At 37.8% G+C, this 57,671-nt stretch carries 34 protein-coding genes, 1 pseudogene and 1 riboswitch (1 of these 36 running past the window's edge); of the genes and pseudogenes, 17 read left to right on the top strand and 18 right to left on the bottom strand.

The window, feature by feature from the left end; translation table 11 throughout:
* The first annotated feature begins 259 nt into the window (after positions 1-259).
* The 3 genes from ACFIKO_RS06960 to ACFIKO_RS06970 all read left to right on the top strand — a co-directional run bounded on the left by ACFIKO_RS06960 (position 260) and on the right by ACFIKO_RS06970 (position 3,496).
* A complete protein-coding gene (locus tag ACFIKO_RS06960; RefSeq protein ID WP_375620105.1) occupies positions 260-652 on the top strand; it encodes a Fur family transcriptional regulator in 393 nt (130 codons plus the stop codon).
* 155 nt (positions 653-807) lie between these two features.
* On the top strand, positions 808-1,902 hold the full coding sequence (locus tag ACFIKO_RS06965; protein WP_375620106.1) for an HlyD family secretion protein: 1,095 nt from the start codon (positions 808-810) through the stop codon (positions 1,900-1,902).
* Between the two features lie 22 nt (positions 1,903-1,924).
* Positions 1,925-3,496, top strand: coding sequence for a DHA2 family efflux MFS transporter permease subunit (locus tag ACFIKO_RS06970; RefSeq protein WP_375673581.1), 1,572 nt, complete (start codon positions 1,925-1,927; stop codon positions 3,494-3,496).
* Between the two features lie 1,163 nt (positions 3,497-4,659).
* On the opposite strand, the gene ACFIKO_RS06975 is transcribed toward ACFIKO_RS06970, so the two are convergent.
* The 3 genes from ACFIKO_RS06975 to ACFIKO_RS06985 all read right to left on the bottom strand — a co-directional run bounded on the left by ACFIKO_RS06975 (position 4,660) and on the right by ACFIKO_RS06985 (position 9,071).
* A complete protein-coding gene (locus ACFIKO_RS06975; RefSeq protein ID WP_375673582.1) occupies positions 4,660-5,244 on the bottom strand; it encodes a GNAT family N-acetyltransferase in 585 nt (194 codons plus the stop codon).
* Positions 5,245-5,319: 75 nt separating this feature from the next.
* Positions 5,320-6,453 (bottom strand): type III PLP-dependent enzyme, encoded by a 1,134-nt coding sequence (locus ACFIKO_RS06980; RefSeq protein ID WP_375673583.1) that lies wholly within the window; start codon positions 6,451-6,453, stop codon positions 5,320-5,322.
* Positions 6,454-8,153: 1,700 nt separating this feature from the next.
* Entirely contained in the window at positions 8,154-9,071 is a 918-nt protein-coding gene (locus tag ACFIKO_RS06985; RefSeq protein WP_375620110.1) for a rhodanese-related sulfurtransferase, read from the bottom strand.
* 115 nt (positions 9,072-9,186) lie between these two features.
* On the opposite strand from ACFIKO_RS06985, the gene eda reads away from it, so the two are divergent.
* Complete coding sequence (gene eda, locus ACFIKO_RS06990; protein ID WP_375620111.1) at positions 9,187-9,852, top strand: bifunctional 4-hydroxy-2-oxoglutarate aldolase/2-dehydro-3-deoxy-phosphogluconate aldolase; 666 nt, start codon at positions 9,187-9,189, stop codon at positions 9,850-9,852.
* On the opposite strand, the pseudogene ACFIKO_RS06995 reads toward eda, so the two are convergent.
* Positions 9,831-10,279, bottom strand: a pseudogene (locus ACFIKO_RS06995) (ferredoxin--NADP reductase); the annotation flags it as partial. The gene eda and the pseudogene ACFIKO_RS06995 overlap by 22 nt on opposite strands.
* Positions 10,280-10,297: 18 nt before the next feature.
* Positions 10,298-11,125 (bottom strand): ferredoxin--NADP reductase, encoded by an 828-nt coding sequence (locus tag ACFIKO_RS07000; RefSeq protein ID WP_375620112.1) that lies wholly within the window; start codon positions 11,123-11,125, stop codon positions 10,298-10,300.
* A 1,100-nt stretch (positions 11,126-12,225) separates the two neighbouring features.
* Between ACFIKO_RS07000 and alr the strand changes: the two genes are divergently transcribed.
* The gene (alr, locus tag ACFIKO_RS07005; RefSeq protein ID WP_375620113.1) at positions 12,226-13,341 is read left to right on the top strand and encodes an alanine racemase; all 1,116 of its coding nucleotides are present in this window, start codon (positions 12,226-12,228) and stop codon (positions 13,339-13,341) included.
* A 1,629-nt stretch (positions 13,342-14,970) separates the two neighbouring features.
* On the opposite strand, the gene gcvP is transcribed toward alr, so the two are convergent.
* The 3 genes from gcvP to gcvT are packed head-to-tail and all read right to left on the bottom strand — an operon-like array spanning position 14,971 to position 19,259.
* Entirely contained in the window at positions 14,971-17,766 is a 2,796-nt protein-coding gene (gene gcvP, locus ACFIKO_RS07010; protein ID WP_375673594.1) for an aminomethyl-transferring glycine dehydrogenase, read from the bottom strand.
* A 5-nt stretch (positions 17,767-17,771) separates the two neighbouring features.
* The gene (gcvH, locus tag ACFIKO_RS07015) at positions 17,772-18,140 is read right to left on the bottom strand and encodes a glycine cleavage system protein GcvH (RefSeq protein ID WP_015856760.1); all 369 of its coding nucleotides are present in this window, start codon (positions 18,138-18,140) and stop codon (positions 17,772-17,774) included.
* Between the two features lie 6 nt (positions 18,141-18,146).
* The gene (gene gcvT, locus ACFIKO_RS07020; RefSeq protein WP_375620114.1) at positions 18,147-19,259 is read right to left on the bottom strand and encodes a glycine cleavage system aminomethyltransferase GcvT; all 1,113 of its coding nucleotides are present in this window, start codon (positions 19,257-19,259) and stop codon (positions 18,147-18,149) included.
* Positions 19,260-19,395: 136 nt separating this feature from the next.
* A riboswitch (glycine riboswitch) is annotated at positions 19,396-19,493 on the bottom strand.
* A gap of 446 nt (positions 19,494-19,939) precedes the next feature.
* On the opposite strand from gcvT, the gene ACFIKO_RS07025 reads away from it, so the two are divergent.
* The 4 genes from ACFIKO_RS07025 to ACFIKO_RS07040 all read left to right on the top strand — a co-directional run bounded on the left by ACFIKO_RS07025 (position 19,940) and on the right by ACFIKO_RS07040 (position 24,106).
* Positions 19,940-20,602, top strand: a complete 663-nt coding sequence (locus ACFIKO_RS07025; protein WP_375620115.1) for an LON peptidase substrate-binding domain-containing protein — start codon at positions 19,940-19,942, stop codon at positions 20,600-20,602.
* Positions 20,603-20,615: 13 nt separating this feature from the next.
* Complete coding sequence (locus tag ACFIKO_RS07030) at positions 20,616-20,822, top strand: Trm112 family protein (RefSeq protein ID WP_375620116.1); 207 nt, start codon at positions 20,616-20,618, stop codon at positions 20,820-20,822.
* Positions 20,823-21,431: 609 nt separating this feature from the next.
* Positions 21,432-21,812: a helix-turn-helix domain-containing protein gene (locus ACFIKO_RS07035; RefSeq protein WP_375673584.1), complete on the top strand. Its 381-nt coding sequence runs from the start codon at positions 21,432-21,434 to the stop codon at positions 21,810-21,812.
* Positions 21,813-23,074: 1,262 nt separating this feature from the next.
* Positions 23,075-24,106 carry an aspartate-semialdehyde dehydrogenase gene (locus ACFIKO_RS07040; RefSeq protein WP_375673585.1) on the top strand — a complete coding sequence of 344 codons (1,032 nt, stop codon included), beginning with the start codon at positions 23,075-23,077 and terminating at the stop codon, positions 24,104-24,106.
* 283 nt (positions 24,107-24,389) lie between these two features.
* Here the strand turns inward: ACFIKO_RS07040 and ACFIKO_RS07045 are convergent, their stop codons facing one another.
* A complete protein-coding gene (locus tag ACFIKO_RS07045) occupies positions 24,390-25,037 on the bottom strand; it encodes an SH3 domain-containing protein (protein ID WP_375620119.1) in 648 nt (215 codons plus the stop codon).
* A gap of 503 nt (positions 25,038-25,540) precedes the next feature.
* On the opposite strand from ACFIKO_RS07045, the gene ACFIKO_RS07050 reads away from it, so the two are divergent.
* From ACFIKO_RS07050 to ACFIKO_RS07060, 3 genes are read left to right on the top strand one after another with little or no spacing between them, the layout of a single operon-like run.
* Entirely contained in the window at positions 25,541-26,359 is an 819-nt protein-coding gene (locus ACFIKO_RS07050) for a MetQ/NlpA family ABC transporter substrate-binding protein (protein WP_375620120.1), read from the top strand.
* A 27-nt stretch (positions 26,360-26,386) separates the two neighbouring features.
* Positions 26,387-27,421: a methionine ABC transporter ATP-binding protein gene (locus tag ACFIKO_RS07055; protein ID WP_375620121.1), complete on the top strand. Its 1,035-nt coding sequence runs from the start codon at positions 26,387-26,389 to the stop codon at positions 27,419-27,421.
* Entirely contained in the window at positions 27,414-28,073 is a 660-nt protein-coding gene (locus ACFIKO_RS07060) for a methionine ABC transporter permease (RefSeq protein ID WP_375620122.1), read from the top strand. Before ACFIKO_RS07055 ends, ACFIKO_RS07060 begins: the two co-directional genes overlap by 8 nt.
* Positions 28,074-28,971: 898 nt before the next feature.
* Here the strand turns inward: ACFIKO_RS07060 and ACFIKO_RS07065 are convergent.
* Complete coding sequence (locus ACFIKO_RS07065; RefSeq protein ID WP_375673586.1) at positions 28,972-29,451, bottom strand: MaoC family dehydratase; 480 nt, start codon at positions 29,449-29,451, stop codon at positions 28,972-28,974.
* Between the two features lie 163 nt (positions 29,452-29,614).
* On the opposite strand from ACFIKO_RS07065, the gene ACFIKO_RS07070 reads away from it, so the two are divergent.
* The gene (locus ACFIKO_RS07070; RefSeq protein WP_375620124.1) at positions 29,615-30,949 is read left to right on the top strand and encodes an NAD(P)H-dependent oxidoreductase; all 1,335 of its coding nucleotides are present in this window, start codon (positions 29,615-29,617) and stop codon (positions 30,947-30,949) included.
* Positions 30,950-31,657: 708 nt separating this feature from the next.
* On the opposite strand, the gene ACFIKO_RS07075 is transcribed toward ACFIKO_RS07070, so the two are convergent.
* Positions 31,658-32,014 carry a hypothetical protein gene (locus ACFIKO_RS07075; RefSeq protein WP_375620125.1) on the bottom strand — a complete coding sequence of 119 codons (357 nt, stop codon included), beginning with the start codon at positions 32,012-32,014 and terminating at the stop codon, positions 31,658-31,660.
* Between the two features lie 1,616 nt (positions 32,015-33,630).
* On the opposite strand from ACFIKO_RS07075, the gene ACFIKO_RS07080 reads away from it, so the two are divergent.
* The 3 genes from ACFIKO_RS07080 to ACFIKO_RS07090 are packed head-to-tail and all read left to right on the top strand — an operon-like array spanning position 33,631 to position 36,400.
* Positions 33,631-34,374 carry a creatininase family protein gene (locus ACFIKO_RS07080; protein WP_375620126.1) on the top strand — a complete coding sequence of 248 codons (744 nt, stop codon included), beginning with the start codon at positions 33,631-33,633 and terminating at the stop codon, positions 34,372-34,374.
* A gap of 21 nt (positions 34,375-34,395) precedes the next feature.
* Positions 34,396-35,418 (top strand): CobW family GTP-binding protein, encoded by a 1,023-nt coding sequence (locus ACFIKO_RS07085; protein WP_375620127.1) that lies wholly within the window; start codon positions 34,396-34,398, stop codon positions 35,416-35,418.
* Between the two features lie 10 nt (positions 35,419-35,428).
* On the top strand, positions 35,429-36,400 hold the full coding sequence (locus ACFIKO_RS07090) for a WD40 repeat domain-containing protein (protein WP_375620128.1): 972 nt from the start codon (positions 35,429-35,431) through the stop codon (positions 36,398-36,400).
* Positions 36,401-36,663: 263 nt separating this feature from the next.
* On the opposite strand, the gene ACFIKO_RS07095 is transcribed toward ACFIKO_RS07090, so the two are convergent.
* From ACFIKO_RS07095 to ACFIKO_RS07125, 7 genes are all read right to left on the bottom strand, one after another.
* Positions 36,664-39,813, bottom strand: coding sequence for an autotransporter outer membrane beta-barrel domain-containing protein (locus ACFIKO_RS07095; RefSeq protein ID WP_375673587.1), 3,150 nt, complete (start codon positions 39,811-39,813; stop codon positions 36,664-36,666).
* 330 nt (positions 39,814-40,143) lie between these two features.
* Positions 40,144-40,290 carry a hypothetical protein gene (locus tag ACFIKO_RS07100; protein ID WP_375620130.1) on the bottom strand — a complete coding sequence of 49 codons (147 nt, stop codon included), beginning with the start codon at positions 40,288-40,290 and terminating at the stop codon, positions 40,144-40,146.
* 255 nt (positions 40,291-40,545) lie between these two features.
* Positions 40,546-41,817, bottom strand: a complete 1,272-nt coding sequence (locus tag ACFIKO_RS07105) for an autotransporter outer membrane beta-barrel domain-containing protein (protein WP_404978567.1) — start codon at positions 41,815-41,817, stop codon at positions 40,546-40,548.
* A 75-nt stretch (positions 41,818-41,892) separates the two neighbouring features.
* Entirely contained in the window at positions 41,893-43,179 is a 1,287-nt protein-coding gene (locus ACFIKO_RS07110; RefSeq protein WP_375673588.1) for a hypothetical protein, read from the bottom strand.
* A gap of 445 nt (positions 43,180-43,624) precedes the next feature.
* A complete protein-coding gene (locus ACFIKO_RS07115) occupies positions 43,625-46,426 on the bottom strand; it encodes an autotransporter outer membrane beta-barrel domain-containing protein (RefSeq protein ID WP_375673589.1) in 2,802 nt (933 codons plus the stop codon).
* Positions 46,427-47,529: 1,103 nt separating this feature from the next.
* Positions 47,530-50,661 (bottom strand): autotransporter outer membrane beta-barrel domain-containing protein, encoded by a 3,132-nt coding sequence (locus ACFIKO_RS07120; protein WP_375673590.1) that lies wholly within the window; start codon positions 50,659-50,661, stop codon positions 47,530-47,532.
* Positions 50,662-51,338: 677 nt separating this feature from the next.
* Positions 51,339-57,416: an autotransporter outer membrane beta-barrel domain-containing protein gene (locus ACFIKO_RS07125; protein WP_375673591.1), complete on the bottom strand. Its 6,078-nt coding sequence runs from the start codon at positions 57,414-57,416 to the stop codon at positions 51,339-51,341.
* A 198-nt stretch (positions 57,417-57,614) separates the two neighbouring features.
* Here ACFIKO_RS07125 and ACFIKO_RS07130 point away from each other — a divergent pair, with 198 nt between their 5' ends.
* Positions 57,615-57,671 carry the beginning of a siderophore ABC transporter substrate-binding protein gene (locus ACFIKO_RS07130; protein ID WP_375673592.1) on the top strand. 894 nt of this gene lie beyond the right edge of the window, so the window shows 57 of its 951 coding nt (coding positions 1-57); it begins with the start codon at positions 57,615-57,617; its stop codon lies off the right edge, out of view.

The following is a 57,671-nucleotide window of genomic DNA, read 5'->3' on the forward strand; positions in this document are numbered from 1 at the left end:
TTACTTTTTTCAAAAATAAAATATCGTAAACAACTGGTTGTATTTCAATACATTACACTAAAATAAAAATAAAACTTCCTTGCTAGATAACAGCGGCTTTCAGATTATAATACCCCTCCCCTCACAACGATTGCAATTTTTCTTACATATCACAATGATGTCATGTAAAAGACTAAGGATAGAGTACATACTATAATCACCATTGCATAAACCTCTTACACACTTTATGCTTTGCCATGAGAGTAAAAGGAAGATGTCAATGTCATCTAAACTGACGCGTAACCAGACATTGGTTTTAAACACTTTAAAAAATGCAAAAGGGCCTTTAAGTGCTTATGCGATTCTCAATCAATTACGCGAAGAAGGTTTTCGTGCACCTCTCCAAGTTTATCGTGCGTTAGAAAAACTCGTACAGTTAAAGTGTATTCATCGTCTTGAAAGTGTAAATGCCTTTATGGTCTGTTTACACCCTGAAAACTGTCAACATGAACTTACAACGTTCATAATTTGCGAAAACTGTGGCACAGTCAATGAAATACAAAATCAAACGATTGTATCGAGTTTAAAACAGATGGTTCAAGCTGTTGACTTCCAAGCCCACAAAAGCACCCTAGAAGTACGAGGTCTTTGTAAAAAATGCATAACAAAATAAGACCTTGAACTTGCAAGTTCATATTTTTAGCATTATGTTTCAAAAATTATCTTATTGCTTGAAAAGCTCTTATCGTCCTTGCATGTATATCACCCTAGTCTATAGTGATGGGTTTATTATACTCAGTGGAACATAAATATTGAAAGTATAAAATCATGTCCGTAGCTGAGACAATTTTTTCAACCAAAAATTTCAATAAAACGCAACAAAAGAAAGCAATCAAGGCTCTTCTTATTGTCTTTGCACTTTTTGTGCTTTGGTTTAGCTATAAGTGGATAACGCAATGGCGTTATATGCTCGCCACTGAAGATGCCTATGTGCAAGGAGATATAGCAGCTATTGCGACTAAATTAAATGGATATATTGCAAAAATTGCCATTAAAGCCAACCAAGTTGTAAAAAAGGACGATGTTTTATTTTACCTAGACAATGGTGATTATCAAATAGCCTTGGATCAAACAGAAGCGCATCTTAACACACAGAAAAAAACACTTCTACGCATTGATGCACAAATCACAGCCGCTCATAGTGCTTTAGATGATGCAAAAGCACAAAAAGAAGCCGCTTCAGCCATAGCAACCAATGCACAACTCAGCTTAAAACGTGTAACAGAACTGAAAAAAAATCGTTATGCTCCTCAATCCGATGTCGATGATGCCAAATCAGCTTATGAACAAGCCATTGCGAATGTTAACAGAGCGGATGCACAAATAGCTGCAGCACGTGCAAATATCCGAGTGCTAGAAGCGCAACGAAGTGAAACGGAAAGCCAAACAAAGAGTTTAGAGCTCACGCGTGAAAAAGCACAACGTGATCTTGATTCGACTATTATACGAGCACCATTTGATGGAGTTATAGGAAATTTAACAGCAAAAACAGGAGATTTTGTTGTAAATGGCCAACGTCTTGCGGCGTTAGTCCCCATACATGCACTTTATATTGAAGCAAACTATAAAGAAACACAGTTGCAAAATATTCACCCAGGACAAAAGGCTTATATTGCTATTGATGCCTTCAAAAAGGAATTTTTTACAGGAAAAGTGCTTTCTATTTCGCCCGCAACAGGCGCTGTTTTTTCTCTTTTGCCTCCACAAAATGCTACTGGTAACTTTACAAAGATTGTCCAGCGCATTCCCGTACGTATTTCTATTCCAGAAGAAGTCTTAAAAAACGGACATATCCGAGCAGGAATGAGTGTTTCAGTGAAAGTTGATACACGTACAAAGCCACAAGATAAAAGTCTCTTATAACAAAAAAGTAGAAGATCTTACGATGACATCTTCCATACCAGAGCCTATACAGTCTCACGAACGCATCGAATTGCATAAAATTGTAGTTTTTATTGCTATGTCTTTTGGCATGTTTATGGCAATCTTAGATATCCAAATCGTTTCCTCTTCTTTAGCTGAAATTCAAGCAGGTCTTGCAGCAAGCTCTGAAGAAATTTCATGGGTTCAAACCTCCTACCTCATCGCTGAAGTCATCATGTTGCCGCTTTCTGGATTTTTAGGACGATTACTTTCAACACGTGTTTTCTTCACCTTATCAGCTATCGGTTTTACGATTACTTCTGTTCTTTGTGCAACGGCAACATCTATTGGAGAGATGATTGTGTATCGCGCGCTACAAGGTTTTATTGGTGGTGGAATTATCCCTAGTGTTTTTGTTGCCTCCTATGTTCTTTTTCCTCCTTCCAAACGTCCTATTGTTACTCCTATCGTCGGACTGGTCGCAACATTAGCCCCTACCATTGGTCCAACCGTGGGAGGCTACATTTGTCATCTCTCATCATGGCATTGGCTCTTTCTCATCAATGTACCCTTCGGGATTATCATCTCAATTCTCGCTTGGAAATTAATTGATTTTGATAAAGCTGATCCCTCTTTAATGAAGAAATTTGATTGGTTAGGCCTCATTTCTATGGCTACTTTCTTGGGAACTTTAGAGTATGTTCTAGAAGAAGGAGCACGTCATGATTGGCTGAATGATAGGCTGATTCGGGATTTTTTCATTATCATGATTCTTGCTGCAGCCTTATTCTTCTGGCGTGCTTTTACAGCAAAAGAACCCATTGTAGATCTCTCTACTTTTTCTAATTTTAATTTTTCAGCTGCATCCATTTTTTCCTTTGCACTGGGAATAGGTCTTTATGGACTCACATACCTTTATCCTGTCTATTTAAGCCAAATCCGCCATTATGATGCCCTCATGATTGGAGAAACATTGTTTCTTTCAGGATTCGCCATGTTATTAACTGCTCCGCTTGCTGGATTTCTTTCAGCACGAATCGATGCACGTTTAATGATGGCAATAGGACTTTTGGGTTTTGCAATAGGCACTTGGATGGCGAGCTCTATCACAGATAACTGGGATTTTTGGCAGCTCTTTTGGCCACAAGTTTTCCGTGGTGCTTCTGTAATGTTATGTATGGTTCCTGTTAATAATATTGCCTTGGGAACACTCCCGCCAGAACGAATGCAAAATGCTTCTGGACTCTTTAATCTCACACGGAATCTAGGTGGTGCTGTAGGGCTTGCCATTATCAGCACTCTCATGACAAAACGCACAGACTTCCATTATGAACGAATAGCTGAAACGCTTAACCACGCAAACAGACAAGCAACTGAAATGCTTTCAAAGCTTACTTTATTTTTCAAAACAGAAACCTTTGATTCGTATACTCTTGCTCTTTCTCAATTGTTTGGTATGGTACGCATACAAGCAACGATTATGGCTTTTAGTGATATTTTCTTTATCATAACCATTATCTTTGGTACTTTGACTTTTATGACCATTTTTCTTAAAAAAATACCACCTCTCATGGATTCACCACCAAGTCACTAAACTTAATTAAAATTGAGAAATATTTTTCATCCTTATCACTTTCCTCGCTTCTTATGCACTTTATCTCTTCTCACGAGACAGTATAAATTAACTTCTGATTCTAAATGATTCTTCTGATAAAAATTCTTTTCAATGCGAGCTCTTTATGCATTTAAAAATAACTTCTCGTATACAAAAATTATCTTAGATGATATAAACAAAGAACTTATCTAAAGTGCTCTACACCATAAAGATAAAGCAGCTATTTCTATAAAATTTTTGATTTATGACCATAGGGCAAAAACATTAAAACAATATTTGCGTCTGTCATTAAATCTGTCATCTATTTATCCCCCTTTTTACGCTACTATCCTCATAAAAACTATGCTGTAAGATTCTTTGCCCTTCACTCTTTGATTCTCACACGAATATTTATAAAAGATTGATGATTCTTGTGAATTTTATTCACGCCCCTATTTCCCTTATAATATGTAGGATAACGTTTTTTGATTCTAAATGAAAAATTTTACATGAGAAAATCATTTTGTATGAGATACTTTCATGCCAATTACAAAACGATTAACCTTTATAGCAAAAAAGTGATGATATATTTTTTTCAAAAAAAGCTGCCTTTGAACATGTAATTTTATTTTTTTACACTCTTTTAAAAAAGCTGATACTTACAATTTTGATTCTACTGCTGCATACTTTTCTTTCTTAAGCCCTTTCTCTTTCAACAAGCGCTAAAGTTGTATAAAATTTCTCGAAATGTCTCTCTATTGAACCAATCACGACTATTCCCTTGTACATAAAAAGCAGAGAGATAAAACTGTTTAAGAAAAAAGTAAAATATCCAACCGTTTTGATGCAAGGTCTACCAACGATATTGAAAACTGAAAAACTGCATGATGATACCTGCTTTAAAAGAATACAAGACCACTCAAAAATCCGGTTCCTTTAATATTATAAAATAGGACGCTATTCCAAAAAATGAGCTTGAAATATATTCCTACTCACTTAACTGAAATTATCAAAAATAAGAAATCAGCCCCATAAAGAAAAAGTCATATAATAAAATCGCAATACCACTCCCCAAAACTTTGTACCACTAAATACTTTGGCACTCGTCAAAACAGTATGCTCTCCTCAATGCCAACTGTTGAAAAACAAAATAAACACTATCTTCAAGCCACTTTATGATGCTGAAAACGATTTGAAACTTCTCGTTCTCCACTAGGAACTAAAGTGCCATAACACCCAGCAAGATAATGTGGTATCAGTTCCAACGCTTGAAAGCGATGCTTTTCATAAGGACCAGGCATTGCCAAATTTTCTGTTAAACTATTTGAAAAGCCAAAACGTTGATAAAACTCAAAATCCCCTACCAGCAAAATGGCGCCATATCCTAATTTTTTTGCTGTTTCAATTGCATGGCGGACTAAAATTGATCCTATTCCCATACCAGCAAATTCAGATGCGACAGCCAAGGGGCCCAAAAGTAAAGCATGTTGTGTTTTATTTTTTCCTTTAGAAAAAGACACATGCCAAAGACGGACACTTCCCACAAGCTCTCCAAGCGCATTTTTAACCACAAAAGAAAGTCCTTGAGCAGCTAACCGACCACGACGTAAAGCCTCTGATGATTTACGTTTACGTCCATACCCCATCGTTGAATCAAGCAAATTTTCTCGATAAGGCTTATCTGCTTCTTGCTCCAATAAAAGTGTAAAACATGCCCCATCTTTTGTTTGAAAATTCATCATGTTCATCTCAAGAACCGCCCTCTTATAGCGCCATGACGAGCATAGCAAAAAGTCTAAAAAACCTATAGTTAAAAGGAAACCTCAAATCACATATGATCGTAAAGGCTCAAAACCATTAAAAGCAACCGATGCGTAAGTTGTTGTGTAAGCACCCGTTCCATGAATCAATATTTCATCTCCTATCGTTAAGGATAGAGGAAGCGGATAAGGTGTTTTTTCATAGAGAACATCTGCCGAATCGCATGTTGGTCCAGCCAAAATACAAGGCTCCATAACCTTATCATCATGAGGTGTCTCAATAGGATAACGAATGGCTTCATCCATAGTCTCAGCAAGACCATTAAATTTTCCAATATCAAGATAAACCCATCGTACATTATCATTATCAGCTTTTTTGGATATCAGAACCACTTCTGTACGAATAACACCAGCATTGCCAACCATCGCTCGCCCAGGCTCAATAATCGTCTCAGGGATACGATTACCAAAATGCTTTTTCAATGAATCAAAAACTGCTGTACCATAAGCTTGTTCTGTAGGGACATCTTTCAAATAACGCGTTGGAAAACCGCCCCCCATATTCACCAACCTCAGCGAAATGCCTTCTTGTTCCAAACGCTTAAAAACTGTAGCAGCATCCGATAAAGCACGATCCCACGCACTCAGATCAACCTGCTGAGACCCAACATGAAAAGAAACACCATAGGCTTGTAAACCTAATTGGTGTGCCCGTCTTAAAACATCAACCGCCATAGCAGGGACACAACCGAATTTGCGTGACAATGGCCACTCTGCACCTTTTCCATCAGTAAGAACACGGCAAAAAACACGTGTTCCTGGAGCAACACGCGCAATTTTTTCCACTTCTTCAACACAATCAACTGCATAAAGTGAAACACCCAATGCATATGCTCGTGCAATATCACGTTCTTTTTTAATCGTATTCCCAAAAGAAATACGCTCTGACGTTGCTCCTGCTTTTAAAGCCATTTCAATTTCTGCAACAGAAGCTGCATCAAAAGAAGATCCTAAAGAATTCAGCAAACGCAAGATTTCAGGTGCTGGATTTGCCTTTATTGCGTAAAAAATACGAGACTGCGGCAGAGCTTTTTCAAAATTTAAATAGTTGTCACGAACAACATCAAGGTCAACAATTAAGCATGGACCTTCAGAACGATGTGTTGCAAGAAAATCGCGAATACGTTGCGTTGCCATCTGCAATTCTCCTTGAGGGAAAGCTCCCCCACTCTATGCTTGGACAGCCAAAGCTGCCAAAAGCTAAAGGACAAAAAACACACAACAACCATCCCCATTCTGATTACAAAAAACCAGAAATTAGCATTGCATGCAGCGAAAGAACAGCGCGAAGCCGCGTTATTCTATTTTATCTGCCTTTTTGATTGGAGTTGAGAAAACCACTTCCGCACTGAAGGCAATGAGGTGTGCCTCTATAGTTATCCCAGCATTTAAAACTGGAAGACACCAGAAAGGCCCGCACCGTCGTTGCTTCAAGATGTCCTCATTCTTGCAATTGGCTGTAAGAATGACTGGAGCGGTTAGTTCCAGGTACCGTACCGGTTAATCTCACCATTTGAGAACCAGCGGACACCCACAGGCACGTGCGACTTTGGGCAATGCATCCTATAAAACGAATTCTTGCTCATTTCAATCATTTTTTTAATTTTAAACATTTTTTAATTCTTAAAGATAAAATGATGCGAAAAAACAACTCTCTCCTCCACCAGACAAAGCTATCTATCCGCTTTCATGAGATGACACCCCTTACATTATCCGTGCAACATAAATCACTGTCTTGCCTTTAAAGCCCCTCGTTTCTTTGCCCTATTCTATCTCCTAATATGGCCCATAGAAAATAACGCAAAATAAATTACTCAACACATTAATTTATAATGATAATTTATTATTTTTCCCTTAAACAAAAATCTCATCATAAAATTCTCTTATTTCAACCCTCTTACAATGAATCAATTAAGATCATTCTTTTGCGCATCACAAATAAAAAACAATTGAAAAAAGAGGAACCTCTTATATATCCTTTAAAATGCAAGGATGACCAACATTGAAAACTGGGGAAGTAACAACTGAAGCACCATTATCTTTAAAGATAACGATGTCTTTCCTCCAACCAATACCATTATCTTTCTTATTTACATCCTAAAAAACATCCCTGTTTCCACATTCATTTCACAGCATCGCTTAAGCAAGATATCATGAAAATTCCCCGTATAATATAGCTTGTGTAGTATAGATTAACGACATCTCACCCTCTTTATACTTATGAAATTACAAACCTGTACCCCCATTCTATCTGCCAACTCCCAATATTGCAAAAACTCCTACATTGAAATGTTTCATAACACCTTATCTAAAATGATTTTTGTCCATACGTTTCTCCCATTTGTAACGTACAAGTGAATGAGTTTTACGTGATTCGTTCTCATCTAATCTGAAAGCAATGAAGTTCACAATATTTAACTCTTTTATTCAAATAAAAATAATTTATCATTATAAATTAATGTATTATATTAAATTCTGGAATCATAAACTCCTATTATCATTTTATTTTTGCCACCTAGCATCTGCTTTTTCATCTCCTTTTATTAATCACATCTTATTCATACGCTTTTCTCTTAAGCTATAAATCTCCCTCCCCTGCACTGTTGGTAAAGAGAGTTTCTATTTTAAAATGAAAAGTATTTAAAAACTCAATCCTATAAAATGTAAGGAGAGCAAACGATCTATCATGATTATTTATAAATCAAATAATTTAACATAGACAAAAAGACCGAATAATATCCGGTCTTATAAAATATTTTCTACTAATATCAAAACACTCTTTTCTCTTAAATTTAAGAGAAAAACGCTAAAATTTACAGCCCTACACTGCGCTATCCTTATGTCCCTTGATGAGAATCAATTGCACGCAACTTCAACAATTGAAACTGCCTATGGCGCTCACGAAAGCGCTCTCTATCGGCTTCACTACGCGTGTTATAACAAGCATCACAGGAAACACCTTCCTCATAATGAGGCGATAATTTGCTTTCAGCATTGATAGGGGAACGACAAGCGCGACATAATTCGCGTCCACATTCTTCAAGACCATGTTGAACAGAAACACGCTCATCAAAAACAAAACACTCACCCCACCATAAACTTTCTTCTTTTGGAATTTTTTCTAAATATTTTAGAATACCTCCTTTTAGATGGTACACCTGCTCATAACCAAGTTCACGAACATAAGCTGTTGATTTTTCACACCGAATACCACCTGTACAAAACATAGCAATTTTCTTTTTCTTCTTTAAATCAGCTTCATGTTGACGCACCCATTCAGGAAATTCGCGAAATGTTTTAATCTGCGGATCAATTGCTCCTTGAAAACTTCCAATTGCATATTCATAATCATTACGCGTATCGATCAAAATTGTCTCTTCATCTTGAATAAGAGCATTCCAATCTTCAGGATCCACATAAGTACCAACAACTTTTAGCGGATCAACACCTTCAACCCCCATTGTCACAATCTCTTTTTTCAACCGCACTTTCATGCGATGAAAAGGCATTTTTGATGCCCATGAATATTTAATCTCCGGCGTTTGAAACACTGGCTCAGCCGTAATAAAATCCACCAATGCCTCAATCGCAGCACAAGAACCAGCAACCGTTCCATTAATTCCCTCTTGTGCTAAAAGCAGAGTGCCTTTGATATCCTTTGCTTGACATAAATCCTGCAAAGGTTTTTGTAATTGATGATAATGCTTCAAATCTGCAAAGCAATAAAGTGCAGCAACTTTAAAATTCTTTTCCATGTGTTTTGCCATAACGCGCGTTTCATTCAATTTCAAGATTTATTCATATACTCTTTAACATATTGTGCTTTATCAAACGATACAAATAATATCATCTCCAAGAAGAAAAAATATCATGTGCCAAAAAAGAGAAAAGCTTTTACTATATCTCCAAGGACAAACTGTTATACCTGTTTTGCTCATTGACAATCTACAAAGTGCCGTACCCTTAACACGCGCTCTTGTCAAAGGCGGATTAAAAACAATTGAGATCACCTTGCGAACACAAAATGCCCTCAAAGCAATTCAGAAAATTACACAAGAAGTCCCTGAAGCAATTGTTGGAGCCGGAACAATTCTCAACACAACACATTACGAAAAAGCCGAACAAGCTGGAGCCAAATTTATTGTAAGCCCCGGATTATCAAATGAATTAATCAATTGTGCAAAAAATAGTGAAATTCCCCTTCTTCCCGCTGCAATGACCCCAAGTGAACTCATACAAGCATTAAACAAAGGCTATTCATATCTCAAATTTTTCCCAGCTGAAGCCGCTGGAGGTATTTCCTTCATCGAAGCTTTAGCATCTCCCTTCTCTGATATCCGATTTTGCCCAACAGGCGGTATTACACAAAAAAGTGCAACACAATGGCTCCAACTGCCTAACGTCTTCTGCGTTGGCGGTTCTTGGATAGCACCCCAACAACTCATTGCAATAAATGATTGGGATTCGATTACTGCATTAGCATATACTGCATCGCAACTTCCCTCTCCCTCGAAAAAAGCTCTTTCTACAATATAATGTAAAATGCAAGAACATCAGCCCCTTCAACAAAATCAAAGCTTTCACACATCCTTGCGCAATCTTTAACATTGTCATAAAACCACAAATCATCACCCGATCTTCATCGAGATGAATTTAGGAGAGTGCTATTGTTTCAAAGCCGCTTGTTTCAAAAAAGCATCCACTCTCTATAACAGTCGTAGCACGCCCCATATGCTCAGAAAGCTCACGAGTGGTCATAAAATAAAATTTCAGCTGTTATGCATGTGCCCCAATGAGTGGATCTTGTTGCAAAGAGGAAACAAGATCTTTTGCATAAACTAACTCACTCTGCTCACGCGTTGTTTAAAGTAAGGACAACTTCTGAAAATTTTTCATAAGTATCAGGATCACGAATAAAGCTTGCAAAAGGAAAAAAACCGTACCGGTTTGAAAGAAGATAAAGCATCAACTTCCCCACTCATTATCCCACAAAAGCGCGCTCTACAACATAAGTAGCAGGAGCATTATTGGCCCCTTCAACAAGACCAAAACTTTCACACATCCTTGCACAATCTTTTAACATTGCCATGGAACCACAAATCATCACCCGATCTTCATCAGGATGAATTTTAGGAAGGCCGGTTGTTTCAAAAAAGCACCCGCTCTCCATAACAGTCGTAATACGCCCCATATGCTCAGAAGGCTCACGAGTAGTCATAGGATAAAATTTCAACTGTTGTGCATATGCCCCAATGAGAGGATCTTGTTGCAAAGAGGAAACAAGATCTTTTGCATAAACTAACTCACTCTGCTCACGCGTTGTTTGAATAAGGACAACTTCTGAAAATTTTTCATAAGTTTCAGGATCACGAATAAGGCTTGCAAAAGGAGCAACCCCCGTCCCAGTTGAAAGAAGATAAAGCCGTTTTCCAGGAATAAGAGCATCAAGAACCAGTGTTCCTGTAGATTTTTTACGCATGAGAACTATATCACCAATTTTAATTTTTTGGAGATGCTCGGTTAAAGGTCCCCCTGGAACTTTTATCGAAAAAAACTCAAGCTGTTCATCCCAAAAGGGACTTGCAATCGAATAAGCGCGATAAACCGGCTTTTCTGCATTTGGCAAACCGATCATAACAAACTCACCCGAACGAAAACGAAAACTGTCCGGGCGATTCAAACGGAATTTAAATAACCGATCTGTATAGTGACAAACCTCTTGGACAGTAAGGGCGAACACATTCTCAGGAATCGGAAAATTTGCAACGCTGCTGATGTTTGACGGAACATTGGTAGCAGACGTATTCATACTCTTCCCCATATCTTTATTGAACGTTAAATTTCGAATCCTTGACGTGATATAGTACTTGCATAACCATCTGCCAACAATTTTCTTAAAACAAAAATCTCAAGATTAACACTTTATTAAACGAATGAGGAAAATACGAATACAAATCACATTCAAAGAAAAATAAAAACATTGCATATTAAACAATCACGGTACTCTTTTCCCCTTTAACACATAAAGCATATTTCCATTGTAACGCTATAACACTCTCTCGCTTAACAAAACTTATGACCCAAAACCTTCAAATAAGAGAGATAAAATTTTTGTTGATTGAACGATAACTGCACGAATCTCCAACAAGATTTCCGACATTCCATCTATTGTTTTCGTTACTGACCTTTTTACACTGCGTTTTCCATAAATATCCATAAATAAAAGAGTCTAACGCGCTCTATAAGCGATAAAATTGATTTCACTTAAAACCAATCAAACGATAGAAAGTAAATATTGGATACCCAATCCATCTTGAAAACCAACAATATCCAAATCAACGGGTTTTCTAAATCAACAGTTTTTAATGTATCAGAAAGTGTTTACACACTGTTTTCCATTTAACAAAAATAACTTTAAGTGCATGAGAGACATCCAAAATTGCACAGATAAGTGATCTTCCCCCCATGATAGAAAACTTGTCATGCATTGATTTAGAGTGGTTAATTTAATCATTTTACCTCCTCTGAATAAGCAACCAATGCATGTTTAATCAAAACAATCGCACCAGCAACAACAGCCTAATCTTGCACTCTTCAAAATGATACAATACAATAAACTATGTTTTATTTTTTTATATGCCTCAACTAGGGAAAATAAGTAAAAAACAAAAGTCTATGTTTTACAAATTATTAGAAGATACCGTGTTGCTAACAACACAAATAAAACTAAAATATCTCTTATATCCAGAGTAGCATTTTACATAAAAAACGACTTTAAGGGCGCATAATTCAGTATAAGCTCCTTATGATTTTGACCATAGAAAATAGTGTCTTTCCCTAATATCGTAAAGAACCTCAATGAAATAACCAAAAAATTCCGTATTTCACGAACACAGATAAGCTTTTAAAATGAAAAAATCCGTTAATGATGAAATCAATACATCACTCTATGTAGCTGTAGCAACCATCGATGTCAGTGCCATTGTTTCCAATTATATCACTTTAGCCAAACGTGTAGCTCCAACGGAATGTTCAGCAGTTGTAAAGGCAAATGCCTATGGATTAGGAGCTCACAAAATTGCTCCTGCCCTTTATCAAGCTGGTTGTCGCACTTTTTTTGTCGCCCAAATCATAGAAGCACTCCAATTAAAAAGCATTTTACCATCAAATGTCACGATTGCCCTTCTGAATGGACTTCCACACTTAGCAGAAGAGTTTGTCGCACAATCTGGTATTGTTCCTGTTCTAAACTCTTGGAATGCCATTGAAAATTGGCAAAAAATTTGTCAAAAAAAAGATAAAAAATTTCCAGCAATTGTTCAAATCGATACCCATATGAACCGATTAGGACTGGATCAAAAAGAATTACAAAAACTCATCAAACACCCTACAATTTTCGAAAAAGCAGAAATAAAATATATTCTCAGTCATCTTTCTAACGGAGAAGATGATACCCACCCATCCAATTATGCCCAATTGGCTACTTTCAAAACTGTCCTTGCGCAATTACCTGCTTGCAAAGTTTCCTTTGCCAATTCTGGAGGTATCTTTCTAGGATCAGATTTTTATTTTGATCTTGTTCGTCCAGGCATTGCACTTTACGGAGTTGATCCGCGGGGGAAATACCCGTCACCCCTGAAACCTGTTTTAAAACTTGAGGCCCAAGTCATTCAAAACCGCGTTGTTGATATAGGCACACCTGTTGGTTATGGAGAAAGCTTTATAACCAACAGACCAAGCACTCTTTCAACCATTTCTATAGGCTACGCAGACGGCTGGCTCCGTGCTCTTTCGAATAAAGGAACAGTTTATTTCAACGGGTACAAACTTCCCATGGTTGGGCGGGTTTCTATGGATTCCATTATTGTAGATACGACCGATCTTGATCAAAAACCTCAAACAGGTGACTGGATAGAACTCATTGGACCCCATCAAACACTTGAAAAAGTATCTATAGATGCCAATACGCTTCCCAATGAAATTCTAACATCTCTTGGCTCCCGCTATAAATACATTTACATATAAAAACTCTTTAAAGAAATAAATTGATAAAAATCATCATTTTAAAAATAGAGGTTTTTTACGAAAGATTTTACAACAATCAATCACATAGAATGATCATAGAGACCGCACATGCACAGAAATCTCAAAATAGACAAGTTGATGAACTGTTTTATGGAAGTAGCTTTCACCAAAAATACAAAAGCTTAGCCTTTTCCCCATAAATTGATAAAAAAGAATCTACTGCAAAGTTTTTAAAATTAATTGCCCAATTAAACCAAAATATTAATTCCCTATACATCAAACAAAACATCCAGTCTCGTAAGTTTCTGTTATTTTCAGCTTTGTTCATAGTGGAGCAATCAAAATCATTCGCTTGTATACTACAAACTGGACCATGTGTAGATAAAAATGATTTAAGAAAAGAATAATACCTCTTATAAACCATCTCAAGTGCCACGGGCTATAGCATTAGACGGTTGGCAAAGTGTATGATGGTGCAAACTTCTTCCTTCATAGAGCATAAAGATTGGGGGGCTCTCTATAGATTTATCGTTGTACCATTCACAAGCACCGTCGCGAAATGGGATTGGGAGCGAAATGTCTCTTTAAAACAAACACGTGGATTAACAACCAAAGCATATTCTTTTTGGAGTGTTCTGTTTTACATAAGGGTTGTGCCCCCATTAAAGAACATAATCAATAAAAGCATGGAGCAATGTGTAATCGCCATTATAAAAAACATTGCTTTAGATGCTGCTGAAAGCTGTAAAGCTGAATTAAAAGGAGATGACAAACTGAGGTTTTAGTTTCACCTTTAAAGCTTTATATTTCTCTGAAATTAGATTATCTTCCAGTTTCAAATATTACGTCAACAGAAATACGCAATCCCCTCGCCATCATCTAGCCTACAAAAGCTTGAACTACTCATAAAGCTCTTTTTTGTCTCAATCTCTGACTTAAAACATGTCGCTGCGTTAAGTTTTGATGTTGATTTAGAGGCAACAGCTAAAGCACACCGGCTCTTAGAAAAACAACGCCGTAAAGTCACAAACTAACCTACAATGAATTGAAAAGATGCGCCGACTTTTTATAAGACACCCTGTAAAAAAACAACCATAATACATTTGGCTTTGCATTTACTCATTCTGACAGGTGTTCTTACATATTTTTGCATCATATTTATAAAAAGCAGATTAAAGAGAAATATTTAGACAATTCTTGACTTAAAAAGATGCAATAACAGAGTTTCGCGTGTCTTTATCATCAGAAGCACTAAAATTGATTTTATTCTTTCTGCAACCGATCGTAGTCACCTTAGTGAGAGTCGTATGTCACAACACATGCAACAGACTGGACCCTACCCCCGTAGGTTTTACTCTCGTTTACGTGAATTAGCTGGCTAAACCGATGCGCCTAATCACTAAAACCATGTCATACGGTAGAAAGCAAAGAAGAGCATGCCTATTGCCCACAAAACACAGCTTTTTTGTCGACTTTTCCGATTGTTCTCATGTTATAAAAAAACTATGCAAAATTCTAGAAAATAGACAAATAACTCTATAATAACATGATCAATAAGTAAAAAACCCACACAGAATGTGTGGGCTTTTTTGTTTATGTAAATAAACAAAGTAAATACATATTTGTTATTTAATAGGTATTTCCCAATGGCGGACACGAACAAATGAGCATTCTGTCTCCCGCAACATTATCAATACGCGATACAGGAGGCCAATATTTACTGGCTGGATCAAGGGAACTGTTGGGAAAAGCAGCTTCTTGTCGCGAATAGGGTCGTGCCCAAGCATCATCTAAAGTATCTGCCACTGTATGAGGGGCATTCACCAATGGATTATTGTCTTTTGGCCAAACCCCACGACCAACTTTCTTTGCTTCTTCAGCAATAGAGAGTAAAGCATCACAGAAACGATCAATTTCTGCTTTTGGTTCTGATTCCGTTGGCTCAATCATCAAAGTTCCCGGAACAGGGAACGACATCGTGGGCGCATGGAATCCATAATCAATAAGACGTTTTGCAATATCATCAACACTCACCCCATACTGCTCTTTCAACACACGTGTATCCACAATACATTCATGAGCAACACGTCCATGCTTGCCCCGATAAAGAATGGAATAAGCGGGTGAAAGACGTGCAGCAATATAATTGGCATTTAAAATGGCTATTTGTGTTGCATATTTTAAGCCATCAGCCCCCATCATTCGGATATACATCCATGTAATCGCAAGAATAGACGCACTTCCATAAGGAGCTGCCGAAACCGCATGTGTTGTCCCATCCTGTTCATGCCCTGGTAAGAATGGTTTGAGATGCGCTGCAACTCCAATTGGTCCCATACCAGGACCACCACCTCCATGGGGAATGGCAAATGTTTTATGAAGATTCATATGACAAACATCAGCGCCAATATCTGCAGGACGAGAAAGCCCCACAAGTGCATTGAGATTAGCGCCATCGAAATAAACTTGTCCGCCATTTTCATGAATAATAGAACAAATTTCCTTAATGCTTTCCTCATAAACACCATGTGTTGAAGGATAAGTAATCATGAGAGCAGCCAATTTATCCTTATGCAATTGCGCTTTTATTTTGAGATCATCTACATCAACATCACCATCGCTTAAACATTTTACCACAACGACTTCCATACCTGCCATATGTGCCGAAGCTGGATTAGTACCATGCGCAGATGCAGGAATAAGACAAACTGTACGTTGATGTTCTGCCCGTGATTGGTAATATCGTTGGATAGCCAAAAGCCCCGCATATTCACCTTGAGCACCAGAATTTGGCTGAAAAGAAACTTGCGCAAATCCTGTAATTTCGCACAACCACGCATTTAACTGATCGATCATCTCTAAATAACCCGCTGCATCCTCTTGTGAAACAAAGGGGTGTATATTGGCCATACTAGCCCAACTCACAGGCATCAATTCAGCCGCCGCATTAAGCTTCATTGTACAAGAGCCAAGAGGAATCATAGCTCGATCCAGCGCCAAATCCTTATCCGCCAAACGACGCAAAAAGCGCATCATATCTGTCTCTGAATGAACCGCATGAAAAAAAGGCTGGGAAAGAAAAGCAGCATCCCGCTTTTTGCCAAAGAGCTGTGGAGAAACCTGATCACCTAATTGTGCCCCAAAAAGCTGCGCTAAAGCACAAGCATCTTCTTCTGTCGATAATTCATCAAAATTGATTGCAATGGTGTCATCATCGAGAACACGAATAAGGCGTCCTCTCATTTTGGCTTGATGCGCGATCTCTTTCGCTTTTCCCTTCACACCAATGCTTACACAATCAAAAAAAGATTCTCCTTCACAAAAAACACCTGCAGCCTTTAAACCAGCAACAAAACGACATGTTAAATGATGAATTCGCTGCGCAATTTCTTGTAAACCTTTCGGCCCATGCCAAACAGCATAAGCGGTTGCCATATTAGCCAACAAAGCCTGAGCTGTACAAATATTTGACGTCGCTTTATCGCGCCGAATATGTTGTTCACGTGTTTGCAAAGCTAAACGAAAACCAACACGCCCTCTCGTATCCACGGATTGACCAACAATACGCCCTGGAATAAAACGCGTTAACGCATCACTCACTGCAAGGTAACCAGCATGTGGACCACCAAAGCCCATTGGAACGCCATAACGCTGCATAGAGCCAACAACGATATCTGCCCCCCATTGAGCAGGTGGCTCCATAAGAGTAAGTGCTAAAGGATCAGCCACAACGATAACTAAAGCTCCCTTTTCCTTTGCCTCTTTTATGATCTCACTGTAATCATGAAAAGCACCTTTTGTATCTGGCCAAGATAAAACAATTGCCGCTGTATTAGAACAAATTTTCCTCTCTTGGCTGATACAAATACCTTGTGTTTCAGCACGCGTTTGCGCAACACTTAAAGTCTGAGGATGTAAAAGACTCTGAAGAGAAATTTTTGTTTTTTTCTCACGAGAAAAGCGAAAAGCGAGGGCATTGGCTTCAGCTAAAGCGGTTGCTTCATCAAGAAGGGAAGCAGCAGCAACAGGCAAACCTGTGAGTTCACTCACCAATGTCTGAAAATAAAACAAAAGTTCTAAACGACCTTGGCTAATTTCTGCTTGATACGGCGTATAAGCAGTATACCAAGCAGGATTTTCAAACAGATTTCGTAAAATAACTGGGGGGACATGAGTTCCATGATATCCTTGCCCAATAAAACTTTTGTGCACACAATTACGCTGCATCATCTTGGAGAGTTCTTCCAAGGCTTGTCCTTCACTAGCAGCCTTTGGTAAATTAAGTGAACGTCCCAAATGGATAGAATGTGGAACAGCTTGAGAAATGAGTGTATCAACACAATCAAGCTCTAAAACATCAAGCATTTTTTGTGTTTCATCAGGACGCAACCCAATATGTCGAGAAGAAAAAGAACGCTCGATCATGATACTCATCCAATCAAAGCCTTATAAGCATCTTTATCCAACAACCCTTCCAGTTGTGTCTCATCCTGCAATGTCATTTTCCATAACCAGCCTTCTGTTTCGGCTTTCTGATTTACCAATTCAGGATGATCAGCCAATGCTTCATTTATTTCGACCACTTCACCATCAAGAGGAGCATAAACATCTGAAGCGGCTTTCACCGATTCCACAACAGCAGCTGCCTCTCCTTTGGAAAGTTTTGTCCCACTTTGTGGTAAATCAACAAAAACCAAATCTCCTAATTGCTCTTGCGCATAATGCGTAACCCCAACAGTCACCACTTTTCCTTCAACGCTAAGCCATTCATGGTCTTGTGTAAAATAAGTTTTAGACATAAAAAATCATCCTTTAAAATAACGTTGTTCAACAAAGGGAAGTGAATGAACTGATAATACAATCTTTTTGCCTCGCAGTTCTGTAAAGACTTGTGTCCCTTCAACTTTACAATCAACAGGAACATAACCCATCGCGACAGGACCATCAAAAGAAGGACCAAAACCACCTGATGTTACAACTCCAATCTCATTACCTTGATCATCAAGAAGCACCGCACCAGCACGAATAGGTTGGCGCGTTTGGGGTTTTAATCCAACACGACAACGAGCAGGTCCTTTTTGCAGCGCTTCAAGAAAAGCCTTCGCGCCATAAAATTGTGCTTTTTCTCGAACACTTTTAGGAACAGCCCATGTTAGAGCCGCATCAATAGGTGTCGTATCAGGGGTAATGTCATTTCCATGCAAACACAACCCTGCTTCTAACCGCAAGCTATCGCGTGCTGCAAGTCCAATCCACTCAACACGAGAATCACTCAGCAATTTTTCAGCCAACATATGCGCATGCCCTATAGGCAAAGCAATTTCAAAACCATCCTCTCCCGTATAACCAGAACGCGTTATAAACCAATCCTGTTGTGGTTCGAATCCTTGCATAAAGAACAATTCATTCCCTGGTAAATCGGCATCAGCAAGAACAGCTGCCGCTTCAGGACCTTGAAGAGCAAGCAATACCCTTTCAAGAGCAATCACTTGACATTCAAAATCAACCGCACGCTTTTCCAATTCTACAAAATCAGCCTGTGCATTCCCAGCATTGGCGACCAACATAAAACGGTCCTCTTCCAAACGTGTAATGATAAGATCATCAAGAATACCAGCTTGCTCATTAAGCAAGTAATTATACCGTGAGTGCCCAATCTTTAAGGCTGCTGCATCAATGGGAAAAGCATAGGACAAAAATTCCACGACTTGTGTCCCTTCAACAGCAATCAATTTCATATGAGAAATATCAAAAAGCCCTGCATGTGCACGCGTATGAAGATGCTCTTTTAAAACGCCAAGAGGATAAGTTAAAGGCATGTTCCAGCCCGCAAAAGCACCAAATTTTGCTCCTGCTTTTTCATGCAGATCATATAAAGGAAGTGTTTTTAAAAAAGATGTTTCTTGTGCTGTGCCCATAATAACTCCAAAGCTGCGCTAACGCCCACAGAATATGGCCGTCTCTGCCCCCTCTGTCATCAACCTGAGAGACTCGCGAAAAGATTTTTCGCTTACACCTTCGGCGCGGGCTCTCCCGACTTTCCAGATCTGCCTTCTTCCTTTTACGGTCCTTAAAGCCTGAGAGATTATGGGCTATTTCCCCTTCGGCGGCAATGCGAAAATTCGCAATCTGCACTCTCCCGCAAAAGAATGAAAGAAACAATAACGCTCTTTCCGGCATGTTCTAACCTATAACCTATCTTTATCACACTGTCATTAGTAAAGTGATGAAAATGTTCTCATTTTAAAACTTGCATAAGCTGCTTCAAAAGATTTATAATAGTATCCCTTTGAACCTTACAAAAATTGCAAGCAACACATTTTAGGAAATTTAATACAAAAATCAAAAGCTATAGACAAAAATACCTCTTGAAAATCATGCAAAACGTCACACACTAAAAAGATCGCAAAGCAATATTCTTTCTCGCGCAAGTTCAACCTTAAAGATAGGGTTTCATATTCTTTTTGAGAATAAGGGCTTCAAATATTTTATAAATATGATTTTAATGCACAAGAAGTGGGTTTTCTGCTTTCTCAATAGTGTCATAAATTGCGACTATTTACAGACTAAACTACCGAACAAAGGTGACAAAATACTCATGAAAGCTGGTAATATCTCTTACAATTGCGAAAATGATCTTCCAAAGCAAATTGCCCTTTTTCCTTTAGAAGGTGCACTCTTACTACCCGGTGGTTTTTTATCACTCAACATTTTTGAACCAGAATCACTTGAAATGATTGAAAACGTTATGGTAACCGATCGTCTATTAGGCATTATTCAACCACTTTCATCGGATACAAACCGCTTCTCTACACAACTTTATAAAACAGGCTGTATAGGGCGCATTACAAACTACAGTGAAACAGGAAATGGACAACTGTTTATTATCTTACAAGGTGTTTGCCGCTTCACCTTAGAACAAGAATTGACTAACACAAAATCCTATCGAACAGCTCTCATCCAATCAAACATAAAAGACTTGCAAGAATTTGATGTTGAAGAACGCATTAACCGAGAAAGCTTACTCGACGTTGTAGAAAAATATCTAACCATACATGAAATGGAATATAATTGGAGCAGTATCATAGAAGCCCCTACACCTATATTGGTTAATGCTTTTTCAGCTCTTATCCCCTTTACACCAGCAGAAAAACAAGCTCTCCTTGAAGCTCCAGATATCGAAAGCCGTGCCCAAACTCTTCTTGCGTTAACAGAACGCTCACTCATGAAACAAACAGGTACAGATTACCGTTTAAACTAATAAACGTTAAAACATGAAAAAAATGACCCCAGATCCAAAAATGCTCGAATTGCTCGTCTGTCCAATAACGAAAGGCACTCTCTCTTTCAACCGAAAAACACAAGAGCTTATTTCTCTCAAAGCCAAACTTGCCTATCCTATTCGTGATGGCGTTCCCATTATGCTTGCCTCAGAAGCGCGCCCTTTGCAAAACAATGAAAACGTAGCGTATAAAAAATAAGAAAATTTCGTTCATTTTTTCTGGAGAAAGCTGTTATCAATCACTGCTCTATAAAAAGCTCTCTTTTGCTCATACAACCTTTTTAATATTAGTGCTAATCCATCACACGCCAGTACCAGCATTCTCTTTACCAACTCCTAATGTTATACTTACTCTAAAAAGTCTTTTGCTTCTGAATGCGAAAAAAAGCTTCCGTTTTTATACACAATAAATGGATAAAGTCATATAGTTACAATTTTAAATATACCCCATAATGATCACTAAGAAATTGTCCTAAATTCCATCAAAATAAAGGGATGTATTGCAACAGTTGCATGTAAACTTTGCAAAAAACAACCAAACCAACTGCTGTCACTCTGGTTGACGATTTAAAGAAATTACCCTATGAATGAACTTGTGTTTTTGGTCGTATACGCAGCGATCAATAGGGCCTGGAAGCCCTAACATCGAACGCAGAATAAATTCGCTTTGCGGATATCCCGGAATTTCCGGGGGCTCTTGTTATGTCCAAGTGCTCTCAGCACTAAAAGCAAGAGGCTGATTCGATGTCAGCACTTCCAGACCCCGGAATACTAATGCGAGGGCGCTCGCACCCAGTGGGGGTATCAAGTGAAAGACAAAAATCTGCATTTTTACGATATTTCTTTAGGTAAAAAAATTCGCTTCAGAAAAAACGTTATGGGTTTTTCTCAAAAACAATTAGGGAGTCATTTGGGCGTAACGTTTCAACAAATTCAAAAATATGAAAAAGGCTTAAATCGCGTAAGTGCAAGACGTTTACAAGAAATTGCTAATATATTAGATGTTTCCGTTTCCTTCTTTTATGCTGATAACACAAAAAAAGAAGATCCCCTCTATCATTGTGATGACAGAATAGAAAGCAAAGCAGAATATTTACTTTTGAAAAGTTTCAGAATGCTGACCCGCAAAAAACAAAGGGCTATTTTACAGTTGATTTCTGGTGAAAAAAACGACCCCTTATTTTCATAAATTCACTGAAAGGACAATCAACGTCCTTAATAACATTGAAAAGAATTTTGACTGTCTCCCCACACCTCATGAGAACGAAAATTCTTAAATCTAATCTGGTCTGTAAATAGTCCGAATTCTAACGAGTTTAACTTAGCAATAGCGCTTTGATTTATAATGATAATCTAACGTTATGTATATTGAATAAGTGTCTCGAATATCATAAAATTCTTTCATTTCAAACTTGTTCTATATTGAATCAATCAAAATCACTTATTTGTACATTACAAGCAGAGTTGGCGTATGAATAAAAATGTACAAAAAGGCATATCTCTTATTAAATTATCTCACATACCAAGGACGTAGCCACATTGGGTACTGGAAAAATGTATGATGGTGCTAACTTGCTCTTTTATTAAACATAAATATGGGGGGTGTTCAACGGCTTTCCACTCATATGATTCACTTGAAACAAAAGGCTTGCCAAACAAGCCTAAGAATATTCCCACACACTTAAAAAAACACTTAAATATATCAAGAAAGCTTAAAGATCTTATACCACCATACTTCAAATAACGATATTTTATAGTATAACAGGATTAAAGTAAAAATAAGACACGAAAAAACTATATGTATAACTTTCATAAGAATTTATTTATATAATGGATACTTAATTTTATCCTGTTGTGCTATAAATTCTATCATTTAAGGTATGAGAATATGAAGCATGCATACCTACTTGAAACATTCAAATGTTTTTTAAGCGCCAAATGTCTTTTTAAATATTTTTAGGCTTGCTTGTTGAGCCTTAAGTTTCAAGTGAAAAATGGGAAGCCGCTAAAAGTAACCGCTAGAATCTGCCTGTTTACAGACTGAATAAGAAGCTTCGCTTTTAAAGGCATAGGGAGAAGATCAAATAATTCAACACTTAACAGATAAGGTATTAAAAGATTCCCCCAACGCAATACGTAATAACATCCTTAAAAAATTCAAAAGTGTGAAGGTAAACAATTGACAGAAGATAAGGAATTCACTTAATTAAAGTGCTCTCTAAAAGAGATAACAGTTTAGCGTACAATATTCAATTTTTCAATTCTGAAAGATTAAAAAGACGTATCATTTGAAATAAAACAATTTATTGTGCTGCTGATGATGATTGATGTGTACAAAATTGAGTTGTTGAAAATCAAAAATATAATTTAATGATGTTCCTTGACCAACTCACTCTCTCCTGAGTATAGCACGGGGAATAAACGTGGAGAGATATGAGGAGTATATAGAAAATGAGTTTTAAAGTTGCAATTGTCGGCGCAACCGGAAATGTTGGTCGTGAAATGCTTACAATTTTAGAAGAACGTGGTTTTCCTGCGCATGAAATTGTCCCTCTAGCATCACGACGCTCATTAGGACAAGAGGTTTCTTATGGAGATAAAACTTTAAAAGTAAAAGCACTGGATACTTACGATTTTTCTGACACAGATTTTTGTCTGATGTCTGCGGGAGGAAGCATTTCCAAAGAATATGCTCCTAAAATCGCTGCCGCTGGCTGTGTCGTCATCGATAATTCCTCCACGTGGCGCTATGATTCCAATGTTCCGTTGATAGTTCCTGAAGTCAATGCCGAAGCTATAAATACCTTTTCTAAACGTAATATTATAGCAAATCCTAATTGTTCAACAATTCAACTGGTCTTAGCTCTAAAACCTCTCCATGATGCTGCAATCATTAAACGTGTTGTTGTCTCTACATATCAGTCGGTTTCTGGAGCTGGTAAAGAAGGAATGGACGAACTTTTCGAACAATCACGTGCAGTTTTTGTTGCTGACCCAATTACATCAAAAAAATTCACTAAACGCATTGCCTTTAATGTCATTCCTCATATCGATGTTTTCATGGAAGATGGTTATACAAAAGAAGAATGGAAAATGACTGCTGAGACGAAGAAAATTCTCGATCCGAAGATTAAGTTAACAGCCACTGCTGTTCGGGTCCCTGTCTTTATCGGTCATGCCGAAGCTGTCCATGTTGAATTTGAAAAACCACTAAGCGTATCTGAAGCACAAGCGCTTCTCCGCGATGCTCCCGGTTGTCAGCTTATCGATAAACACGAAGATGGTGGCTATACCACACCTTATGAATGTACCGGAGAAGATGACACCTTTATTAGCCGCATTCGTGAAGATATCACCGTTGAAAATGGTTTAGCTTTCTGGGTTGTCGCCGATAATTTAAGAAAAGGAGCAGCATTGAACGCAGTTCAAATTGCTGAATTGCTCATTTCTCGTAATTTGATAAAGCCTAAGTCCGTAAATTAACGCCCTGTCCGAAAGGATGAAGAGCCCTAGCCGGTCTGTCAAAAGTCCGGCTTCTCTTCAGCAGAATCTTCCCCTGCTGGGGATTCATATCACCATCCTAAAGGACTGTAATTCGGGGTATTGATAAATTTTACTCTGAATATCCATAAATACCTCGCCACCTTAAGTTAATCATCGCCGCCTTAATGCCATTTTACGGTACAATAGGATCAGCAGCATGAAGCAAAAAATGCTTATGCTGCTGATCCTATTTGTTATTCCGATTGTGAAATTAACTTTACCCTTATCGAGCAGGATAAGTCACAACACGGTAACGCGTTTCATTACGTTCAAAATTTTTGTAATTGACATTATCAGGAAAGAAGGGATTATAAGCATTTACGTGCTTTACAGAAACTCCTTGTGCTTGGGGCGAAGGATTTAAAATTGTCCGTTCATCTCTTTTTTTGACACCTGTAGAATCGATAATCACATCTTTTCTGTAGAGTTTTTGTATGTTTTTCCGTGTTTTTTGAATCGCTGGAAGAGCTTTAAAATCAGAAACAACCTGTTTTACTTTTTCTTTTTTTACTTTTGGCGATTTTATCATAGCATTTAGCTTTACTGGCATCTTTGTAAAAGCGATGGTAGGAACATTATTGACATTGACATAACGTGCAGATGCCCAACCAACCTTTCCGTGATAACCAAGAGAACACCAAGTTTTATTGGATAGACAGCCATAAATTTGCACTTTTGCTCCCATTGGAACCATTGTGATCACTTTATAAGCTGTCGCAGGACCTGTGCGTAAAGATACCTGACCTGATGCAACACGAGCAACTGTTCCTGCAATGGTTCCAGCTTCCGCGTGAAAAGCAGTCACAGCCACCCCCGACGCTCCCAAAGCCCATAAAATCATTGTTGTTGATAAAAATTTTTTTCTTAACATTATTTTTCTTCCTCTCTCAAAATATGTGAAAGGCAAAATTTCGCCTTTGCAAAAATTTGCCGCGTTTAAATCCAATGATCAGCAACTTTTATTTCCCGCCCAAAAGACCCCACAACATTGCAACAAAATTTCTCTTTATTCCCCCTCTACACGAACACGGCCTTTTGATCTTGATTGCGCAGTATGTTCCTCATAAATTTACAGCTAAAGCATCATCTGATTGTCTGGTTCTTCAACCAATCGTCCCTTAAAGAAGTTTTTAAAGTGTTATTGGTTCCCTCAACAAATGATTGCAATAGAAGAATTGATTGCCTGAATTACAGAGAATGAATGATGATAAGCCCCAAAAATACTAAAAATAGAAGGAAAAATAATGCTATTTTAAAAATAAAAGTGATTGAATATTCTCTAAAGCTTGTATAACTTTAAATCTTCCAAAAAAAAATACAGAGTATATTGAAACTTCCCTCAAAAAATCTCTTGGACAAGAAAGTTAAAAGCACATGACATTAAATTTTTTTTCTCGTAGTCAGATTATAGGATTATTCCTCTCTCTCGTTGCACTTTTTTTATCTACTGCTTGCGTCATGGCTACAGACAAATCGAAAATCAAACTTGGTATTATGGAAGGGCGGGATGCGATTATTTGGAAAACTGCAGCTGAACAGGCTAAAAAAGCCGGTTTAGATATTGAACTCGTTTATTTTTCTGATTACGCTTTGCCTAATGACGCTGTTAACGCAGGAGAGATCGATGCGAATGCTTTTCAGCACGCCCCTTATCTTAATGAACAAATGAAACAACGTGGCTATAAACTTTCAATTGTCGGCTATACATTTATTGCTCCAATCGGTGTTTACTCGCACAAAATCAAAGACTTAAAAGATCTACGTGAGGGTGCACATGTTGGTATTCCGAACGACCCATCTAATGGTGGAAGAGCCTTACTTCTTCTCAATTCTTTAGGTCTCATTAAGTTAAAAGATCCTCATAATATTCTTGCATCTCCACTTGATATTATCGAAAATCCTAAAAACCTGCAAATTCGTGAGCTCGATGCTGGTATGTTAGGGCGAGCTATTGACGATTTTGATCTTGCAATTATAAACACAAACTGGGCTATTGTTTCTGGATTAAACTTCGAAAAAGATGTCGTCGCATGGGAGAGCGCAAAAAATAATCCTTATGATAATATCATCGTTGTACGCACGAGCGAAAAAGATGAGCCATGGGTTAAAAAATTAGTTGCCGCTTACAACAACGATCTTATCCGTGCAAAAATCAAAGAGATTTTTGGCAAAACCGCCCAAACTTCTTGGTAATTGTGCCAAATATCCGAGTAATTGTGAATGGAAAAACCTACTCTTATCTCCTTAAAAAACATCAGCCGTTGTTTTAACAAAACGGCTGGTGTTCCGGTGATTAATAACTTATCTCTCGATATCCATGCCGGTGAAATTCTTGGTATTATCGGTCGTAGTGGAGCAGGAAAATCAACACTTATCCGCTGTTTAAATGGGTTAGAGAAGATTGATGCAGGGTCCATTTTTTTTGAAGGTGTTGATATTTCAAATCTATCGGAGATAGAATGGGCGCCTTACCGTCAACGAATTGGGATGATTTTTCAACATTTCAACCTTCTTTCATCACAAAATATTCTTGATAACATTGCATTGCCGCTTAAATTAAGTGGTGTAAGCAAAAAACAACGCCACAAACGTGCTCTTGAACTAATTGAATTAGTTGGATTATATGGAAAAGAATATTGCTATCCGGCACAATTATCAGGGGGGCAAAAACAACGCGTTGGCATTGCTCGTGCGCTCGCTGCTAATCCTAAAATATTGTTATCAGATGAAGCCACCTCTGCTCTTGACCCTGAAACAACACAATCTATTCTAGAGCTCCTTGCTGATATTAATAAACACCTCAATCTCACGATTGTGCTCATCACCCATGAAATGGAAGTTGTGCGCACCATAGCGCATCGCGTTGTTGTGCTTAATCAGGGGAACATTGTAGAAGAAGGACGTGTGAAAGACATCTTTACGTCACCGCAAGACGATACAACCATAGCCATGCTCAAGCTTGTCACCCCGCAACTTCCTGAAAAATTTGCGAAAAATCTCAAACCAATCGGGCGAGAAGCTGTCATTGAAATCAATATTGCCGGTGAAATTGCCCAGCAGCCTTTTCTTCATCTTCTAGAAAATGAGAGTGGTTTAAAAGCACGTATTCTGCATGGTGGCATTGATACAGTTCAGGATGAAACCATCGGGCGACTCTTCTTGGCTCTTCCTGGAGAAGATAAAGAAGCTTTAGAAAAAGCTGTTCAATGGTTAACGAAAAAAGGACGATATTGTGAGGTCTTAGGCTATGTTTAATGTTTTGTCTCATGAGCTTCCCCAAGCTGTTATTGATACAATATTGATGACACTTAGTGCTTCTTTTATGGCATTTATTATAGGACTTCCCCTTGGTCTTCTTATTCACACAACAGCGCGCGGAGGGATTTTTTCCTCATCTCTCATCAATCGCCCTTTAAGCATGATCATTGACAGTATTCGTGCCATTCCCTTTATTATTCTTGCATTTTATCTTCTTCCCGTTACGCGTATCGTTGTAGGAAGAGGGATAGGAATGCCTGCTGTAATTTTTATACTGACCATTTCAGCTATCCCTTTTTATGCACGCATGGCGGAACTCTCTTTTAAAACCGTTGAAAACGGTCTCATTGAAGCAATCCGCTCTATGGGTGCAAGCCGTCTTCAAATTATCAGACATGTTCTTATTCCTGAAGCTCTCCCTAGCCTGATTACAGGTTTTACAGTCATGATCATTTCTCTCATAGGAGCCACCTCACTTGCTGGATATCTTGGTGGAGGCGGTTTAGGGGATATGGCAATCCGCTATGGCTATCAACGCTATAATACCTTCATCATGACCATTGTCATCATTCTTTTGATCATGCTCAATATTATAACCCAATGGACTTCTGATAAAATCGTACAAAAACTTGATAAAACAAAGCATTAAAAGACTTAGAATTTCACATACCAGTACCATCATCCTCTTTGCCACTTATCCAAGCGCAACAACCCTTGGCTATCGGAAACGATCATAAGGGATTAGGAACTTTTTTCTTAAACAGTTTTTATCTCTCCCCATCCGTTTGTAACATGAAAGAAAATAGTTTTAATGGCTTTAATATAAAAGGGAATGAAATGAGAGATCTTACAATATTTGAGCCCCTCTCTTAACATAAAAATGATAAATTATCATGTTAAATTAAGACATTGGTCACGACCTTTCCGAACCTTAGACAACATATTGAATGAGAGCTCTAAATACCGTAAGGTTCTCTCATTCCAAATCTGTTCCATATCGAAACCTCTCGCTTGCATGTTACAAGCAGGAAGAGCCATGTGAGTAAAAACTATACAAGCAATGAAGGCGTACCTCTTATGAATTATCTCAAGCGCCAAAACCTGTCTTAACATTGGGTGCTAGCATATAATACGATAATACCGGTTTTCTTCTTCACAAGCATAAAGATATGGGGTGCTCAATGGCTTTATCGTTATACTATTCACAGGGCGCTATTGCGAAATGGGTATGACGAGCGTTGAACGATATTTCTTTAAAATAAGCCCATGAATTGGCAACGCAAGTATATTCCATTTGAAGCATTCTGTTTTATGTGAGGGCTGTGATCCCATTAAAGAATGCTATAAACAAAAGCGTGAGGCAATGCACTATTTTCATTAGGAAACTCCTCTTCAAAACGATCTAGGAAAGATAGCAATCTGCTATGGCTAAACGCTATGATAGCCCACCATATCCATCATCCCATAGATTATTATTACTATTATCATTGAAGAAACTTCTAATAGAATTGTACAAAAATTTTATAAAATAAAGCACTCAAACTAATCTAGATATTGGAAGATTTTTCTCTCATCACTGCCACAATAAGCCATTGAGCCGTAAGAGCTGGTTTTTTTAACTGTTCAATTTCCACCGTAACCCCATAATGGAAAACCACTCGACCAGAAGGGCGAATTTCTGCATCATCTAACACAAAACGCGCACGTACCCGTACCCCTGTTTTCACAGGACTCATGAAGCGTACTTTATCGAAACCATAATTAATCCCCATTGTGCTCCCTTCCAACTCTGGAAGAGCCTCATAAGCGAGCGTAGACAAAAGCGATAATGTTAAAAAACCATGAGCAATTGTGCCCCCAAAAGGTGTCTTTTTAGCCTTTTCTTCATCAACGTGTATCCATTGATGATCATCTGTAGCACATGCAAACTGATTAATCATATCCTGTGTAACAAGACGCCACCCCGATAATCCCACTTCTTTCCCAATAAAACTGGTGACATCTTGTACTGTTATTTTTTGCTGCATAACGCTATTCCTATTTTGTTTGATAAAAGCAACCACCCCTCTTGCTTTTATAAAATCCATTGATTAGAGCATCAAGAATAAAAGATTAATTGTCTTAAAAACAAATACACCTTATGAATGAGAAAAGTTCTTTAGCAGAATAGTTTTCAAATGGGAAAAAAGAATGGCAAGCAATGTGAACCTAACAGGTTTAGCGCATGATTTGAAACAACGTGCAGAAAAGCATCCCCCCATCCGTATCGGACTGATTGGTTGTGGTGAAATGGGCACAGATTTATTATCAAGTATTGCGCATATGGATGGTATAACAGTCGCTGCAGTAGCCACTAGGACGCCGTCACGTATTTTTGATGCCGCTAAAATAGCCTATGGCGAGGATGGACATGTCTGTGAAGTTGAAAATACTTATGCTCTCACGAAAAGCATTGAAAAAAATTTGATTGCAGCAACAGATGATATTAACCTTGTTTTACGTCATGAACAAATTGATATTATCGTTGATGCAACAGGCTATCCCGAAGCAGGAGCAGAAATTGGTATCAAAGCGCTTGAGAATAACAAACATCTTGTCATGATGAATGTTGAAGCAGATGTTACAATTGGCGCTTATCTCAAATATGAAGCAGAAAAACGAGGGCTCATTTATACACTTGGTGCCGGAGATGAACCAACTTCTTGTATGGAACTCATAGAATTTGTTTCAGCCCTTGGACATAAGATTGTTGCAGCGGGTAAAGGAAAAAATAATCCTCTGCACTTTGATGCTACACCTGATGCTTACGAAGAAGAAGCATTCCGGCGTAATATGAATGTGCGCATGTTGGTTGAGTTTATTGATGGTTCCAAAACGATGGTTGAAATGGCAGCAATTGCCAATGCCACTGGGCTTCTCCCCGATTGCCCAGGAATGCATGGACCACGAGCAGCGCTGCAAGATTTAAACAAAGTGCTTATCCCAAAACAAGATGGAGGCATTTTGCAGCAATATGGTATTGTAGATTATTCAACAGGCCAAGGTGTTTCCCCAGGTGTCTTTGTTATTGCAGAAATAGCACACCCACGTTTACGCGAACGTATGGAAGATTTAAAAATTGGCCAGGGGCCTTATTTCACCTTTCACCGCCCCTATCATTTAACAGCAATGGAAGTTCCCCTCACCTGCGCACGCGTTATGCTTTATGGCAAAAAAGATATGGTTCCTCTTAGCCATCCCGTAGTAGAAGTCTGTGCTGTCGCTAAAAAAGATTTACATCCAGGCGATCAGCTAGACTTTATCGGTCTTTATACTTATCGCGCTTGGATAATGAACATCGCAGAAGCACACGCTCACCACGCCATTCCTTGTGGTCTTTTAGAAAAAGCAACAGTAACAGCTGCAATTAAAAAAAACGAACTCATTACAATACATAATACTGCTATTCGTGAAGATCAATGGATTGCGCGTCTTCGTGCTAAACAAGACCTTTTACTTCATGGCCCTTCTTCCGCTAAGCTATAAATACTCCTGAATTACCTTACTTAACAGTATCCTTCCCTTACGCAACAGAATAACCCAGAATACACTTCTATCGCAAATACAGGTTTATGTTTTAATAAAAGCATTTTCCAACGATGCACATCACCACTTCCCTCTCACAATATATCCCGTAAATGCGACAGTATAAACCACTCCATAAGATGGCATAAGATTCATTGTGTATTACTATCTTTACTCTATAAAGATACAAACCAGCACCATCATTTATTTGCCAATACTACAACAGCCCTTGAACCTTAGAGATAATTCATGAGAAGAATTTTTACTCTTTTTTTTAATAATTTTATCCATACACGAACGCAATTTGTGATACGTAAAAAATACTTTTGATGGATTTAACATAAAAAAATTAAAAAGGATAAGATATGCTTTTGATGAATAATCTTCATATGAGAAAAGGTAGACAATATTAAAAGACTGATAAAGGGAGTGAGTATAATAACCTTATTACTAGGGAATAACCATAAACTGTAAAAAAATCAGGTTACACTAATTTGTAAAAAAACACAAATGTAGGATCTTGAACTTTAATAATGTTAATAAAAGCTACATTTAGTATTAAGAGTAGTGATTTTATTATCCAATACAGTATAAATAAGTTCAAATATTTATTTTTTCAAAATCATGAAGCGAACAGAAAGATCATCGACTTTGTCGATGATCTTTCTGCTAAAGTGTAGTAAATATTCCCCAAAGAGATACAACAGCACCTAATACATCCCCAACACATAAAGAAGCAAGAAGTGATAAAATACCTATTCCCCCCCAAAAGGCTGCACCTGAAAAGGCAGCAGTTTTTTCAGCTTTCCCCAAAGCAATGCCATCTTGTGCCTCAACGCCTTGAATAACAGCTCTATCCACAGCTTTAATAGCTACATTTTTTTCTAGTGTAGAAATAGTAACTGCCGCTCTCTCTTGAAATTGATTTTTTACAAAACTTGCATTTCCCTCTATAGTTTGTACAAAAAAGAGAATAAATAGTGTAAAAGTAAATGAACATACACGATTTTTAAATATTTTAAACATAGCTTTCTTTGCTCCTCTTTTCTTCACTGAAAAAATGAAAGAATATTCACATATATAAAAAACTTATATTATACATATAACACATTATGTATTGTTTGTAAATACAGAAAAACAACAAAAGATAAAAAATAATTTATTCATTTAAAATTTTGTAAATAATTTAAAATGTAATTAACTTTTAAAGAAATATAACTTTAAAAACTGTCAATATAATTATAATTATTCTATTATTTCAATAAAATAAAAATGAAATAGTACTTAATGGATTTTTATTATATCACTCATCAATAAACTTTAAAATAAAATTGATAGCGAAAAAACTCGATCTAAAACAAATCTATCCTAATAAATAAAACTTAAAATAGTGTATTATTTTTCTATAAAACAGTTAAAAATGTAAAAATCAATTAAGATTTCTATTTTCAAATAGAAAAGACGTTAATAAAATAATTCTCTTTGAAATAAAGTTTGGGCAATATTCACATAACTGTCTGCAATTTGTGCAAAATAAATAATTAATCAAATGCTTGAAAGAGAAGTGGTAGAGAAACTTACTAAAAAATTGCATTTTTGAAATACTAACTTAAGTAAGCGCATTGAAAAAATAACGCCATGAAAACTGATATTGAATGAGAGAGCTCGCTATTGTAGGATTCTCTTAATTTTAACTCTGTTTATATTGAATTAATCAAAATTCTTCACTTTCAAAGCACAAAATAAAACGATGTATGTGTAAGCACACTTGAAGAAAAGAAAATATCACTTATGAGATATTTTAACTATCAAGCGCTGTTAACACATTATTTAAAACTGGCAAAGTGAATGGTGGTATCCATTTTTACTGTAAAAATATAAATATAATATATAGATTTTATATTATGAGGCTTTACCGTTATACCATTCACGAACAGTGTCGCAAAATAGGCTTGGATACCTTGGGAAATGTTTCTTTCAAACAAGCGTATCAATGTGCAACACAATGGCATTCTGTTTATCATGTATCCAACGGTGTTTCTTTTTTAATCATCTTATAAACTCATCGAGATCTCTGAGATTGCAAGTTCATCTTACGTGATTTTTTTCCTTTATATTCATTTTTTCTTATGAACACTAAAGTCTGTTAAGACACTATCCAAAATAAAGTCAATCAACAAACATTTCTATTCTTTTTTAATATACGGATACTTAAATTAAGAAGTTATAACTCCTGATTGCAACAATAGAAATACTTTGGTTATCCTCGCGCAATAGTAAAAATAAAAATCTGCAACTTACAGAAAAAATTGCGTTTTCAATAAACGATGAAAAAATTATTTTTCATTACATGATGTGAATTATTTAATATATATAAATATTTACTTATTAAAAATGAGAATATGCATCAGAAAGTCTTACCAAAGATAGCTATCTTTAGAAAGATCGCCTCGTATTACAAAAAAATTGAGTTGGCTTTACTCAATAAAATCTTCACAATTGTTTGACAATGCTCTCATTTTTATAGCATCCATATGTGATGTAAAAAGACGCCTATTTGCGTTTCTCTTATAGATAGATTAAATAGTGACAGCACCTTTGATCATTTTTTCTGTGTTAACTTCTCTTTTGGGCAATAATTTATGGTATCTAACACGCCTTTTCTCGCTCTTTTACCTTTGGGCGCACACGAATATCACGGAGAGCACCTTCCCTTCGAAACCGACTGGATCATTGCTGAAGCTTTTGCAAAAGCCCTCACTTTACAAACAAAAGAGCAATTTCATATCGCACTTTTACCGGTTGAAAAGATTGGCTATTCCATAGAACATATAGATGTTACAGGCACACAAACCCTTACCTTTTCTGATGCGATTAAGCGATGGATAAAGATTGGTGAAAACTGTTATCACAAAGGGATCAACCGTCTTCTTCTTCTCAATGCTCACGGAGGCAATTCACCCTTAATGAGCATTGTTATCACCGAATTACGGAGGCGTTTTTCAATGCTTGCGGTAGCAACAAGTTGGAGCCGTTTTGGTTTGCCACAAGGTCTCATGGAGCCTTTTCAACAGCATCTTGATATCCATGGAGGATTTATCGAAACCTCTTTAATGCTCTATTTAGAACCGGAAAAAGTTCATATGGAAAAGGCAAAAAATTTTCATAATAAACAAGCGGATATGATTGCCAATTATCGTTATTTACGCGCTTATGGTCCTCATGCCTTTGGCTGGACAATGCGAGATCTAAATACGCAAGGTGCGGCAGGAAACGCAAGCAAAGCAACACCACAAGCCGGTGAAGCAATATTTTTTCATGTTCTGTCTCAGCTTCGTGATTTACTTGATGATATCAATCGATTTAACATAAACACATGGCAATAAAGAACAATAAAAGGTCTCTCCATGGAAACGACACACCCCAAAAAACTTCCTGTTACGGTTCTCACAGGCTATCTTGGTGCAGGAAAAACCACCCTTCTCAACCGCATTCTCAGTGAAAATCATGGCAACCGTTATGCCGTCATTGTCAATGAATTTGGTGAAATTGGTATTGATAATGACCTGATCATTGAATCAGATGAAGAAATTTATGAAATGAATAATGGCTGTGTTTGTTGCACCGTGCGTGGTGATCTCATTCGCATTCTGGAAAGTTTGATGCAACGTTCTCATCGATTTGATGCGATCATTATAGAAACAACAGGGCTTGCAGATCCCGTTCCCGTAGCACAGACCTTTTTCATGGATGATACGGTCCATGAAAAAACAGCTCTCGACAGTGTCATAGCGATCGTTGATGCAAAGCATTTGCCCTCTCAACTGAAAAAAAGTCGTGAAGTTGAAGAACAAATTGCGTTTTCTGATATTGTTCTCTTAAATAAAATTGATCTTGTCAGCGAAGAAGAACGTGCACATGCGCAATCGCTCATTCTTGCAATTAATCCCAGAGCCATAATTTACGCAACAGAGCGCGCTAACATCCCTCTTGATAAACTCCTCAATCGAGGGTTCTTTGATCTCCAACGCACTTTAGATAATGATCCCCATTTTCTTGACCATCAGCACGCAGACCATGTCTGTGGTCCCGATTGTAATCATGATCATGCACATCACCACAAATCCACCATTCATGATATTACAATAACCTCTGTAAGTTTAAAAACAGGTGCTCTACAACCAGAAAAGTTTTTCCCTTGGATCCAACAGATTACGCAGCAACAGGGACCTGATATCTTACGTCTCAAAGGCATTATCGCCTTTCAAAGAGACGATGATCGTTATGTCATTCAAGGTATACACATGCTTCTTGAGGGACAACATCAACGTCCATGGCGTGAAGATGAAAAACGAGAAAGTCGCCTTGTTTTTATAGGACGCTCTCTTGATGCTGAAAAATTAAAAACTGGTTTTGAAAATTGCGCATAAGTGAGTGATAATGCCAAACATTACCCATTATGATCTCAAAAGTTACTGCCTTTCTTGCGGTTTTATAGGCAATAAACCAGCTTTTGTTTCCGTAGAAGGTTTCATTGTTTTGTTTAATCCAACCCCACAAATCTTTGAAGTTCACAAAGGAATAATTTCAAGCCATTTTTCCCATGACAATACCGCGATCATCACAGGTGGAGAAGATGGAAAAGTCTGTCAAACAACCGCAGCGGGACATACAGAAGTACTAAGCCAAAAAGAACGCAAATGGATAAACAACGTTGCTTTTGGTCCACAAAAAGCTTTTGCTTTTTCCTCCTCACGTTTCGCATTTGTGCATGTTGGAAAAGAACGACAAGAGCTTACACATGAACGCAGTGTAGAATGCCTCGCTTTTGCCCCAAAAGGTCTACGACTTGCCGTTGCCCATTACAATGGAGTTACTCTTCATTGGTTATCAACGCAAATATCTCCCACCACATTGGTATGGAAAGGAGCTCATTGTGGCGTCACCTTCTCGCCAGACAACCGCTATGTCATTTCTACCATGCAAGAAAACGCCCTCCATGGCTGGCGTCTCACTGATAATCAGCATCTCCGCATGAGTGGCTACCCAAGCAAAGTCAAAAGCTGGTCTTGGAGCGTGAAGGGAAAATGGTTAGCAACATCCGGTGCATCAGCAGCCATTGTCTGGCCCTTTCATACAAAAGATGGCCCCATGGGAAAAACACCACTAGAACTAGGAACACGAGCAAATGCGCTTGTTAGCACCGTTGCATGCCACCCACGCAAAGAAATTGTAGCAATAGGCTTCAATGATGGAATGATTTTGTGTGCACATTTTCATGATGGAAAAGAAGTCCTTCTAAAAGGTTATGGGAAAAGTGCTATCTCAGCACTCAACTGGGATCAGACAGGGTACAACCTCACCTTTGGTAGCGAAAATGGTGAATGTGGTATAATCAATATCACTGATTAAACCAAGCACCAACAAGCGCAACCATCGCTGATAAAAATTGCCTACGCAATCCCCCAGAAGCAATTGCGCATGAAACCCATCTTCCTCTCTAAAAAATAAACACACTTACGAGGCGTTTTCAATCACAAACCAAAGAAATCATATATTGTGGACCTTTTTCATCAAGACAAAAGAACCATTTAGAAAAGATAAGAGAAGATTTTAATAAAGTAAAAGGCAGCATTTTCTACTGCCTTTTTTATAAAAGGACATATCATACTTTGTCAAAAAAGGTGGCGCAAACCAGCAGAGAAACTTGCTCCAGAAAACCCTGCTTTTGTCAGTTTATGCTGATAATTTATATCTCCATAAAGAGAAAGTTTTGAAGAAAGACGCGCATTAAAACCAAGCCCTGCTTCCAAAGAAGAACCAAAAAAACCTAATTGGAAATCGTTTTTAAAAGAAACAAATTGCTTATCTTCAAAACTATGCAAATAAGAAAGCTTACTATAAAAAGAAACGACACGTCCCTCTTCAGAAACATTAAGTGTCTTGCTTAAACGCCCACCAACACGCCCCACCCATTGATGAAATTTTCCTAAATCAACATCAATATTATCAACATCATGTACCGGATTAAACTGAAGATGCTGATAAACAACCTGAATCTGCGGATCAAAAATAACACCTTTATACCCTGTTGCAAACGTTCTGCCACTTTTTAAAGAACCGCTAAACTGTTTACCCTTTAACGCTACAACCTTGCCCCGTGCTAGTGTCAAAACATCTCCCTTAAAAAGTCCATACGATAATACTCCATCGATATAAAAACCCGTATCATGCTGTAAACTTCCATAGGCTCCAACAGACCATTTATCAAATGCGCTTTTTTTGCTTTGTTCAACATCCTGTGGGTTTAGAGAGAGGTTTCCATAGTTCCCCAAAGCCCCAAAGAATGTACGACTGTATAAACTCTCAGTCTCGTTTAACAAAACACCTGCTTCCAATGCACTATAATCGAGTTCTGCTCCATAGCCATATTCAAAAGCAGATAAATTGGAAGCATAATGATGACTACCACCATAAGCATGCAGAAAAAAGGCTGGCTTTTCATCATCCTTCCAAGAGGAATGAAAAGCATTCCGCATTGTCTCTACCGTCTTATTTTGCGTGGCCATATCCACTAAACCAGCATGAAATAAGGTATTTGGCAAAAGAAGATAAGTTGGCAATTGAGGAACAACAGCTCTAATTTGGAGATTAGACTGAACATTAAGCGACATAGGAAGATTAGACGAAGGATCAACAGGATCAGAAGATGTAGAAGGCTTTGGTTCAACAGAGGCAGAAGCAGGAGAAATAGAATCTGTAGATGAAGGAGATGCCGAAACAGAAGGCAAGTCAGACATCAACAACGTAGGAAGTGGATCGGGGGGCGAAGGGGTAGGATCAACAGGATCAGAAGATGTAGAAGAAGAAGGAGGGTCAGACATAAACGACGTAGAAAGTTGATTGGGGCGTGGAGGATCGACAGGATGAGATAATGAAAACGAAGAAGGTTTACCAAATGGACCATTATAAGAACCTATTCTAGAAGAAATATAGATCCCTTCGAGTCGGAAATCCCAAAAATCCCCCTCACCTTCCACTAATCTTTTCGTAGCATCTGCTTCTCCAAAGGGCGAACCTGGACCATAACCACGAATACGATATTGATAAGGAAAACCTTTCACCGTAGTATAACCATCATAACCATTGGCGAGTCGAAAAGAACCTGCCTGCGCTGTTCCAGCAACTTGAATGAGTGAAATGCTTTGATCTCTTCCCTCATAGACTTCTTTACTTGCATATTTTGGAAAATTTTGCACATGAATGAATGTCGTTCCAGAAACATCCCCATAGATCAATATGCGATCCGTCTTTTGGGGATCAAACAAACCCTCATCATTCAAAAATGCATTCAACCTAATCTGAGCGTTTCCCTCAGCACTATAGACTTTTTTATCTTTTGATGCGAGAATTTTATCTCCTGCACCTATATCTGCTTTTTTTCCAATGCGTAGCGTTTGATAACCACTATCTTCATCAAAGATCAATGTGCTATTGGAAAGACTTAGAGAAGAAAGCGATGAAACAGATTCTTGTAAACCGTTGTATTTACTTTTAGTAAGATACCATTTTGAATAACGAATTAACTCTAAATCAATAACCGATCTATCCTCAACACGTGTACCTCCTGTAAGAGAGGAAGCGTTTGCTTTCACCAATAGAGAAGCATTATTTTCAGCTTTTAGCAACAAATCACCAGAGATTTTTGTTCCATCCGATAATTCAAGAATACCTTCAGCCCTATAGCCTCTATCCCCCTTCGCATAAATCGCAATAGCATCTGGAACTGTCATATTTGCCTGTGACAAATAAACAAATGCCTTCCCCGTGAGAACTGTTTTGGTTTCTAAAACTTTTTCATTATCTCGTTGCCTAGTCATCTTAGCAAGCTCTTCTGGAGCTAAAACATTAAAATACAGACCATGTACTCCATCCCCTTTCACAGAAATATCATTTTTTTCTATCTTAATACTTGTATTCTTAAAGACATCTGGCGAAACATATTTTTGAATTAATTTGCCCTTATCGTCTACATAACCTGAGAAATTTTTAATCACGAATCCATGCATATTGTTAAGATGAATAAAACCGTTTTTCAAATGAACATCCCCCCCTTGAAAAACCTCAAAAGCTTCAGGCACCGCCCCCATAGCGCCATCACCATCTGTTCTAGCTTCCTCGCTCCTTCCTTTCCCCGTAATACACATAGTATCAAGAATATAGCCCCCTCCAAACCGAGTTGAAAATGAGCCAATCTGATTAAAATTAACGGTACCTTCTGACATTCTAACCATTGCATCAAAACCACTCATAATACCGATCCCTTTTTCCTTCAAATTATCTGGCTCAATATCGATATTCACACTCACTAAAGCAATATCCGTTTCTTTCCCCCATGCATAAATAGCATGTGAAGCACCCTTAATTTCCCCTACCGTCATGCTAATAACTGCATTTTGAGCACGAAGAGCAGGTATATCCTTAAAATCTGCAGCTGTTAGATTAAGTTTTCCACCATTTCTTACATACGCCCCATAGGCAGATATTTTATCTGAATTATCGCCATAAACTGTTATCTGAGAGGCATTAACAACAGTGCCAGCTTTTTCTACATATATAGCTGCAATAGGCGAAGCCTCCTGAGAATTCTTTAAGTAATAAACTTTATCTGCGAGAAAGTGTATTTTTCTATCATCGCATTTATAAAATGCCTCTCCTGCATCACCTGAAGAGCCTGCAGCACTAACATAAGTAACCTGCAAAAAATAAAGAATAGCTGTTGTAAAGTTACACAAAAATACATGTTTTTTAAATACATAAGCCATAACTCTTCCCGACTCCTATTCCCATATTTTATTCATTTAAGAATAATATCTATATTTAGACTAACAAACTTCTTAAATATAATAAATATAAAACTAAAGATCTACTTTAAATACTTAATATAACAATATACACTTATATATAAATTACTATATAGTTTATGTATAGCTAAAAATGATATTGTAACCCGCCTGAAAAAATAGTCTCTGAAAAACCATCTTTGCTAATTGGCTAAGACGATGTTGATAAGTTACATCTCCATACAATGCAAAATGTGAAGACAACTGAGTATTTAACCCAACTCCAGTTTCTAGAGAAAAATCAAAAGCCCCTCATTGGAATTCATCTCCAAACTGTACACGTTGTTTTCCTCCAAAACTATTGGCAAGATGAAGCTTGCCATTGAAAGAAACAACAATCCCCTCTTCAGAGACAGAAAGCATCTTTCCTAAAGACCCACCAACACGCATCACCCACAAAACAAGTTTTCCATTTCAATATTAAAACCATCAATATCAGACGCCTTATCAAACCGCACATTTTGATAAATAACCTAAACCTGCGGATCAAAAATAACCCCTAACTATAATTGTAATTGTAACAAATATGAGTGTTCAGAATAATCTGAACACATTTAAATTAACGACATGACCTTGGGTCATGAAAAAAAGGCTTATGAAAAAATAGAGAAAGGCAGAAGCGAACTATCCCCTTTATGTCCTGTCATAAATGACTTACCCGCAATTAATGAAGCACTCAAAAGTGTTCCTCTTCAATGTTGTTATCTTGCCTCTTGCTTGCGTGAGAACATCCCTCTTAAATAAACCATAGGAAAAAAGAACATCTATATAAAAGCCTGTATCATGCTGCATGCTGCCATATGCTGTAATAGACCATTTATCAAATGTACTTTTTTGACTTTGTTTAACCTTTCGAGGCTGCAAAGAAAGCTTGCCATAATTTCCCATAATCCCAAAGGATGTCGTACTATATGCACTTTCGATTTTCTTGAGTAAAATACTTGCCTCTAGTGCATTATAATCAAGCTCACCGCCATAATCACCATATTTAAGTGCAGATAAATTTGAAGTATAATGATGATGTCCACCGTAATCGCGCAAAAACAAAGCGGAATTTTCATCAGTTTTCAACAACCGACCAGAAACAGTTCGCAGTACTTTCAACTGCTTGTTTTGATTACTGATATCCATAAATCCAGCATAAAATAAGGTATTTGGCACAAGAATATAAGCCAAAACCTGTGGAACAATGACTCTCACATTTGGTTCAAAATGAGAAGAAGGCTCAAAAACAGATGGCGGAACAGGTGAACCAGATGAAACTGGGGAAACTGGTTTAGATTCAGCAATAGCGGGAACAACAGGTGCAAGAGAGGAAGGAGGATTGGGGATCTCAAGCACAACAACATCAGGTACATTAGGTGTGGTAGTAAGATGAAAGTCCCTATCAGGAGAATCTACAGGAGAAGAAAGACTTGGCTCCTGAGGTTTTTGCTGAGAGTTAGAATCAATAGAACCATCCTCACCTCCAGTAATATTAGGATGAATTTTAGGAAAAGAAGGAATATCGTCAGAAGAAGGAGGGACAACCAAATCAAGAACAGGAAAAACTTTAGTGGAATCGAGAGAAGTAGAATCAACAAATTGACTTTCGAGGCGAAAATCCCAAAATGTTTCAGTATTTTTAAGCACTCTTTGATTGGAATCTGCCGCCCCTAAAGCAGAGCTTGGACCATAACTCTTAAGATGATACTGATAGGGAGAGGCTTCAAGTGTGACATACCCCCCATTTAACTGAAAAGAATCTTCAGCGGCTTTTCCATAAACCTGAATAATGGAAATCCCCTGATCATTACCACCATTTCCCGTCAATGCCCCTGAGCTTCCAGGAACACTATACACATGGACTGTCGTTTTTCCTTCAAGATCACCATTGATTAAAAGCCTATCCGTTTTTTGCTCTTGCAGAGCACCTCCTTTATCCAAATATGCATTAAGATAAAGACGCGCATCGCCTTGTGTACGATAGACAGTCCCTGCCCCTTTTCCGATAAGAAGTGTCTAATAACCATCTGTCGTTTTGGATTTCAGTTCTTCAAAAATAAGAGAACTATCCGTAAGATTGACCGATAAAATGAAGGAATAGTCCCCTAACTTAGAACCAGAAGCATCAAAGTTGTGCAATTTGTCAACTTTTGGTCGCGATAAAATCCACTTTGAACCATTTTTAAACTCTATCTTAGCTGTAGAACTTTCATCAACATGTGCAACTCCTACAAGAGTAGAAGCATCAGCCTCAATCTTTACATTGGAATGCTCAACAGCTTTAAGGAGTGAATCTCCAGAAATTTTTGAATATTGTGAGAGTTTAACAGAAGTTTCGAATTGGCGGCTATAAATAGCCGTACTTTCTGGAGCCATAACGGTTGTCTTTGTCAAATGGACAGACCCTTTTCCAGGTATAATTGTTTTTTTATCATTTAAGACAGCTTCCCAAAAAAAGCGCATGCCATTAAATGCATTCCCTTCCACAAAAATATTGAAATATTTGATATGAGCATCATTATTATCATTCCCCTGCAATACAATGCCATGAGCATTGTTAACATCAACGTTTCCCTTCTGGAAATTAAGAGAGCCTTTCCCCTGAAGCATACTAAAAGCAGAAGCTTCACGATGATTATCTGTATTTATCCCCTGTTTCCCCCTCCCGGTAATAGAAACACCATCTAAATTAATTTCTCCTTCTCCTCCTGTTTGAACACCAATACCATCAGCAAAGTTAATTTTCCCTCCTTTCATATAAATTTTTGCACCATTATAACTCAAAAGACCTATCGCATCAGAAGATGTCTTAATCTCTGTCTTGGTCAAAGCAACAAACGACCCTTTACCAGCAACACTGATCCCTATTCTGGTTGCTTTAATCACCCCATCCTGCATCTCAAAAGCTCCCTCATCATTAACATCAGCCCCTATCGACACATCATTTAACATAGAATAAAATAGAGCAACGCCTCCCCCATTTGAGGACTTTACAGCTGTTGTCCAAGCGCTTGCTCCTGAATGGCCATTTGTATTCGAAACACCGTTAATGATTATAGCCTCTCCCTCAATGACTGCATCTTCCCTTGATGCCTCTATGGCAGCATCAGAGCTTTCACCAATAAGTTGATAAGTTTTCTGGGAAATTTCATGCATTTTACCATTATTACAACGATAAAATGAGGCACTTTCGTTAGATGAATATGGCTTCTTCTCAGCAGGAATCTCACCTGCATCAGCATTGTATACAAAGAAAAAAATAACCGTTGTAAAACGACATAAAGAGAGATGCTTTTTAAGCATAATTTTCTACAAACTTTCTTCCCCTTCTCTAAAAACAAAAAAACACGTATTCTGTTTAATAACTTTGGTTACGCGTGATAATTTAAAATATGTTTTGTATTTTATGTATCCACTAAATGTTTTATGTAAAGCCAGAATCCCAAAATATCACAATTTAAAATTGTATGATTTATAAAAAAACGCGTAAAATATAGATAAAAATAAAAAATCCACCCCAAAGCGGTAATTTCAAGAGAATTTAATAAAAATACACTAAAGGAAGAAAAACAGCATAAGAAGCAAGAACTGCAAACCAGAAAGCCTTATCTCGTTTCTAAAAAGAAACAAACTTGCTCATGCAAAAAACATTTTTTAAAAAAGCTTATTTTAAAAATTGCAAACAAATAATAAAAAACCACAAGCTATGCTTGTGGCTTTTTAAACAACTTACCCCAAGATGATCATTCTAAAAACGATAGCGCAACCCACCAGAAAAACTGATCCCAGAAAAACCACCTTTACTCAACTTATGCTGATAAATCAAATCAGCATGAAGCGCAAATTTTTGAGACAAGTGAGCATTAAGACCTAATCCAGCCTCTAGAGAAGAACCAAAAGCCCCTAACTGGAAAGAATCTTTAAAGCGCACAGTTCTTTCTTTGCCAAAATCATGGGCAAAATGAAACTTGCCATAGAAAGAAACATCACGATCTTTTTCAGACGCAGTCAGGGTCTTCATCAAACGCCCCCCCATACGCACCATCAATTGATCCAGTTTACCCATCTCAATATTAAAATTATCAATATCACGAGCCGCATTAAATTGAAGATGTTGATAAACAACCTGAACCTGTGGATCAAAAACAACACCTTCATATCCTGTGGCAATTTTCTGACCACCCATTAAGGAAACACTTAAAGGGTTACCCTTCAATATTGCAGTCTTACCCCGTGCAGTTGTCAGAACATCTCCCTTAAACAGACCATAGGATAAAAGACCATCAACATAGAATCCTACATCATGCTGCATACTACCATAAACTGTAGCAGTCCATTTATCAAATGTACTTTTTTGGCTTTGTGCAACATCTCGAGGCTGTAGAGAAAGCTTTCCATAAGATCCCATAACCCCAAAGGATATAATACTGTCAACATTTTCAACAGTTTGTAGCAAAACACCTGTCTCTAGCGCATAGTACCCTAGATCCCCTCCATAACCATATTCAAGCGCAGATAAATCTGAAACATAACGATAACTCCCACCATAGCCACGCAAAAATGAAGCAGGATTTTCACGAATTTCCAACATTCCACTAAGATTAGTCCGTACTATCTCCAACTGTTTGTTTTGATTGCTAATATCTACCAAACCTGCATGGAACAAACTATTTGGCAAAAGCAGATAAGTTGGTACCTGAGGAACAACAGATCTTACACCTCGTCGAGACGGAGAAACATTTTCAATTTTAGAAAGACTATCCGCAGAAGACACTGAAACAACATCACCAGAAGACGCTGGAACAACATCCACAGAAGATTCTGGAACAACATCCTCAAAAGAAGCATGTGCAGGAGGTGTACGTTTAGAAACCATAGGAGTACTTTTAGAAACATCAGATGTTTGAACATATTCATTTTCTAAACGAAAATTCCAAAATGCGCCTCCATTCAAAGCAAATCGCTGTTTAACATGCTCCTCCTCTCCAGTAGTACTTGGACCATAAGAACGAAGTACATATTTATAAGGCGCGCCATCCAATGCAACATACTGCCCATTCAGTTGAAAAGAGTCATGCGATGCATCTCCATAAACTTGAATAATTGAAACACTATGCGCTTTTTCGTTTTTTCCTTCTAAACCTCCCGCAACCCCTTGTATGTGTACTATAGTGTTTCCTAAAACATCACCATGAATGAGGAGCCGATCCGTTACTTGATTACCACTTGTATCACTAGGATTTAAACATGCATTCAAATGAATCCAAGCACCACTAAAACCCTGATAAACAGGACCTGTTCCTTTCCCAATATAAAGCGTTTGATATGCATTATCAGTACCGGAATTTGGTTTTTTAAAAGTAATGGAACTATTAGAAAGACTTACCGACGAAATAAATGAAACACCTCCATAATTAGGATCTTGTAATTTTTTATGTCTTGGTTGCAATAAAGCCCACTGTGAATTATTTTTCAATTCAAGGTCAACTGTAGAACTACTATCAACCTGAGTTTGACCAACAAGTACAGAAGCATCAGCAACAACCTTTATAGAAGAGTTACTATCAACCTTCAACAACAAATCTCCAAAAAGCTTTGTTTCCTTTAAAGATATAGAAGACTTTCCAGATTTACTGCTGTAAAGAGCTATGCTATCTGGGACTACAAAACGCGTCTTTTCCAAATTAACGCGCGATGATTTTTTCTCTAACGAACCATCTGATGCTGCCTTACCTTCAAAATGCATACCATAAAATGCATTACCTTTCGCTGTAATATTGGAATCTCCAATATCAATCTGAGGAGCTTTATCTCCCTGCAATAAAAGCCCATGAACATCAATAACATCAACAGACCCTTTCATAAACTGAACATAACCATCTTCAGATATGTGAAAAGCTGCTTGACGACCTACATCCAGCCCTTGATCATCCTTGCCAGTACTCCCCTTGCCGATAATAGAGACACCCTTTAAAATAAAATGTCCTTTTTCTCCTGCTTTAACCCCAACACTCCCTAGGCTAATTTGCGTATTCGTTAAATTAACTTCACTTTGAGATTTTCCCTCTGCAACAGCCCCCACTTTGATTGCATCAATTGATCCACCAGACATTACGATGAAACCACCTTGAGCTTCTACCCCCACTAAAACGCCACTCAAATTAGAATCATTCAGAAAGACGCCCGCCTTTTCTGATGCCTTTACTCCATATTTCCAAAAATTCTTTTCCGAATTATTCTTTTCATCCAAAATCCCCTTAACAGTTATATTCTTGCCACGAATAATTGTATCTTTCTTAGACGCCTCTATGGCTCCATAAACACCATTAATATTTTTATCCGTTAGTGAATAAACTTTATTATTAATTTCATTCTGTTCTCCATCATCACACTGATAAAATGCTGCATTCTGATCACATGAAGACTGCTTTTTTCCAGAGAAACCTTGAGATTCAGCATTGTGAGCAAAAACATCAGCATTATGTGCAAAAAAAAGAAATGCTGTTGTAAAAGTACATAAGGAGAAACGATTTTTAAATAGATTTACCATAACTACACCATGATTATGCCCCATTATAGAGCAATACATAACGTATCAAAATGTTTAACCAGAAAATTTAATACGCTTTGGTTTAAAAACAGGAGGTTTATTAATATTTTTTGTGTTTTATGTAAATATGAAATAAAAAAATATAACTAAATAACGACAGAAAAATCACCTTTAAAGTTGTTATTCAAAAATAGCTTTAATCGGTTGACACGTATTAAAACACCTACTTTAACTGCTGTCTAATCCCCCAGAACGGGTATAATCAACATCCTTACGATAGATATTATTATGTACTTTGAAGAAGTACAAAACATATGCAAAAATTGAAACACAAGAGTTTACATATACCTTTTTAGGCAATCTTCATGGCAAGACAGCCTAATAAAGAGTAGGAACGTGTAAAAATTAGTTCCTATTTTTACTATCTCCTTTTAATTCAACTTGACAACATTCAAAAGCATTCAGAGCCGGATCTTTAAAAAATAAATATTATATATGACTTCATCCTGTTATTTATCGCATTCCTTTTAAGAAAACACATTTTCGAAAAACAATACGTCATTATGTTTCTCATTCATCAGTTTTCTCAGATATCTCTCATTTTTCCCTCCCCATTTCACAACGACAGCAGATATAATATAAAGTTCATCGGATATAGCCCTCATTGCGCTTGAGTATCTTCTTTTCTTTGCCATTTCTAATATTGTAAATCCTCTTCTCTTAACATAATTCCCAAAAATTATATTGACTCTTTTCTTAGACGATTATTTCACTTTCCAAGCTGACATATAATGTGCAAAGGAATGCTTTTTATGGATTCATCATAAAAGCCTTGAAAATATTTCCGCATCCTGAATTAAAAAATATCTTTATCAGTCGGCATATTATAAATAATATAATAATCACTCTGAAATACGCGTTTTTGAAACGATAACGTACAAACTTTTCAAAAAAATGAAAGAAGTCCAACCCAAAAGCACATTAAAGATATGCAAAGTCATACTCTCGTAAAAACGCTATAACACAAAATGAATAGAAAATGAGAAAAAGCCACAAGCATAACTTGTGGCTTTTTCAAAGATTAATCAGAAACAGCAACAAAACTAGAAATGATAACGCAAACCACCAGAGAAACTAGTTCCAGAAAAACCAGCTTTCGTTAGCTTGTGCTGATAAACCAAATCGCCGTAAAGTGCAAATTTTTGAGACAATTGGGCATTAAAACCTAATCCAGTTTCTAACGAAGAACCAAAAGAGCCTAGCTGAAAAGCATCTTTAAAATGCACAAATTGTTTTCCTTCAAAACCGTGAGCAAGATGAAGCTTGCCATAGAAAGAAACAACTTGAGCCTTATCAGTTGCGACCAGCCTCTTTGTTAAACGCCCTCCAACACGCCCTATCCACTGATGAAGCTTTCCCAGCTCAATATCAAAGCCATCCACATCACGCACTTTATTAAATTGAAGATATTGATAAACAACTTGAACTTGCGGATCAAAAACAATGCCATCCTCCTCCCCCACCATAAATGTTTTACCAGCCGTCAATGAAGCACTTAAAGGATTTCCCTTTAATGTTGCCGTCTTGCCACGTGCAGTTGTTAGAACATCACCTTTAAACAAACCGTAAGACACAAGACCATCAACGTAAAAACCCGCATCATGCTGCATACCACCGAATGCCGTAACTGACCATTTGTCAAATGTACTTTTTTGACTCTTCTCAACATTCAAAGGTTGCAAAGAAAATCTCTCGTAGGCCCCGATAATTCCAAAAGAAGTGGAACCATACATATTTTCGATTGCTTTCAGCAAAACACCTGCCTCTATGGCATTATAATCAAGCTCGCCGCCATAACCATATTCAAGCGCGAAAAGATTTGAAGTATAACGATGATTGCCGCCATAACCGCTTACAAAAAAGATAGGATTTTCACGACTTTCTAATAAGCCCCCAGAAGGAATTCGTAAAGCTTCGAATCGCTTATTTTGATTGCTCACATTCATCAAACCAATATGACGTAAGGCATTAGGCAAAAGGAGATAAGTCGGAACCTGCGGAACAACAGCCCTAACTCCCGGCTTAGGATGAGGCCCCGGAGCTGGTGCCGGAGAAGGTTCTGGTCCTGGAATTGGGTCAGGAAAAGGCTTCGGAGCAGGATCTGGTTTAGGTTTAACATCAGGATCTATAGATCTGCTTTCAAGGCGAAAATCCCAAAATTCTCCGTTCCCTTCAACTAATCTTTGATCCATATTTGCTTTTCCTAAATGAGCCCCTGGACCATAACTATAAAGCTTATACTGATAAGGTAATTTATCTAGTGCTACATAACCACCTTCCAACTGAAAAGAATCCTGCTCTGCTTGCCCAGAAACCTGAATGATTGAAATACCTTCATTATTTCCTCCCCTTCCCGTGTATCCTCCTGGACTTCCTGAAACTCCACGCACCTGGAGCTTTGTTTTTCCCGAAATATCACCATGAATTAAAACACGATCTGTCTTTTGATGATCAAGAGCACCACCACTATTCAGATAGCTATTAAGGGAAATAAAGGCACCGTCCCGAGCTCTATAAACTTCACCCTTTCCCTTTCCAATACGAAGGGTTTGATAATCATCAACAGAAGAAGATTCATCTCTTTTAAAATTAATAGAACTCTCACCCATAAGACTAACGAGTGAAATAGAAGAAGCATGTGCATCCTCATGTTGATTTTTTTGCAACGGTTGTTGTAAAATCCATTTAGAACGGCCTCCCAAATAAAGTTCGGCATTAGAATTTTTATCAACGTGTGTGCGACCTTCAAGAGTAGAAGCATCAGCCAAAACTGTTATAGAAGCACCTTCCTCAGCTTTTAATAAAAAATTCCCTGAACGAAGAGTGCTGTGCACCAACCCCACCGCACCAGAAATAATGTTTCTACCATAAAGAGCCGCATCGTCTGAAACAGAAAACTCTGTTTTATCCAAATTAACCACTTCTAATCGTGGTAAAGCTTTTTCTTCCCCTGATGAAATTTCTTCTTTTTTATCCCCACCTTCACTCCATGGCTTCTCTCCCCGCAAATAGATACCATAAGATCCCTTACCCTTTACAGTAACAGAAGAGGATTTCATATTAACTTCAGTCACAGGAATCTCTGAATCAGAATCTTCATTTGATAAATCTTTAACTTCCTGCAGAGGAATAGAATTAACTGTATTTTCTAATAATATGCCATGGACATCCATAGCACGAATAGTGGCCCCCTCTAAATTAACAGTCCTCCCTAAATCCGTATGCACAACCGCATGATCCTTGCCTTTGTCCGCCTTCCCAGTAATTTCAACATTCTCGAGATTTATCTTCCCACCTAACGTGGAAGAAACCCCATGGCTGTTCATAAAATCAACTGATCCACCTGACATCCAAATTTCTGAATGATCATAACTTAAAAGACTTGCATTCCCATTAGAGGTCTTAATTTCTGTATCTTCTAAAAGAACAAACGAGTTCTCTGCTGCATCAACACCCTCATGACTTTCCTCAATCTTTCCATTTTTTACCTCAATCACTCCATTACTCGCACGAAGGGCTATAACTGTATTTTTGATAATCGGATCTTCCAAAACAATCTTACCATTCTCTAATACATGCACCCCCATTAGAAAAGTTTTATCAGCAACTTGACTACTAACCTCTACATTCTTCCCACTAACCTTTGTGCCTATTCCTTTCACCGTTATAGCAGTAGGATCATCAGGATAGTTGGAAGCATTCTCATTTGTAATCCTATAAGATTTATTATCAATTTTAGGCTCCCCACAATTATCACATATATAATACAACCCACTGTAGTAATAAAACCTAGGATTCACACCTCTTCCATCAGAGTCTGCATCTTTAACAGAGTTATCTACATTATTCTTACGCCCACTCTCTCCAATCTCTCCACTAAGCTCACGATAGTCACTCCCCCCACGAATACCCTCATCATTATTGCGAACAGGAATCATATTAGGAGGATAATAATTATCCCCACCCCACCCCCTAAGAGGAGGCTTATACACATTACTTCCACTAAGATGAGGACCAGAAGTAACACGAATACTGTTAATCGGAGTAACAGTTATAACATAAGGTTTACCAACCTCCTCTGCAGCCGCATAAACTTCTATTCCATTTTGGAACAAAGAGAGGATAGCTGTTGTATAAGCACATAAACATACATGATTTCTAAAAACTTTAATCATAGTTCCCTCGAAACTTTTCTTCCCCTCTCATTAAAAATAAAAGCACCTGCAAAACATCCCATTGCACACCTCAAAATACGAAAAGTGTAACAAAAAGAACATGCCTCATGCTCATCTGAACTGTGCAATTAATTATCTCAATAAATTTGGCAGAAGCTCTACGCCAAAACCACCTACAAGAGAACAATTAAAAATTACACTTTATAAGTGTATAATGCATTCTGTATTTCGTGTAAAGAAAAAATAAAATCAGTGCGTGTAATTAATTAAAAACACAACCGAACCTTGTGAACTTTAAAAATTAATCCACAAGGAAATGAATGAAACAATGATTTAAATCAGCAGAAAACAAACTCTCAAAAACGAGCTTTAGAAAACATCAAATATTATATTAGATAATATCAATACAGTACAAAAAAGGATAATGTAACGCATACTGGACTGCTGAACGCTTAAAAAGCCGATAAAAGCGAGGCACTCTATCGTATCAGTAGCAGCATAAATTTTAAGAAAATTCGCTTTAGCGTAGAAAAGTGCCCTCACGTATAAAACACACTATATCTTTTTTTATTCAATCAAGAAGATGGGAAGCTTTTAAGAACAACATAAGTTGTTATAAAGAAAAAAGGCAGCACAATGTGCTGCCTTTTCTAAAAAAGTACATACTGTATCTTATATTAAAACTGATAACGTACTCCTCCAGAAAAACTTATTCCAGAAAAACCAGCTTTATTAAGCTTATGTTGATAGAGAACGTCAGCATGTAAAGAGAACTGTGGCAACAATTTGGCATTAAAGCCTAATCCAGCCTCTAATGAAGAACCGAAAGCCCCTAACTTGAAAGCATCCTTGAAATGCACAGACTGTTTTTCTTCAAAACCATGAGCAAGATAAAGCTTACCATAGAAAGCAACAGCATTCACGCCTTCAGAGCCTGTAGGAGTCTTGGTTAAGCGTCCACCAACACGTACCACCCACTGATCAAGGTTACCCATTTCAATATCAAAATCGTCGATATCACGGGCTTTATTAAACTGGAGATGTTGATACACAACCTGAACCTGCGGATCAAAGACAAACCCCTTATATCCTGTAGCAATTTTCTGACCACCAGATAAGGAAACACTCAAAGGATTACCTTTCAATGTTGCCGTCTTACCCCGTGCAAGAGTGAGAACATCACCTTTGAACAGACCATAGGATAAAAGACCATCGACATAGAAGCCAACATTATGCTGCATGCTACCATATACCGTAGCAGTCCATTTATCAAATGCACTCTTCTGACTGTGCTCCACATTCAAAGGCTGCAGAGAAAGTTTTCCATAAGTTCCCATAACACCAAAGGATATAGCACTGTCGGTATTTTCAATAGTTTGCAGCAGAACACCCGCCTCTACACCATTATAACTAAGATCGCCGTCATAACCATATTCAAGTGCGGACAGATCTGAAGAATAACGATAACTTCCACCATAGCCGCGTAAATATAAAGCAGGATTCTCACGAACCTCTACCATTCCTGTAGAAGTCATCCGCAACGTCTCTAACTGCTTGTTTTGATTACTGATATCCATCAAACCAGCATGGAACACGCTATTAGGCAAGCTGAGATAAGTTGGAACCTGTGGAACAACAGACCTTACAAATTGTTCAGGAAGGGCAGTAGATCTCATAGACTTAACATACTGATTTTCTAGACGGAAGTTCCAAAACTCTCCACCATCCTTAACAAACTTCTGCTGAACATGCTCCTGTTTCGAAGTCGCTTCTGGAGCATAAGCACGAAGAGTGTATTTGTAAGGTGAGTTGCTCAGTGCAACATAATTGCCATCGAGTTGGAAAGAGTCTTTCTTCGCTTGACCATAGACCTGAATAACTGAAACACTATGAGCAATCTTGGCATTCGCTTGACCATCTCCTACATTGCCCGCATCACCTCGTACATGTATTTTTGTTTTTCCAGAAATATCACCATGAATGACAAGCCTATCAGTGACTTGCTGATCACTCGGATCACGAGGATTTAAACGTGCATTGAGATAAATTACAGCATTACCCTGTGCCGCATAAACTGTCCCTTTCCCATTTCCAATATGGAGAGTCTGATATTTTCCTTCAGATTCCGAAGGTGCAAAATCAATAGCACTGTTTAAAAGACTCACAGAAGAAATGCATGAATCCACGCATCCTAAATCTGAAGTCCCCAAATTCCTCTGTGCACTTCTTTTTAGAACCCACTGTGAACTATTAGCCAAGTCTAATTTTGCATAAGAGCTTTTATCAACGCGAACACCGCCTGTAATAACAGAGTTATCAACCGAAACTGATATATTAGAATCATTCTCAGCCTTCAACAACAAGTCACCAGCAAGAGTTGTTTTATTTTCTAATGAAACATAACCACCAGAATTATTACCATAGATGGCTATACCATTTGCAACTTCAAAATCAGTTTTCTTCAATGAAATTGCTCCTGTTATGCCTATAGGTGTTTTCTCCTGTTTGGATACAGCGCTTCGCTCAACACTCCTTGTTTTTCTAACAGAATTCCCATTTGCGACCTGATTCTGTCCATCTGCTGGTCTTTGAGCCGTGCCATCAAAATATATACCATAGGATCCATCTCCTTCCACTCTAACAATAGAAGATTCGATATTAGCGCGATTCATCGAGAGACGAACGTCAGAAGATCTTCTTTGCCTAGAAGAACCCTTCTTAATGTCTCCATCAGCCGCTCTAACCCACAAAGCATTGGCATCAGTCAAAACCTTTCCCCCAGAAAAATCAACAGAAGCATTATCACTCACCAGAAAAGCTGCACGTCCAAACTTTTCTGTACCACCTAATTGCTTGTTTTGTTTTTTCGCAATAATCTCCACTTTATCTAATGTAATATTTCCACCAGATTCCGACCTCACAGCCACTCCCTCTGTAAGAGCAATATTTCCAGAGCTCATGGTTATCTTACCACCATTACTAGCCAAACCAGCTACAGCCAAACCTCCCACAACATTAATTTCTGTATCTCTTAAATCAACAGATGACCCTGAGCCAGCTAAAACACCTACATAATGAACATTGACCGTTCCATCATGCATCTTGATCTTTCCACCTTTTTGCACCTCAAGACCAATCAGAGAAGATTGCACTGCTGTTTTTTGTTCCAAAACAACCTCTGCCCCCTCTTCTGCAAGCACAGCACTTACAGCCCGCAATTGAGTAAGATCAACATTATTTTCATTATCCGAAGAATACGCCCCACTAATGGTAGCATGCTCTAGCTTGACAACTGTATTCTGATTTTTTGCATGCATAGAATGATGTTTCTTATCATTTACCGTTAGTGTAAGATTTTTCATTGTGTGTGACCGACCATCACTACAATAAGAAACTTGCGATCTTCCCACACCGTTTTGCTCCGTATCATTACATTGAAAAGAAACAACAGTCTCTGAAGAAACTGTAGATTCTACGGTGGGTGCAAATGAATTTAGTGGAGCAGGTCCTTTAGATACAGGAACAACAGACGTAACAGCCAAAGGATTTGTACCGTCCACACCATGCCCATCAGATATCCCCGCAACAGAAGTGCTAGGTAGAACGGTAGTTACATAAGAACTATCAGAATCTACTGCACTTTCTACACTATCTACTTCCTTTGTAGAAGAAACTGTAGATTCTACGGTGGGTACAAATGAATTTAGTGGAGCAGGTCCTTTAGATACAGGAACAACAGACGTAACAGTCGAAGGATTTGTACCGTCCACACCATGCACATCAGATGTTCCCAAAACAGAAGTGCCAAGCAGACTATCAGAATCTACTGCACTTTCTACACTATCTATTTCCTTTGTATTTGTAGAAGAAATAGAAGACTCAGATGATAGAGAAGAAGACTCTATAGCTCCAGATGTTTCAGATCCCCCAAGTACAGTAGATGGATTAGCTACTACAAGCCGATCATCCGCAGATGAAGTAGGAGTATTAGAAGACGAAACAAGAGCTGATCTTTTGGAAGAATCTATTACAGATAGACTACCATCTTCACTAACAGCTACCCCAAATTCTTTAAGCTTTTCTACTAAATCATCCGATTCTTCTAGTAAATTCATTTTTTTAAGGCGTTCTTTTAGATGTTCTTTTGAAATCATAATTCCAGACCATCCATTCTCTCCTGCAATATACATTCTTCCTATATGAGTATGTGTATACAATTTAACGTTTCCTGGATTAGCTCCCCCCAATCCCAATATAGAAATCAGCATCGACCTCTTACTAGAATTATCAGATCCAGTAAGAAGAGTGGACACTGTATCTCTGGATGTTTTAGATCCCAATGGAACAGATTCTATATGTGCACCCTCTCTAGATGAAGCAGACGAAGAATTATACATCTCAGACACTTCACCCCTAGTAGAGGTATCTGAAGTTCTTTGAGGAACAGTATATGCATCACCAGAAGATACAATATATGAATTTTCTAAATATGAATTTTCTAAATATAAATTTTCTAAACAAAAATCCCAAAGGTGAGTGGTTTCTGAAACTAATTTATTATCAAAATAATTTGTTCTTGAAGAGATAATTGGACCGTAAGCACGAAGAACATACTTGTAAGGTGAACCGCCTATCGTAACATACTCACCATTCAGCTTAAAAGAATCTTTCCTCGCCTCCCCATAAACCTGAATAATTGAAATACTCTGAGGTTTATAACCTTTAACATTCCGACTTTGTTGCCCCTCACCATCTTGTTTAATTGTATGCACATGCACCTTAGTTTGACCAGAAACATCACCATGAATTAAAAGCCTATCAGATAATTGAGAAGCCACTGATGCATTAGCTGGCACAGATGCACGGAAATAAATATCAGAATTCCCAGAAGCGGTGTAAACTGTGCCTTGCCCATTTCCTATACGAAGCGTTTGATAACTATAATTTTGTTGATCAGCATCATTTTGTAAAGGCAAAAACGAAATAGTAGAATTGTCAAGTTTCACAAATGAAATACATGAATCCCCACAACTCTTATTATCACTCTGTCCAAATCCATTTTTCGTTTTATCACTCTGTCCAAATCCATTTTTCGTTACATGCCACTGCGATCCATTGAACAAAGAAATCTTACCCTGAGAATCTTTTTCAACATATACTCCACCTTTAACTATAGAATCATTAACAAAAACCGACACTTCAGAAGTAGATTTAGCATGTAAGAATATATTACCAGAAACACTCGCGCTATCTATAAGAACAGAGCCTCTCATATTATCACCTAGGATGGCTGTACCATCTGAAACATTAAGAGTAGTGTTTTGCAAAAAAACTAAAGACTCCTTATTTTGTAATTGGTTACTTTTTAATTGGCTCTGTTCTAGATCACCGACTTGATTATCAAAATATATGCCTATAGACCCTTCGCCACTCAAGTTAATAGTTGAAAGTTTTATAGAAGCCTTAATCCTAAAGTCCGCTTCATCGGTTCTTTCTGCATCGGTTCCTGTTCTTGTCTTTTGGTCTAAAATTTTGGGTATAAGATCGTTAGCATAGTCCGAAGAAGCAAGAAACTCGCTACTGGGATCACCTATTTCAATAAGCTTTACTTTTGTACCATTATTTCCTTCATCATTGTTAGAATCTTCTCCATCATTGTCAAAGACCCATAAACCAATAGAATTTGAATGATCAATGTTTCCATTTTTAAAGGAAATAAAACCTGCATCTGTAAATAAAAAGCTAGTCAATGCCTGTACTCCAGAAACAGATCTGCTTCCATTAATTGTTGCAATACTAACATTATCTAGTTGAATAAATCCTCCGCTTTCTGCCGCAACTACAGTTCCACCTGTCGGTAAAATAACCTTCCCAAATTTCATGTCTATTACTGATCCAGTGGTGGCACGCAAACCAGTTTCATAAAGACCCTTTTCTTCCTGTTTAATATCTGAACTCACCTGTTGGCCCGACACTTTAATCTCTGTATTATCCAACATAATAAGTGATTCATCCGCAGCCTCAGCACCCATAACTGCACTATAGATTTTCCCTTTTTCCATAACGACCTTTCCACCATATGAAGTGTAAAGCCCAGTATCAAAATTATGAATCGATGAATATGCCAATTTAACCAGCCCACCTTCTGATGCAAATACAGCGCTCCCATACTCCGGATTTGTAGCCTTCTCAGCTTCTGAACCAGGTTGATTCTTAAGAGATGAAGAATATAATTTAATAGTTGTTACTGATCCTTCAACAACATCATCTTCATCATTAACATCAACCCTTCCCGCTGCTACAGCATTAGCACCCTTCTTATTCACTATAACCGTGCTATACTTGATTACGTGGTCTTTTCCATCATTACAAACAATAGGTGATAAAGGGCGATCATTATAAGTCGCTACATTACATGGATTGGCACCAACGCCACCAGAGACACCGCCAACACCGCCAACGCCAACACCGCCAACGCCAACACCGCCAACACCGCCAACACCGCCAACGCCAACACCGCCATTGTTTGGGGCAGCGACTTGTGGTAAAGCAAGTGCGGGTAATTCTGCTGCTTTAAGCCCAGAAGATTTTGATGAATCTCCCAAAGATGGTATCAGAGATGAAAGTGAAGATATTCCTGGAAGTGGTATTGAAAACCAACTAGCCCCCATAGAAGCATCTACACTTTGTAAAAAGAAAAGAGCACTCGCTGTCAGTGCGTACGAACGTGTACGCTTTTTAAATACATTGATCATATGTCAAACTTTCTAAATAATGTTGCAAAAACACTGGAATTAAGTGAAAATGAGGTAAGTGAACAATTTGTAACATATGTTAGTCAATTTTACAACATGATGTTATTTATCTACACTTCGTTTTGTGCATAAAAATACCAAAGTTAAATTTTTAAGTGCGCAAACCCTTGTAATATTAGATAAAAGGATAAAATCACGATGATAAAATATATGAAATGGATGACTTCTGTTTTACTGGTTGCAACCAGCTTTGCA

Source organism: Bartonella sp. TS82HLJMH, assembly GCF_042193495.1.
GTDB lineage: Bacteria > Pseudomonadota > Alphaproteobacteria > Rhizobiales > Rhizobiaceae > Bartonella > Bartonella grahamii.

Bases quoted from the DNA above. Each gene is read 5' to 3' on its own strand.
- ACFIKO_RS07055 (WP_375620121.1), top strand. From the start codon at position 26,387: ATGGAAAAACCTACTCTTATCTCCTTAAAAAACATCAGCCGTTGTTTT.
- alr (WP_375620113.1), top strand. From the start codon at position 12,226: ATGAAAAAATCCGTTAATGATGAAATCAATACATCACTCTATGTAGCT.
- ACFIKO_RS06970 (WP_375673581.1), top strand. From the start codon at position 1,925: ATGACATCTTCCATACCAGAGCCTATACAGTCTCACGAACGCATCGAA.
- ACFIKO_RS07075 (WP_375620125.1), bottom strand. From the start codon at position 32,014: ATGTTTAAAATATTTAAAAATCGTGTATGTTCATTTACTTTTACACTA.
- ACFIKO_RS07080 (WP_375620126.1), top strand. From the start codon at position 33,631: ATGGTATCTAACACGCCTTTTCTCGCTCTTTTACCTTTGGGCGCACAC.
- ACFIKO_RS07000 (WP_375620112.1), bottom strand. From the start codon at position 11,125: ATGAATACGTCTGCTACCAATGTTCCGTCAAACATCAGCAGCGTTGCA.
- ACFIKO_RS07095 (WP_375673587.1), bottom strand. From the start codon at position 39,813: ATGGCTTATGTATTTAAAAAACATGTATTTTTGTGTAACTTTACAACA.
- ACFIKO_RS06985 (WP_375620110.1), bottom strand. From the start codon at position 9,071: ATGGAAAAGAATTTTAAAGTTGCTGCACTTTATTGCTTTGCAGATTTG.
- eda (WP_375620111.1), top strand. From the start codon at position 9,187: ATGTGCCAAAAAAGAGAAAAGCTTTTACTATATCTCCAAGGACAAACT.
- ACFIKO_RS07025 (WP_375620115.1), top strand. From the start codon at position 19,940: ATGAAAGCTGGTAATATCTCTTACAATTGCGAAAATGATCTTCCAAAG.
- ACFIKO_RS07115 (WP_375673589.1), bottom strand. From the start codon at position 46,426: ATGGTAAATCTATTTAAAAATCGTTTCTCCTTATGTACTTTTACAACA.
- ACFIKO_RS07065 (WP_375673586.1), bottom strand. From the start codon at position 29,451: ATGCAGCAAAAAATAACAGTACAAGATGTCACCAGTTTTATTGGGAAA.
- ACFIKO_RS07050 (WP_375620120.1), top strand. From the start codon at position 25,541: ATGACATTAAATTTTTTTTCTCGTAGTCAGATTATAGGATTATTCCTC.
- gcvP (WP_375673594.1), bottom strand. From the start codon at position 17,766: ATGATCGAGCGTTCTTTTTCTTCTCGACATATTGGGTTGCGTCCTGAT.
- ACFIKO_RS07090 (WP_375620128.1), top strand. From the start codon at position 35,429: ATGCCAAACATTACCCATTATGATCTCAAAAGTTACTGCCTTTCTTGC.
- ACFIKO_RS06980 (WP_375673583.1), bottom strand. From the start codon at position 6,453: ATGGCAACGCAACGTATTCGCGATTTTCTTGCAACACATCGTTCTGAA.
- ACFIKO_RS06975 (WP_375673582.1), bottom strand. From the start codon at position 5,244: ATGAACATGATGAATTTTCAAACAAAAGATGGGGCATGTTTTACACTT.
- ACFIKO_RS07125 (WP_375673591.1), bottom strand. From the start codon at position 57,416: ATGATCAATGTATTTAAAAAGCGTACACGTTCGTACGCACTGACAGCG.
- ACFIKO_RS07060 (WP_375620122.1), top strand. From the start codon at position 27,414: ATGTTTAATGTTTTGTCTCATGAGCTTCCCCAAGCTGTTATTGATACA.
- ACFIKO_RS07085 (WP_375620127.1), top strand. From the start codon at position 34,396: ATGGAAACGACACACCCCAAAAAACTTCCTGTTACGGTTCTCACAGGC.
- ACFIKO_RS07045 (WP_375620119.1), bottom strand. From the start codon at position 25,037: ATGTTAAGAAAAAAATTTTTATCAACAACAATGATTTTATGGGCTTTG.
- ACFIKO_RS07030 (WP_375620116.1), top strand. From the start codon at position 20,616: ATGAAAAAAATGACCCCAGATCCAAAAATGCTCGAATTGCTCGTCTGT.
- gcvH (WP_015856760.1), bottom strand. From the start codon at position 18,140: ATGTCTAAAACTTATTTTACACAAGACCATGAATGGCTTAGCGTTGAA.
- ACFIKO_RS07070 (WP_375620124.1), top strand. From the start codon at position 29,615: ATGGCAAGCAATGTGAACCTAACAGGTTTAGCGCATGATTTGAAACAA.
- ACFIKO_RS07110 (WP_375673588.1), bottom strand. From the start codon at position 43,179: ATGCTTAAAAAGCATCTCTCTTTATGTCGTTTTACAACGGTTATTTTT.
- ACFIKO_RS07120 (WP_375673590.1), bottom strand. From the start codon at position 50,661: ATGATTAAAGTTTTTAGAAATCATGTATGTTTATGTGCTTATACAACA.
- gcvT (WP_375620114.1), bottom strand. From the start codon at position 19,259: ATGGGCACAGCACAAGAAACATCTTTTTTAAAAACACTTCCTTTATAT.
- ACFIKO_RS07040 (WP_375673585.1), top strand. From the start codon at position 23,075: ATGAGTTTTAAAGTTGCAATTGTCGGCGCAACCGGAAATGTTGGTCGT.
- ACFIKO_RS06965 (WP_375620106.1), top strand. From the start codon at position 808: ATGTCCGTAGCTGAGACAATTTTTTCAACCAAAAATTTCAATAAAACG.
- ACFIKO_RS06960 (WP_375620105.1), top strand. From the start codon at position 260: ATGTCATCTAAACTGACGCGTAACCAGACATTGGTTTTAAACACTTTA.